The sequence below is a fragment of the Cupriavidus sp. H19C3 genome, assembly GCF_049393815.1.
Classification (GTDB): domain Bacteria; phylum Pseudomonadota; class Gammaproteobacteria; order Burkholderiales; family Burkholderiaceae; genus Cupriavidus.
This window is the reverse complement of the sequence record NZ_CP184986.1, coordinates 2,436,035-2,493,511: the sequence shown is the minus strand read 5'-3', so window position 1 is coordinate 2,493,511 and position 57,477 is coordinate 2,436,035. Positions and strand designations below refer to the sequence as shown.

The window sequence follows — 57,477 nt, the reverse complement described above, 5'->3', positions numbered from 1 at the left end:
GCACCGACGCCACCGACGCCGCCGCATGGACAGCCTTTGTTGAACGTCATGCGAGTCCGGCGCGCACGCCGGTGGTCACGGAAGAGATCGTGCCGGCCGAGGCCGCCGACGCACCCGCCGATATCGCCGCGTTCCGCACGCACTGGCGTGGCCTGACCGACACGCACGAATTCTTCGGCATGCTGCGCACCTTCAAGGTATCCCGCCTGGGCGCGCTGCGTGCCGCGGGCGACGAGCTGGCGCAAGCGGTCGACAATACCGCGGTGGAGACCATCCTCCAGCATTCGGCCGCGACCGGCCTGCCGATCATGTGCTTTGTCGCCAATCGCGGCATCGTGCAGATCCATACCGGCCCCGTGCACAAGCTCGTGCGCACCGGGCCCTGGTACAACGTGCTCGACCCGGCGTTCAACCTGCACCTGGACACCACGGCGGTGGCTTCGACCTGGGTGGTCAACAAACCCACGACCGATGGCTGGGTATCGTCGCTCGAGCTGTTCGACGCGCAGGGTACGCTGATCGTCCAGTTCTTTGGCGAGCGCAAACCCGGCAAGCCGGAACTGCCGGCCTGGCGCGCGCTGCTGCAATCGCTGTGCGCGCATGCGCTGGCGGCCTGACATGCGCGGGGCCACGATCATGACCCGGTGCCGTCATGCCTGCCTGGGCTTGCTGTGCGCAGCCGGCCTGGCGCAGGCCGCGCCGCCCGCGCGCGTGGTGGGACTCGGTGGCGCGATCACCGAGATTGTCTATGCGCTCGATGCCGGCGGCAGTCTGGTGGGAGCCGACGCGTCCAGCATCTATCCCCCCGAAGCGCTCAAGCTGCCCAAAGTCGGCTACTACCGCTCGTTTTCGGTGGAAGGCGTGGTCAGCCTCAAGCCGGAACTCGTGCTTGCCTCCGACCAGAGCGGCCCGCCGCAGGCGCTGGAGCAGCTCCGGCGGCTCGGCGGCAAGGTCGTGGTGCTGCCGTCCGCGCCCACCGTGAGCGCGCTCGACCAGCGCATCCTCGGCAGTGCCGAAGCGCTCGACCGAATCGCCGCGGGCAAGGCGCTGGTCGCGCGCATTCATCACGAACTGGGCGCGCTGCGCGAGCTGGCCCCCGCGGCCAGCGATGGTCGCCAGCCACGGCCCCGCGTGCTGCTGGTCAGCAGCCACACCGGCAAGATGCTGGCGGCGGGCGATGACACCGCGGGCGGCGAGATGCTCAAGCTCGTGGGTGCCACCAATGTGCTCGCCGGCCAGACCGGCTACAAGCCATTCTCGGCCGAGGCGGCGGCGGCGCTGCGGCCCGACGTCATCGTTACCACCTCGATGTCGGTACAGGCTGGCGGGGGCGCCCAGGCATTCCTTGCGCAGCCAGGGCTCAATGCCACGCCCGCTGCCAGGAACCGGCGTATCGTCGTCATGGATGACCTGCTGTTGCTTGGCTTTGGCCCCCGCCTGCCCGACGCGCTGCGTCAACTCCAGGCGGGCCTGCGCGGCGACGGCACGGCGGGCACCGGCAACACCGGCGGCGCACCTGGCGCCGGTGGCTCGCGATGACGATGCCGGCGGTGATGCCGTTGCAAGGTCTGCGCCGCCCGTCCCGGGTGCGGGTCTTTATCGTGCTGTGCGTGCTGCTCGGTGTGGTTGCGCTCGCTGCCGCGGCCAGCGGCGCACTCGCGATTCCGCGCCATCGCCTGCTGGCCTTGCTGTGGCGCCACGATCTCGACGCGGAAGCCACGGTCTGGCGCAACGTGCTGATCGAGGTGCGGCTGCCGCGCATCGCGCTGGCCGTTACCACCGGTGCGGCGCTGGCATTGGCCGGGGCCGTGATGCAGGCGCTGTTTCGCAATCCGCTCGCGGAGCCGGGCCTGATCGGCATCTCGCTGGGCGGCGCGGCCGGCGCCGTCGCGGCCATCGTGCTCGGTGCCGGTGGCATTGGCGAGATCGCGCCGGCGGCGTTCGTCGGCAGCCTTGCCGCCACCGCCCTCGCCTATCGGCTCGGCAGCCGGCGTCCCGGCATGGCCAACCTGCTGCTCGCCGGCGTCGCCATCAATGCCATCTGCGCCAGCATCGTCGGCTTCTTTACCTATCAGGCCAACGACGTGCAGCTGCGCAACCTGACGTTCTGGAACATGGGCAGCCTGGCGGGCGCCAACTGGACGCTGCTGGCATGGCTGGTGCCGCTCGTGAGCGTGCTCGGTGCGCTGCTGTTGCGCGACTGGCGCGCGCTGAACGCGCTCTTGCTGGGCGAGCGCGAGGCGCAGCATCTCGGTTTCGACCTGCAACGCCTGCGCCGGCGCCTGATCGTCCTGACGGCGCTACTGGTGGGACCGCTGGTCGCGGTGACGGGCACCATCACCTTCGTCGGCCTGGTGGTGCCACACCTGATCCGCCTGCCGCTGGGTGCCGATCATCGCTGGCTCTTGCCGAATACGCTCGTGGGCGGTGCCATCGCGCTGACGCTGGCGGATTGGCTGGCCCGCATCGTCGTGGTCCCGGCGGAGCTGCCGATCGGCATCATCACCAGCCTGGTGGGCGGCCCATTCCTGCTGTGGATGCTGACGCGTAAGGCTGCCTGACATGCTGTCCGCCCGTACCTTGAATTGTCATCGCGGCGCGCGTCGGATCCTCGACGACATCGACCTCGACCTCCACCCCGGCGAAGTGCTCGGCATCCTCGGCGCCAACGGCGCCGGCAAGACCACGCTGCTGGGCACGCTGGCCGGCGAACTGCCGGCCGATGGCACCCTTACGCTCGATGGCACGCCGCTCGCGCAGTGGTCGGCGCATGCGCTCGCGCGCCGGCGCGCGGTGTTGCCACAGGCGCCGAGTCTCGGCTTCGATCTGTCGGTACACGAGGTAGTGGCCATGGGCGCGTATCCGTTTCCCGAACTGGGGGTAGGCGCGCTCGATGCGCTCATGCGCCGCGCGCTCGACGAGGCCGACGCGCTCGTCCTCGGTGACAGGCGCTATCTGAGCCTCTCCGGGGGAGAACAGCAACGCGTGCAGTTTGCACGCGCGCTGGTGCAGGTGTTGGCCTGCCAGGCGGCCGGCGAATATCGTGTGCTGTTTCTCGACGAGCCGATCTCGAGTCTCGACCCCCGTCATCAGTTGCTGCTGTTGCGCGCGGTGCATCGCGTAAGCCGTGCCGACGGCCTGGCGGTACTGGTCGTGCTGCACGACGTCAACCTTGCCGCACAGTGGTGCGACCGCCTGCTGCTGCTGGCGCAAGGCCGTGCCATTGCGCACGGGGCACCGGACCGGGTGCTGACGGCGGCCAACCTGGAGACCGTGTACCAGGTGCCTGCCAGCGTAACGCCCCACCCCGCGGGAGGCGGGGGGCCGCTCGTGGTGTTCCGGCTGCCCTGAAGCGCCCCGACGACCACCGTCATGCTCAGGGTGCTCTCGGGGCGCTCTCGGTGTGCTCTCGGGGCGGTATCAGGGCGCTGCCAGCGGCTGCACAACCTGTTCGATGCTGGCGGCGTCGAAGCCGGCCGTGGTGAGATGCTGCGCCGTGATGCCAGCGTTCAACACGTTGTTCCGCTGCTCGGTATAACTCTCGTCGCCGAGCGGCGCGCGTGTGGCGCGCGCGAGGCCAAGCCACTCCGCCAGCCAGAAGGCAGGGGTCCGGCGTGTCATCCGGAAGCGGGCGGAATGGGTGCGGGTGACCAGTGCCAGATCGTCGTGACGGAACGTGGCGGCTGGCGTGGCGACGGTGCCAATGTCGCCGTTCGCGCCATTCCCCTCCTTCGCGCCATTGCCGCCGGGCGCGATCGCCGGATTGCCACCCCGGTTGCCGCCTGCGTCCGGGCTGCCGTATCCGCTATCGCCGCGCATCGACAGGATGTCCCCCGCATGGAGCCGGCCGCCGAGATTGCTGCCCTTGTAGAAGTTCAGGGAGAGCTGGGTGCCGGCCGAAATCAGTGGGCCGTGGGTCGGCGTGGGTCCGGCGTAGCGCTGTGTGCGCCGCCACGTTTCCTCGAAATCCTGGGTCGTGATCCGCAAGAACGGAATGCGCTGTTCCTGCGCGGGACCGACCTTGGTGGTGTGGCGCGGACTGCTCGCCTCCCATACCCGCGTATCGCCTCCCGGCACTTCGTTCCGCAAGGTGGCGGCGGCGATGGTCGCGCTGCCTTCGCTGACGATCGCGCCGTGATTGACCAGCGTTTGCGCGTCGAGCGCAATGGACTGACGCCCGGCGATCGTGCCCCGGTTGGTCACACTGCCGCGCGCCGCGATCGAAACGCTGCCGCTCGCGCGGACTTCACCATGGTTGTCGATATTGCCGGTCGGGGCCGATCCCGCCGTCAACGGGCCGGTCTCCAGGGCAGTGGCCTGAAGCGAGATGTTGCCCGCGCGGATGCCGCTCCGCTCCCGCCCAATGACGATATCCGGCGCGCGCAGTTCGGCCTGACGCATCGCGTTGACCTGGCCATCGCTGCGTACTTGCGTCTCGCTGGAGATCACCGCGTCGCGCAGCGCACTCACCTCGCCACCAAGGTCCACCGCGCCCGCGGATGTCAGGGTCAGGTCTTCACCAAGCGCCCATACGCGTCCGCGCATGCGCACCCCTACACCCTCTTCGGTCGCATCGAGGCGGATGCGATTGGCATACATGCCGCCCAGTGCAGTGCTGTCGATGGCATACCGTGGTGTCTCCGCGCTAGCGGGGGAAATCTTCATCACCTCACCGTTCGCGTAGGAGACGTGGTGAGCGCCCGCGGCAATCGTCAGTTCCTGCCGCGCAACCGCATTGCCGTCGAGCCTGACCGCGCGTGCCGCCAGTGCCAGTACCTGGCTCGCATGGCTCGCATCCACACCCTTGCCATCGATCAGGATGTCGCCACCGGTGACATCGAAGCCGTCCAGCGCGCCATCCTTGAGCTTTGGCGCGCCAGTGGTCAAGGTCACGCGGTCGGTATTGATAAAGCCACACCCGGCGCACGTGATGCCGGCCGGATTAGCGAGCACCACGTCCGCACGGCTCCCATGCACCTCGATCGGCCCGGCCAGCACGCTGCGACTGTTGCCGCTCACCTCGTTCAGAATCACGCTGGCCGCGCTGGCAAGACCGGTGTTCGGCGCGATGTCCCCCGCCAGTTGAGACGTTGGTGCCGACGGTGGCGACAGCGCCGCCACCGTCGCGTTGTTCAGCACGACACCGGGCGCGTCCGCGTTAAAGCTCTCGTACCGGTTATACGACAGCCCGCTCGCATTCGCCGCGACAATGTCGATCACGGTCGCGCCGTTGGACGCAAGCTGCGCGCGTGCGTCGCTGCCCGGCGCAACCACCACCGACTGCGCGAGTACCGCCGGCACGGACGACATGGCAACACCGGCCAACGCCAGACCGCGGCCAAAATGATGGAAAGCATTCATATTCAGGACTCCAGGAGAGAAGACTGCCGCCTGCGGCGTACCTGTTTCTGCGTGCCGCAGGCGGGTACGGAAGGGCTCATGGAAGAGCCAATCTGGTTCGCGCCTTATCCGCCGCGGCGGGCCGGCGCTGGACCGGACTGCTGTGAGGATGGCTGTGAGGACGGTCGCTCGGGCGCGTGCGCGGCGGCCTGTGCGGCCCCGTCGTCCGCTTGCCGCGCAGGTCCGCCATCACGGCTATCCACGGTCGCTACCGTAGTCATCCCCGGCGTCCCGCTCGCCCCGACGCTGACCACCAGGGTGGATGCACCGTCCTCGCCCACGCGAAGCGCCTGATCACGGTGACCGGGCCGGCGTCGCTCGGCCCGCGGCGCGCCCTGATCGGGCCCGTGGTAGGCCACGGCACGGCGCAGATGGAAACGTGCCGGTTCCGCGGTGCCCAACTGGCCGGCACCCATCATGTGCGCAACATGCTGCGGGTTGACGCGTACCCTCTCCCCGTGACGCATGGAGTCGGGACGCGGCTCCGCACGCGTCAGTTCGATGCGTGGCGGCCTGGTGTGCATCGCATCCGCGGCACGGCGCGGACCGCTCCGCACCGGCTCCATCGCACGCTGCGGCGCGACGCGGACCAGATCGGGCGCCTTGATGCCGTGCCGCGCCACAATGGTCCCCTTGTCGCTGAACCTGGGCGTCGCGATATCGAGCACGCCCCCGCTCACGATCTCGCCGCGGTTGACCAGATCGGTGGTACGCAGCGACAGCACCTTGCCGGCCGATAACCTGCCGATATTCAGCAGCCGCTGGCCATGCAGGGCCAGCCCGGTATCGGCGTGGATCCGCCCCTGGTTGTGCACATCGAACCGGGCCACGGCGCCGGCCTCCGCAGTGCCCGCGCCGATGGCAATATCGCCGCCTGCCTGCAACGTCGCCGCCGGCGCGACGCGCAGGTGCTGGGCCCGCGCGGCGGCCTGCCGCCGCGGCAGCTTGGGCGCGCCGGCGCGTGGGTGGAGCGGCGGCGCGGCGACCACCGCGATATTGCCGCGCGCCGACACCGCGCCCGCCAACTCGACATCGCCGCTGGCGGTCAAGGTAAAGTCGCTGGCCCGCGCGGCCGCGTCACCGAGCATGCGCACGCCAGTACCGGCTTCCGTGGCCTGGATGCGAATACGGTCCGCGTAGATCCCGCCGAGCGCCGTGCTATCGAGCGCTCGCCCCGATGGCGGGGTGCCGGGTGAGCTCTCGGCCGGCCCATCCAGGGCGCGGCCGGCATAGCCAAAACGACCGACGCCGGTGCCGAGGTACAGGTCCCTGGCTTCGAGTTTGCTGGTCAGACGCACCGAACGCGCCACGAGGTCGAGCAGCGCCGTGTTCGATGCATCGAGTTCGCGGACCTCGATATCGCCCTGCCTGACCGCAAACCCGTCGAGCGCACCGCTGGAGCCGAACTGGGGCACGCCGGTGGTCAGCAGCACGCGGCTGGTATTGTCGAAACCACAGCCCATGCAGGTGATGCCGTAGGGATTGGCCACCACGAGATCGGCACGGGTGCCATGCACGGCGGTCGTACCGGCCAGCAGGCTGCGGCCGTTGCCGATCACCTCGTTGAGGATAATGCCGGCCGGCTGGGCGAGATTCGGGTTCGCGGCCAGCGTGGCACCGAGCGTGGCAACCAACCGGGACGCCGCCGCATCGTCGCGGTTGATGGCGCGGTCGATGGCAGCGTTGGTGGCCTCGTGGCCCGCACCGTTACCCACGCTGTTGTTCAGCACGAGCCCTGCGGCATCGACATGGAAGCGCTCGTACCTGTTGTGCGACACACCGGCGGCGTTGGCTGCGGCGATATCGACCACGGTCGCGCCGTTCGCGGCGACATAGGCCCGGACCTCGCCGTTGCCTGCGGCGACGGCCACCGACTGCGCGCCGGCCACGGGTGACACGGTACATGCGGCGCCCGAAAGGACCGCAGCAGCGCAGGCCTTTCGACGGTTGACACGGTTCATGAGAAATCTCCGGTTGGTAGAACGAGCGCCGCACGTGCGACGCGAGACTACTGCAACCCACTGTGTCATCCGGTTGCCGCTTGCGCTGTGGCATAACATTGAAATCGCGCCGGGCACGGTGCAGCCGTCAGGGCAGCGGCCGCACGGCGTGGCTGGCGCGAGGCGTGAAGGCTGGCGAGAGGGGTGGCGAGAGGAGTGGCAAGGGAGGCGACGGCAGCGGCGGCTGATGGCGCGCACCGTCGACCGGCACGCCCTGCGCATGCGCTGAGAAATTTCTGGCTGCCCGGAGTCGTTGCGGATGCAGCAACCGGCCATCGGCACGCACCGCCATGTCGCGTCGCGCGATCTGTGGCCCCCTGAGATGAATGTTGCCGGTGCCGGCGATCGACAGGTCGCGTCCAGTCCACATGCGCCCGAGCCGCGCGTGTCCGGCCGACGACAGCACGATATCGCCGGCCGACGTGATGCCGCCGCCCGCGATGCGCACCCCCACGCCCGCTTCGGTGGAGACCAGATGGATGCGGTCGGCGTACATGCCACCTGCCGAGGCCGGCTGCCGGACGGCGACATCCACGGCGATCCTGGGTGGTGCGCGGGGTGCTGCGGCTAAAGGTGCGGGCGCCTCAGCGCCTGACGCGGCGGCCAGCGGTTCGACATCCCGTTCGGCGTGGCGGAAGCGATTGATGCCGGCGCCAATCAACAGGTCCGGTACATTCGATGTGCCGCGGATCCTGACGGTGCGTGCAACCAGGTCGAGCTGTTTCTGCGCCGTTGCCTTGAGGTCCCGGATATCGATATCGCCTTGCCGCACCGCAAACGCGAGCGCGGTCTCGCCCGCGATGGATTGCGCAATGCCGGTGGTGAGCGTAACCCGGTCCGTGTTGACGAAGTCGCATCCCATGCAGCCGATGCCATGCGGATTGGCGAGGATCAGGTCGGCCTTGCCACCATGCACCTCGATCGTCCCCTCGAGCCGGCTGCGCGCCGTGCCGACGACCTCGTTCAGGATCACGGTGGCGGGCGCGCCAGCCGTGGGGTTGGCCGCAATGGGGTTAGCCGAATCGGGGTTGGCCAAAATGGGATTGGCCGCAATGGCACCGGCCAGCCGGGACGGCGCCTGGGCGGACCCGGCATTGTTCAGCACGAGCCCGCGCGCGTCGACGTGGAAACTGTCGTAGCGATTATGCGAGAGTCCGGCCGCATTGGCGGGCGCAATGTCGACGACGGTGGCGCCATTGCACGCCACGTACGCGCGGGTCTCGCCATGTCCCGGCGCGACCACTGCGGTTGGCGTGGCCGGCTGTGCGAGCGCGGCGGGACTTGCCGCGAACATCCCGGCAGCCGCGGCGAGCGCGGGCACGCAGCGGGCCGCATGAACCCACCGGCCCCACCGCTCCCACCACACTTCCCACACCTCCCACACCTCCCACACCTGCCACACCCACCGCACCCACCGGTCCTTGACATCGCCATCGGCATCGTGCATCTAGCGCTCCGGTCAAATTCGGCTGTGTTCGCACGCGAGTTTGCTTTGCACGCGCTGTATTGGGTCGCACCGCCGGGTCGCACCGTCGGGTCGCACCGTCGGGTCGCACCGTCGGGTCGCACCGTTTGTGTCGCACCGTCGGCACCCACTTTGGCACCCACAGTGTTGACAGCGCCGTTGACCGCGCCGTTGACCGCGCCGTTGCCACCCGATTGCGTACCCATTTCTGCGTGCCCATGCCCCCCGCCGAATCGCCGCACTATGTCACAGCAATGTCATGTCCACTCTCATATCTTTCCGAAATGCGGCCCCCCTTGCGCTCGCCCGCCATCGCCCCAAGACAAGAGGCCGGCATGCCTCGCGGCGATGCCGGCCCCATGGCCACACGTCCTGCCAGTACGGCGTCGCCGCTACATCACGGTGCCTGCGATCGTCATCGACAAGGGCACCTGCTCAGCCCCCGCCGTACACGTCACCGTGACCGAGAACGGTCCGGCCGCATGCGGCTGGATCTGGGTGGCGTTGGGCGCGAACAGCACCGGCAGCAAGGTGATATTGCTGGTGCCCGCGGTCCAGTTCCAGCCCGCGCATTGCAGGATGCCTTCGTCGATGCCGCGATGGACCACCTGTACCGCCACCGTGGCCGGAATCGGGTTGACCAGGTTGAGCGGCTGCGGGCCGTCGTAGATCAGCGCCCAGGTCGGCTGCTCGGTCACCAGCAGGCTGGCACGCGGGCGTGGCGCCAGCGTCAGGCTGCCAGCCGTCACCGACAGCACGCTCTGGAACGCATCCGCGCCGTTGGGCAGGTTGGTGCCGAGCGTGGTCAGGCGGCTGGCGGCATCGGGCTGCACCATCAGCGTGGGTGACGACGTGGTGAAGGTCCACAGGCCGTCGAAAGCCGCGGTGGTGTCCACCTCGTCATTGCGGACCACGCGCGAAGCGAAGGTCTGCGGACGCCCGTTCAGCACCGAGATCGCATTGATCTGGGCGCCACCCTGCGACAGCACCAGGCGATAGCTCGCCACGCCGCTGCCTACCACCGACACCGGGAGCACGCCCGCCAGCGTGCTGCCGTTCGGCGCCACCACCGACACGCCGACCATCGCCTGCGCCACGGCGCTGGCGGCATTGACGGCCTGCAACGTGCCCACATTGGCGGCACCGGTCACCTGCACCGCGCCCGCGCTACTGGTCCAGGCCCAGCCCGTGCCTGCCGCCGAGCGGTCGGCGCCATGGCTGTCGATCAGCGAAGCGGTCACCGGCAACACCTGGCCATTGGTCATCGTCAGCGTGGGATAAGGCAAGGCCAGCCCATAGGTGGTCGAGCCAGCCGGCAGCACCGTGATGCTGGCCGACTGCAACGGTAACTGGGTCACCGCATTATTGGGGCCGGTCACGGAAGCCACCACGCTGATGGTGGCGATGCCGGTGCCGATACCCCGCACGTTGGCGCTGCCCGGCGCGCTGGCGTTGTTGACGGTGGCGATGCCGCCGTCCGACGACGACCATGTGAATTGCGTGGAGACGGTGACGTCGTTGCCGTTGTTGTCGACCACACTCGCGGTCAGCGGCAGCGTACCACCCACCGCGACCTGACCTGCGGTCACGCCGAGCTGCATGACGTACGACTGCGCCGCCGGTGTGCCACCGCTGCCGTTGCCACCATTGCCGTTACCGCCATTGCCTCCGCCGCTGTCGGCCGGCGTGGGGCTGCCCGTGCCGGCTCCGCCGCCACCGCCGCCGCCGCACGCCGCGAGCATTGTCGCGGTCACGAGTGCGAGCAGCCAGGACATCCACGTACGTGTTCTCATGATTCGCCCCCCGGTTATCTGGTCCCGTTTCTCCCGTGCTGACAGCCTAGGCGCGATGCACGGTTCGTCATACCGGTCAGAGGACTGAGCGCGGCCGCACATATCGGGTGGAGATGCGCGGTCCGCGGGCAGCGGTCATCCATTTGCCGGAGCGGGCAAGGTGCCGCGCCGCACAGACGCGGTCGAGGGCGGCCGAGGGGCGCTTGAGGGGCGCGGTTGACGGGCGCAGCGGTTTTCGTCTACGCTCCTGCCGTTGCCTCGTCGCTTTTTTTCCGCTTTTATCCCTTCCTCCGGAAGCCAGATGCATCCGCTGTCCAGCCCTCGCCGTCCCGCCATCGATGCCTCGCGCATCGTTGCGACGTCGCGCGCGCGGATCGTCTGCGCCCCCCTCGCTGCCTCGCTACGGCTAGACCTACTGACCGGTTGCCGCGCCTAGTGCCCTGTGGCAGTTCGGCAGCCTGTCGCCACGCTGTTTCCCGTTTCGAATCCGTCCGTCTTGCATCCGTCTTCCCGCGAGGAAGGAGAACCCATGCTGTCCAATCCCGCCGTCAAATACCGCCCCGCCACCGTTGTCGATCTGCCTGACCGCACCTGGCCGTCGCGCCAGATCACACGCGCTCCGCTCTGGATGAGCACCGACCTGCGCGATGGCAACCAGGCCCTGATCGAGCCGATGAGTGCCGCGCGCAAGCTGCGCTTCTTCGAACAACTGGTGAAGGTTGGCCTCAAGGAAATCGAGGTCGGCTTTCCGTCCGCGTCGCAAACCGACTTCGACTTCGTGCGCATGCTGATCGAGGAGAAGCGCATTCCGGACGATGTGACCATCATCGTCCTGACGCAGTCGCGCGAGGACCTGATCCGCCGTACCGTGGACTCGGTGCGCGGTGCGAGGCGCGCCACGGTTCACCTGTACAACCCGATCGCGCCGGCGTGGCGCAAGATCGTGTTCAACGCGTCGCGCGACGAAATCCGCGAGGTGGCGGTATCCGGCACACGCCTCATCCGCGCGCTCACCGACGACATGCCCGACACGCAATGGACCTACGAGTACTCGCCGGAAACCTTCAGCCAGGCCGAGCTCGACTTTGCGCTGGAGGTGTCCGACGCCGTTGCCGAGGCATGGGGCGCGGGCCCGCAGCGCCCGATGATCCTGAACCTGCCGACCACGGTGGAATGCAGCACGCCCAATGTGTTCGCGGACCAGATCGAATGGATGCATCGCCATCTGGCGCGGCGCGCGCATATCGTGCTGTCGGTCCATCCGCACAACGACCGCGGCACCGCCGTGGCCGCCGCCGAGCTGGCCATCATGGCCGGTGCCGACCGCGTTGAAGGCTGCCTGTTCGGCAACGGCGAGCGCACCGGCAACGTGGACCTCGTCACGCTCGCGCTCAATCTCTATACGCAGGGTGTGGCGCCCGGTCTGGACTTCTCCGACATCGACGAGGTCCGCCAGTGCGTCGAGCATTGCAACCAGTTGCCCGTGCATCCGCGCCATCCGTATGTCGGCGACCTCGTCTTCACCGCGTTCTCGGGCTCGCACCAGGACGCCATCCGCAAGGGCTTTGCGCGGCAGAAAGAGGACGCCATCTGGGAAGTCCCGTACCTGCCGATCGACCCGGCCGACCTCGGCCGCAGCTATGACGCCGTGATCCGCGTCAACAGCCAGTCCGGCAAGGGCGGCATGGCGTATCTGCTCGAACAGGCGCATGGCATCTACATGCCGCGCCGCCTGCAGATCGAGTTCAGCCGCGCGGTGCAGCGCATGACCGACGATACCGGCCTGGAGGCCAGCGCCGAGGACCTCTACGCGCTGTTCCGCCGCGAATACCTCGATCGCGAAGCGCCGCTGCAGTACGTGTCGCACCGCATGGCCTCGGCCAGCGACGGCAAGGTCGAGATCGACATGGAACTGCGGCGCGATGGTCAACCGGTGCGCGTACGCGGAACCGGCAACGGTCCGATCGACGCAGTGATCGAGGCGTTTGCGCGCGAGCTCGACCTGCCCGTGCGTGTGATGGACTATCACGAGCACGCGCTGTCGGCCGGCGCCGATGCGAGGGCGGCCTGCTATGTGGAGGTGCGCGTGGGCAATTCGGCCACGGGCTTCGGGGCTGGCATCGATGCCAGCATCATCACGGCCTCGCTGCGCGCCGTGGTCTCGGGTGTGAACCGCCATCTGGCCGGCAGCACCGTAGCGGCCGACGCGGAAGCGAGCACGAACGCGGACACAAACGCGGATATCGCCACCGCGTGAAAAATGGTGTGCCCCGCCCCCACGGGGCACACCGGGAAAGGCGTCCGACGGACGCCCACGACATGCGCGGCACAACACCACGTGGCCACAGCGTAAGGCGCGCGGCGCGCTGACGCCACGAAGGAATTCGCATGTCAATAGAAGCCGGCCGCTGCGCCACGCTGGCGGCGCAACGTCGCCGATTTGCCACGGCCAACCACGGCAAATCAGACCGTCACAAATTTGTTGCGCTGGGTCAAAGCCGCGGCATGCCGTTGGCGACACACTGGTCTCGCAGTTTTACTAAAAAACGAAGGCCAGACATGACCACTACTCTCTCCCGTTCACGATTTCCCCATGCCACCCGCCTGCATCGGCGTACCGCGCGGACGTTGCGCGCGCGGGTGGTTGCGTCGACGATCGCATTGGCCGCGGCACTTGCCGCCGCCATGCCGCTGGGCGCCGCGGCCGCCGATGGCGACACCGGCGAAGGCAACTGGATGGTCCGCCTGCGCGCGACCTATCTCGACATGCAGGATCGCTCGGATCCCATTGGCGGCGTAGGCGCCTCCAATCGCATCGGGGTCAACAACAAGTGGATTCCGGAACTGGACGTGACGTACTTCATCGTGCCGCATCTCGCGGCCGAGCTGATGCTCACGGTGCCGCAGAGCCAGGATGTCACGCTCGACGGCAAGCACATCGGCACCTTCCGGCATCTGCCGCCGGCCCTGCTGCTGCAGTATCACTTCCTGCCCGAAGGCACGTTCCGGCCGTACGCAGGCGCGGGGGTCAATTTCACGCGCATCTATGGCGCCAACCTCGCCGGCAATACGCTGCAGCTCGATCGCTGGAGCGTGGGGCCGGTGCTGCAGGTGGGCATGGACTACCGGCTGACCAAGCAGTGGTTCCTCAACGTCGATGTGAAGAAGAGCTGGATCTCGAGCAACGTCTACGCTGGCGGCGCCAAGGTATCGACGGTCAAGCTCGATCCGTGGCTGTTCAGCGCGGGCGTGGGCTACCGCTTCTGAGTGTCACCGGCGGCAACGCTGCCCGCGGGACGTGCGCCCCGCCGGCCGGAGGATCAGCGGAAGGCGGGTTCGTCGAAGCTGCGCAACTTGCGCGAGTGCAGTTGTTCCACACCGTTCTCGCGCAGGATGCGGATCGCTTCGAGGCCGATGGTCATATGCTGGCTCACGCGCTGGCGATAAAACGCGTTGGCCATGCCGCGCAGCTTCAGCTCGCCGTGCAGCGGCTTGTCGGAGACGCATAGCAGCGTGCCGTAGGGCACGCGCAGGCGGAAGCCATTGGCGGCCACCGCCGCGCTTTCCATATCGATGGCGATCGCGCGCGACTGGTTGAAGCGCGCGTACAGCGACTTCGACTTGAGCTCCCAGTTGCGGTCGTCGGTGGACACCACGGTACCGGTCCGCATGCGCGTCTTCATCTCGGTGCCGGACAGGCCCGTCACGCGTGCCACGGCCTCCTGCAGCGCGACCTGGATCTCGGCAATCGGCGGCACCGGCACCCACGGCGGCAGATCGTGATCGAGCACGTGGTCATCGCGCACGTAGGCGTGTGCCAGCACGTAGTCGCCCAGTTGCTGCGAGCGGCGCAGGCCGCCGCAGTGGCCCACCATCAGCCAGCAATGCGGACGCAGCACGGCCAGGTGGTCGGTCATGGTCTTGGCATTGGAGGGGCCCACGCCGATATTGACCAGCGTCACGCCAAGCTTGTCCTCGCGCACGAGGTGGTACGCGGGCATTTGCGGCAGCGCGCGGGGACGCATGGCTTCATCGGGATCGGGCGCGCCGAGCTCCTGGACCACATCGCCGGGCTCGACAAAGCGCACGTAGCCATCGCCACCGTCGGCGGCCATCAGCGACCGGCCGAGCGCGACGAATTCGTCGACATAGCGCTGGTAATTGGTGAACAGCACGAAGCGCTGGAAATGGTGGGGCGCGGTGCCGGTGTAGTGGTAGAGCCGCTGCAGCGCCAGGTCGACGCGCTCGGCGGTAAACAGCGAGAGCGGCCATGCCTCGCCGGGCACCGGTTCGTAGGTGCCGTTGGCAATCGCATCGTCGATGCGCGACAGTTCGGGCAGCACGAACGAGGCTTCCAGTTCGCGTGCCTGGGTGTAGCTGATATCGGTGGTCGAGGCCTCGATCACGAACGGCAGCGGAATCGGCCGGCGCGACAGACCCACCACCACGGGCACGCGGTGATAGCGCAGCAGCCGCTCGATCTGGTCGCGGTAGTAATCGGCGAGCAGGTCCGGACGTGTCACCGTGGTGCCGTAGACGCCCGGATAGGCGACCGTGCCCCATGACGGACGGCTGTCGGTCACCATCGTTTCCAGATTCACCGAGACCCCGAGATATGGGTAGCAGGCGTGCGCCGCGGACGGCAGGGACGTGCCCTGCGCAAAGGCATCGAAGCGCGCGCGCACGGCGGCAACGGAACCATCGTAGATCTCGCGGATGCGCGCCAGCGCGCTGTCGGCATCGGAGAATTCGGCCAGCTGATCGGCCGGATGTGCGGATGAGAAGATCGCGGCGTTCATGGCAGGCATCATACCGCGCGCGCCCTTGCCCGCGCCAGTTTGACGCGCTCGCGAGCGCTCGCTACACTCTGTCGCCATCGCGCCGGGGGGTACCTGCCGCGAGGCGTCGTGGCGCAAGCGACGCGTCGTCCCCTCTCCCTGTCGCGTCCCCCTGCGGCCGGGGCACCCCGCCTTGGTGGGATACGAAGCGGCTCGCGTCGAGGTCGATGTCAAAGGAATGCTGATGGAAATCCGGAATCCGTTGCCCGTGGAAGTCGAGGCTGCCAGACGCCTGCTAGCCGCCAACGGGTGGGACCACCGGGTCGGCAATGCCGGACGCTTCGCCCAGTTGATCGCCAACTCGCAACGGGTTGCGGTGGCCGTGGAGAACGGCGAAGTCATCGGCTTTGTGCGCGCACTCTGCGACGACATTTCCAACGGCTATATCTCGATGATCGCGGTTGCCCCGCAACACCGCCGCCGTGGCGTGGGCCGGGCCCTGATGCGGCACATCATGGGCAACGATCCCGATATCACGTGGGTGCTGCGCGCCGCGCGCTCGTCGGAAGCCGCGTTCTTCGGCCAGCTCGGCTTTGCGCCCTCGATGGTGGCGATGGAGCGGCGCCGGCCCTGACGGGCGCTGACGGTCGGTCCCGCCGAACGTTCGGCCTACTCGGCCATCCACGCACGGAACTGTTCGGCCGTGCCCATGCGGCGGAACAGCTTGCCGCCTGGCGCAAAGCGGTCGGCGCTGGCCAGGCCGCCCACCACCACCGGTTCGAAGCCGGCATCGCGCACCAGTTGCGCAGCCACGCCCAGCGCCTGCGCATCGTCGCCCGCAATCGGTACCGCCATGGGCGCGCCGCTGCGATGGCTTGCGCGCGCGAACTCGCCGGCGCCGGTGAAATTGAACGCGCGCACCACGCGGGCGCCGCGCAGGTAGCGCGCCGTGGTGGGCCCGATGCCATCGCGCGCCACCTCCTCCGCCACCGCGCCATCGCGCGCGGCAATCGCATTGGTGGCATCGAGCACGATCTTGCCCTGCCACGCGCCGGCATGCTGCCGGGCCAGCGCCGGCACCGCGCCATAAGGCACCGCAAGCAGCAGCACGTCGGCAAACGCAAGCGCCTGCGCCACGGTGCCGACTTGTGCCAGCGGCCCCAGCGGCGCCGCCAGCGACTTCAGTTCCTCGGGATGGCGCGACGAGAACAGGACCGGATGGCCGGCCCTGGCCAGCAAGGTGCCTACGGCACCGCCCAGGCGACCCGACCCGATCACGCCGATCTTCGCTTTGTCGCCGCCTGCCTGCGCGCGCGCCAGCGCGCTTGCCAGCGTGGTGGCCATGGCCGCCACCAGCAGGGCGCGGCGGCCGTGCCGGATGTCATCGTTCGAGCGTGTCATCGCTGTCTCCACATGGTCCGATCCACGCACTCTAGGCCAAAATTCGCGCACTTTCCCGTGACTGGCGGTATTGGACCGGTGCCAGACTGTCACGGAAACGTCATGGCGCCTGCCTAGACTGGCGCGGCTTTCGAGCCACGTGGACAGGCCTTGTCCGCGAGAAAGCCGCCAACCAACAACAATACGGCAGGACAACCATGACACGCCCCCCGAGCAGACCGTTTCCCCTCCGATCCCTCGCCATGCTGGCGCTGGCCGCCGCGGCGCTGACGGCGTGCGGCGGCGGCGACGATGCGCCAGGCGCCGCGCCGAGTGCCGGCGGCGGCCAGGACGGCCAGCAGACCGCGGTCAAGCCGCTCGCCGGCGGCACGCTCTATGTGGGCGCCGTGAGCTTTGGCGACACGATTTCCGTCACGCTCGACAATCCCGCCACGGGCCAGTTGACGGTGCGCTTTCTCGATTCGCGCTTCGGCCTGGCCGGGGCACTGGCCGGCCAGTATGCGTTCGATGCCACCACCGCGACCTACCGCGTGAGCGGCCTCGCCGCCAGCGGTACCGACGTGCCCGCGGCACTGGCCGCCGCGGCGGCGTCCATCACGTTCTCGTTCACGCTCGACGATGGCGTGCTGTCGGGCGCCCTGGGTCAGGTGCCCAACGTGCTCGCCGGTGACGGTACCCTGCTGCAGGGTTATATCAGCGCGGCCAACCGCGGCGCGCAACTGGCCGAGATCGCCGGTACCTACTCGTTCCTGCGCCAGGCCGGCGCTACCACCAGCGCCGGCCAGCTCAGCATCGCCGCCGATGGCAGCGTGCGCGTGTGCGCGGGCCAGGGGGCCTCTGCCGACTGCGCCGGCGGCCAGAACGGCAGCCTCGCCGCCGATGCCGACCAGAACCGCTATCCGGGCGCGTTTGCGCTCACGCTGGCCGGGGCCAGGGTGGGCCGCGTGTTTGTCGGTCGGCAGCAGGGTCAGGTCGCGCTGTTCGTCGACGAAGCCGGCAATGGTACCGATGCGCCGGCCGGTAACTGGATCGTGCGCAACGCGCAGGTGCTGCCGGCCAATGCGATCGATGGCGACTGGGTATGCGCGGAGCCCGAACTCGACGCCCAGGACGCCCTGACCGGCCGCACTCGCCGCAACATCGTCTCGGTCAGCGGCACCACGCTGGCGGCCGACAACGTGCCGGTGGACGTGGCCCTGACGTACAACGCCGTGGCCGGCGGCACCGCCAACGGCCTGATCACCGGCACCTGGCAAGCCACGGTCAACGGGCAAGGCCAGGGGGTCGGCCTGACCTGGCTGCCGGTCAGCGCCAACCTCGCGTACCAGGTCCGTCAGGAACCCGCCAGCCGGCACCTGTTGCCGGGCGTCTGCACGCCGCTGCCCGCGCCCACGCGCATCGATACGTACCTGAGTGCCAAGGCCGGCGACAACCAGCTCGTCACCCTCGGCGACCTGCGCCCGACGCAGCCCGATATCGGCCGTGACCAGATTTACTACAAGCTCGGGCGCTACGCCGTCGACCCCGGCAAGAACTTCGACGACGCGTGCGAGAACAACGGCCAGAACAAGGCCGACAAGAAGCTCGACGTCACCACCGCGCGCCTCGACGACCTGAATTCCTTCGGCTGCACCAAGACCGTGGGCACCAAGCCCGAGGACATGAAGACGCTGGTGGTGGGCCCGTTCGGCGAACCGTACCTCACCGACGGCCACCATAGCTTTACGACGATGTGGGAAGCCCCGACCGGCGGCCCACAGGTCAAGGCGTATATCCGCGTGCAGGACAACCTTTCGAACCTCAACCGCGCCGCCTTCTTCCGCACGCTGCGCGAGCGCAAGCTGATCTGGCTGAAGGACAGCGCCAACCGTCCGGTCTACCCGGCCGACCTGCCGCGCGCGCTGGGCCTGCGGAACGGCCTTGGCGACGATCCGTACCGCTCGCTGGTCTACTTCACGCGCGATATCGGATACGCCCAGCTCGACGACGCTACCGAGTTCACCGAGTTCTACTGGGGCGACTGGTTGCGTACGGTGCTGGACCTGAAGCAGGTCGACCTGAACGACACCGCGAGCTATCTCGCCGCCGTGCGCACCGCCGCCGCCGCGATGGTGGGCCTGGCCCCGGACGCACCGGTGAGCAATGGCAAGACGGCCGCGCAACTGGGCCGGCTCGATACGTTCAACGAGGACGAGTTCGCGGCGCTGTCGGCGCCCGTCACCTCTGGAGATCCGGGCAAGCTGCCGTATGCGGTGGATTACCGCCTGAAGCTGAAGCCGTAACCGAGCCGCCGCGGCCCGGCCCGGCCGGGTGCCGCGGGTCGCCAAAAAGCCGGAAGCGTACCCGTTTCTGCGTGCGGCGGCGACGCAGTCCGGCGCGGCTTCGTGCGGTCCGGTGATGCCGCGCGGGGATGCCCGTCCTTGCCGGGCACCGCCGCGCGGCCCGCTCGATATGCGCCGGCCTGCCTTATTCCGGCTGAATGTTGGCCGCCTTGATGATGCGGCCCCACTTGGTCGATTCCTGGCTCTGGAACTTTGCCAGTTCCGCCGGCGTGCTGGTGAATACGTCGGTACCGGTGGAGCGATAGAACGTCGCCGCGGTCTCGCTTCTGGCCGCCTTCACCAGCAGCGCGTTGAGCTTGTCCACCACCGCCTGCGGCGTATGCGCAGGGGCATAGGCGGCAAACCAGTAGCTCATTTCGTAGCCCTTGACGCCCGCTTCGTCGATGGTCGGCACATCCGGCGCCAGCGGCGAGCGGCTCTTGCCCGAGACTCCCAGCGCGCGCAGCTTGCCGGTCTTGACCTGCGGCAGGCCCGTAGCCGTGTCCGTGATCATCATCTGGATCTGGTTGCCGAGCAGGTCGGTGATGGCGAGCGGATTGCTCTTGTAGGGCACGTGCAGCAGTTCCACATGCGCCATCTGCTGGAACAGTTCGCCGGCGATACGCGACGACGAGCTGCCGCTGCCGAAGCTGAGCTTGCCGGGCTCCTTCCTGGCCAGCGCGATGAACTCGCCGACGGTCTTGGCCGGTACCGACGGATTCACCACCATGATCTGGCCGCCTCGGCCCAGCGCGGTGATGGGCGCGTAGTCCTTGACCGGGTCATACGGCAGCTTCTTGAACAGATGTTCGTTGGCGGCATGCGTGGTGTTGGTGGTGATCAGCACCGTATAGCCGTCCGGGCTGGCCTTGGCCACGTCGGTGGCGGCGATAAAGCCATTGGCGCCCGGCTTGTTGTCGACCACCACGGTAACCTTGGCGTCCTGCGTCACGGCCTGGCCGACCGCGCGCGCAAGCTGGTCGGTCGCGCTGCCCGCCGCGAACGGCACCACAAAGCGGATCGGCTTGTCGGGATAGTCGGCCCATGCGCTGCCGGCACCGGCAACAAGGGTGGCGGCGATGGCCATCGCCAGCGGCCTGCGAATTCCGTACATCTTGGTCTCCTCGGGTGGAATCGTTGGAATCGTTGGAATCACTGATCTTCGGGCTCGTTTGCGTCTTGCGGCACGTGCGGGATCGCTCCCCGGTCACCGCGCGGACGAACCGGTCCGCGCCATTCAGCCGGCAGGCGCCGCAAGCCGCGGCGGCACCGGAATCGGCATGCGCAACAGCAGGAACGCGAGCGCCTTGCCATGCGTATCGAGATTGAGGGCATCGTTGACGCCGCCGTCGAGCACGCCATCGATCACGAAGTTCATCGCCTGCAGCGACGGCACCACGTACCGTGTAACGGCCGTCGGATGGCGGCCGGCAAACAGCGCACGCACCGCGTCCTCGGTGACATGGGCGACCAGATGATCGAAATCGCGCGCATCGTAGGCAATCACGCTGATATTGGAGCGGTCGCCCTTGTCGCCGGTACGGCCGTGCGCGAACCGATAGAGCGGCTGAAGCGGAGTGGCGTCTGTCATCGCATCAGGAAATAAAGGTGTGGCTCGACGATACCGCCTCGCGCGGTACCAGGCACGACATCGCATTGAGGCGGCTGCGCAGCGCGGTACGCACGCCGCCACCGCCGGCCGGACCGCACGTGTACAGCGTATTGACCTCGCGCAGCAGCGCCTCGGCCACCGCCTTGTCGTCGTGCACCAGCGCGGCACGCAGTCGCACATCCTGCGCCGCGGCTTCACCGGGCTGCGCGGCGGCGAGCATGGTGCCGGCATCGTCGGCAAACACGCTCAGCACACCGATCAGGTCGAAGCGGATATGCGCGTCGTGGCCCAGCAGCGCCATGCGCTTGCGCACGATCTCGGCGGCCAGGCGCGCCCGCGCAGCCGCATTGGGCCCGGCGTAGGAGATTTCGCCCTCGGCGATCCAGCCGCCCTGGTAGAACAGGTTGGCCTTCAGGGTGGGCGTGCGCGGGTGGCCGCGCACCTGGCGAACCGCCACCCGGTCGGGGCCAACCTGTGCCACGGCGACCTCGCCGATATCGGCCACCACGTCGGGCGTCAGGTACGCGCGCGGGTCGTGCACTTCGTAGAGCAACTGCTCCTTGACCGTGCGCAGGTCCACGCAGCCGCCGGTGTCGGCCGCCTTGAAGATCTCGATGGCGCCATCGTCCGCCAGCCGCGCGATCGGAAAGCCGACCGCGTGTACATCGGGTACGTCCTTCATGCCGGGGTCGGCGAAGTAGCCGCCGCTGACCTGCGCGCCGCATTCGAGCAGATGGCCGGCCATGGTGGCCGCGGCAAGGCGGTCCCAGTCGTCCCACGCCCAGCCGAAGTGCGCCATGGCCGGGCCCACGGCAAGCGCGGGATCGGCCACGCGGCCGCACACCACCACCTGCGCGCCGGCCTGCAACGCATCGGCGATGCCGCGCGCGCCAAGATAGGCGTTGGCGCAGACGAAACGCGCCTCGGGAAACGCGTCGCCGATGCGCTCGCGCAGCAATGCGCGGCCGGCATTGTCGGAGAGGTCATCGCCCTCCACCACGGCCACGCGCGGCACTGGCAAACCCAGCTGGGCCGCGAGCACGCCGATGCGGCGCGCCGCCGCGCGCGGGTTGGCGGCACCGAAATTGCCGACGATCGGAATGCCGTGGGTCAGGCAGAGCCCGAGCACGGGCGTGAGCAACTGGTCGAGCAGCGGTTCGTAGCCGTGCGCAGGGTCCTGCCGGCGCGCCAGTTGGGCCAGCGCGAGGGTGCGTTCCGCCAGGGTCTCGAAGATCAGCGCGGCGGGGCCGCCGGCGGCAATCATGGTGCGCACCACGGGCAGGGCGGCATCGGTGCGGTCGCCGGAGAAGCCGGCACCGGATCCGATCAGCAGGGGAACGGTCATGGTCAGGGCGTGCGCGTGAGCGGGAACATGGCGGGGATGACTGCGAGCCATTCTAGGGGGAGGGGGGCTGCGCAAAAAGCGGATTATTTGGATTAATCTATCGATTCGTTGGATAAATCGAATCCGCTGAGGCGCCGCCTTCGTGCGATACCCTCGCGGCCCGTCGTCGCCCATGAACCTGTCCGTCAAGCACCTGCGCGCGTTCGTCGCGCTCGCCACCCATCGCAACTTCACGCGCGCGGCGCAGGCGTGCCACCTGTCGCAATCGGCGTTCAGCACGCTGGTGCAAACGCTCGAGGAAAACGCCGGTGTCCGCCTGTTCGAGCGCACCACACGGCATGTGGAACTCAGCGCGGACGGGCGCCGCTTCGAAGAGGTGGCGCGACGCCTGCTGGCGGACTTCGAGGACGCGTTTGCCGACCTGCGCGATCATGCCGAGCGCCGCAAGGGCAGGGTCGCGATCGCGGCCCTGCCGTCGCTTGCGGGCGGCGACCTGCCGCCGCTGCTGGCCGCATTCCGGCAACGCTACCCCGGGATCGCGCTCGAGCTGTACGACCAGCTCGCCGATGGCTGTATCGACCTGGTACGGCGCGGCCAGGCGGACTTTGCGCTGGCGCCGGCGCCAGCGCACGACGACGACCTGCGCATCGAGGCGCTGGTGCACGACAACTTTCACCTGGTATGCCCGGCCGACCATCCGCTCGCGCGCAGGCGGCGCGTGCCGCCACAGGCGCTGGCGGGGTTGCCGTTCATCCAGCTGTCGCGGACCAGCAGCGTGCGCCAGCACCTCGATGCCGCGCTGCATCCGTTGCGGCTCAATGGCGTGATGGAGGTCGAGCATCTGGCCACGGTGGCCGCGCTGGTGGAGGCGGGACTGGGCGTCTCGGTGGTGCCGGCGCTCGCGCTGTTCCAGTTTCGGCGCGAGGGGCTCGCGATCCGGCCGCTGCAGATGCCGAATCTCGTGCGCGATATCTGCCTGGTACGGCTACGGGAGCGCGGCGATTCGAGCGCCGCCGCCGCGCTGATCGAATGCCTGCGCGCGCATTACCGGCATCAGAAGTGACCGAGATAGCCGCCATCGACGGCCAGCACCTGGCCGGTCACATACGAGGCCGCGGGCGAGGCAAGAAATACCGCGGCCCCGGCCACTTCCTCGGGCTGGCCCCAGCGGCCCAGCGAGGTCCGTTGGCGTAGCCACTCCGCCACGCCCTGATCGGCGACCATCGACTGGTTGGGCTCGGTGGCAAAGTAGCCCGGCGCGATGGCATTGACGGTAATGCCCTGCCGGCCCAGATCGGCGGCCAGCGCGCGCGTCAGCGCATCGAGGCCGCCCTTGGTGGCGGGATAGAGTACGTCGTTGGCGCGCGCCACCTGGCCCGCGATGGAGCTCACGTTGACGATGCGGCCATAGTCGTGCCGGCGCATGCGCTGCACCGCGTGCCGGCACAAGGCATAGGGCGCGACGAGGTTGGTCTCGAGCATCGTCCGGAGGTCGTCCGCATCGAGCTGTGCCATCGAATTGCGATTGCGCGCGCCCGCGTTGTTGACGAGGATATCGAGCCGGCCATGGATGGCGTCGAGCAGCGCGAACGCGTCGGCCACGGCGGCCTCGTCGGTGATGTCGAGCACGAGGGCTTCGGCGGCATGGCCCTGCGCCTGCAGATGCGCCACGGCCTGCGCCACACGCTCGGCATTGCGCGCGCAGACCAGCACGTGTGCGCCGGCCGCGCCCAGTCCGGCGGCGATGGCCAGGCCGAGGCCTTGCGCGCCGCCGGTGACCAATGCCACGCGGCCGGCCAGCGAAAATGGCGAAGCCGCGGGAAGCGGCGCGCGCGGAGAGGAGGAAGGTGCTGCGGGAATCGTCGCCATCGGGCAACTATACCGCAGCGTCCGCTAGCGAATCAGCTTGCCGGTCGACGACACGATCGACATTTCCACGAACGACGACCCCGTGTGGCGGGTCGGGCTGTAGCTGATCAGGATGCCGCCGAGGTCGAAGTCGCGCAGCGCTTCCAGCGCGGCCACCAGCTTCTCGCGCGTGGGTTCCGGTCCGGCCCGGCGCAGTCCTTCCACCAGCACCTTGGCCGACATGAAGCCCTCCATGCCAGCATTGGTGGGCTCCACGTTCTGCCGGCGCGCCAGGCTGCGGTATTCGCTGGCAAGCGTCATCTGGCTCGAGTTGGTACCCGGCACCACCTGGGTGATGATGAGGCCGCGGCCATCCTCGGCCAGTTCCTTGATAAACGAGTCCGCGGCGTTGTTCGAGAGCGTGACGAACTGCGCCTCGCTGCCGGCACGCTTCATCTCGCGGATGATGCGAGCGGCCTCGGAGCCCGAGCCGATCACCAGCACCGCCTGCGGATTGGCTTTGTGCACGCTCGCGACACCGGCCCCGATATCGCCCATCGGCCGCGCATACGATGCGGTGCCGGCCGGTTGCACGCCGCGCGCCTGCAGCGCGGTGGTAAAGCCTTCGTAGACGTCCTGGCCAAAGCCGTCGTTGGCATAGAAGATCGCGATGCGGTTCATGCCGGACGTGGCCAGGTGGTTGATCGCGCGTGCCACTTCATCCTGGTACTTGGCGCGCACGTTGAAGACGTAGCGGTTGACGGGACGATGCAGCGTGATGGCGCCGGTCAGCGGCGCCACCAGCGGAATCTTCTCGGCGGCGATGATGGGCAGGATGCTTTCGTTCTGCGGGGTGCCGCGCACCATGAACAGCGCGAACACCTTTTCGTCCTGGATCAGCTTGCGCACATTGTCGGGCGTGCGCCGCGCATCGAAGCCGTCGTCGTAGGTGACCAGCTCGATCTTGCGGCCCCCCACGCCGCCGGCGGCATTGACGGTGTTCAGGTAGACCTGGGCCCCGGCAATCTGCTCCTTGACCGAGCCCGCCACCGGCCCGGTCACGCCGGCCGACTGCCCGATGCGAAAGGCGGTGCGGCTGACGCCCGGGTCCGCGCTTGCGCCCTGCATGGCCACGATCTGCACGGCCAGCACCTGCACGGCCACGCCCAGCGCCGCGGCAAGCATGCCGTGCGCCCTTCTTCCTGCGCTCATTGTCGACCCCTCCAGCTGTGTCGCGTGGCAGGCGCGGCAGGCGCGACAGTGACTGCTTGCCTTGCGATTTGCCTTGCTGCCAGCGCGCGACGATTGGTTTATTGTTTTGCTGTGCATCCGCGTTCCGCACCGGCAAAGGCGCGCGCGAACGCCTGCAACTTACCGCAAGCAGGGGGAATGTTCAAACGCGGGAGGGGCGGGACTGTTGCTGCGGCAGCACACCGGTGTCAGGAAGCTCCGGTGATGACACCGGTGGTGCCGCAGCGTGGCGCACGACGGCACGTGCGCCGAGGCGCGCCGCGTGGGCGCGTCAATCTGACCTGGACCCCGGCCGGTGGACCGGGCAAGGCCGCCGGCGCGGTCTCAGGGAAAGGCCGGCACCGCCGGGTCGAGACCGGCGAAGCTGGCTTCCGGATGCGCCGTGCGCAGCAGGGCCTCGACTTCCTCGACGCGGCCACGCGGCACGTCGACCATCAGCAGGAACTGCCCTGCCTCGATGTCCTTCTCGAACGTACGCAAGCGGCTGTTGGGCGCGGAACTGCCGATCATGCTCGCGGCCCATGCGCCAAACACCGCGCCGAGCACCGCCAGCACGCCGACCAGGCCCCATTGCGGGGTATCGCTGACGATCGGGAACATCGCTACCACTACGCCGGCGACGATGCCGACGCCACCGCCGACCATCAGGCCCATCTCGGCGGCATGAACGATATCGGAGGTCTGGAACAGATTCGCTTCGTGCAGTCCGGTCATATCGGAGCCGTCGCGTGCCACGAAGTGGATGTGGCGGTTCTCGATACGCGCCAGCAGCAGGTCGTCCATCGTGCGGCGGGCGCTCGCCAGGTCGGGCAATAACCAGAAGATGCGTTTGCGCATGGCTGTTCTCCTCTGTCAGGCCGCCCCCTGCAGGCCGCCCCGTGCATGAGGGCGCTCCGTCGTGCGGGACGGTAGTTCTTTTTTACGCCGTTGGCCACGCAAGTGCAAGCCGTCAGATGCACGAGGGGCGATGGACGCCGTACCCGATGTTGCCAAGCGCGGCGAGCATCACCCCAAAGTCCCTGAGCGGTCAGAATGTGATCGGTAGACGCACCGTCACGGTCAGGTCGGGCGTGTCGCGCGTGAGACCGGCGCCGACCGAAAGGTTGAGCGTGTAGCGATCGTTGAAGCGATACGAATAGCCCACCAGCAACGTGCCCTGCGTGATGCGCACCGAGCCAGGAATGGTCTGCCCGTTCTGCTTGGTCGGCCAGATGATGCTCTGGTCGTAGCCGATACTGAACGACGCATGTTCGTTCAGCGACAGGCCCATGCCGAAGTTGAACTGGAAGATGTCGCCGGGCGCGATCTTGCCGAGCGATTCGGTCTCACCGTTCAGCACCGTGCGGCTCACGTTGTCGCGCGCAAAGTTATGCAGGTAGCTGAAGGTGCCGAAGAACACGGCCGGATCGGTCGGCAGCAGCCACGTGACGCCGGGCTGGATGGCCTGGAAGCCGGTGCCGGTCGGCATGCCGAGCGGCAGGCCGGTACCGGTGGTATTGCTCACGCAGCGCGTCACGCAATCGGTGACCACCTCGAACGGATCCTTGCCGGTGTTCGACTTGTAGCGCAGCCAGCCGATGAAGTACGGCATCTTCTCGTTGCCGTAGTTGAGCTGGTAACGCACGGTCGCCTCGACGTCGCCCAGGCCGCTGCCGCTCGAATTGAACACGTTGTCCACGGCGGTGCCGGTGAACACTTCGCGGCTGACGGTCTGGCTGCTCGTATGCACGTACGGGATCTTCGCTTCGAGCTCGAGCCGTTTGGTCAGGCCGTAGCGGAACGCCACCGCGGTGAGATAGCTCGAGGTCTTGACCTCGCGTACGTCGATCAGGCCGATCAGCACGGCGGGAATCACCGAGTAGCCGACCAGCGCGACGCGGTTGTTGGACGCATACCCGTACTGGAAGCTCGGCTCGACCACGATCTTGCCGGCCGGCGTGAGCACGCCGGGCTGGTCGAAGATCGGCGCGATCTCGGGGGGGCGGCCGTCGGATTCGGGCGGACGGCCGACCGGCTCCTCGACGGCCGGGCCCGCCAGCGACTCGCCGGCCTGCGCGCCCTGCGCGCTGCCCTGGTTGCCGGGCGGTACCGCTTGCGGCGGTGCGTCCTGCGCCTGCAGCCCCTGCTGCACGGTGTTGTTGATCTGCGTCGCGCTGCCCGACGGTGCCGCGTTGTTCTGGCCACCGCGCTTGCGCGCGAGGGAGTCGTTGGTCATCACGCCGCGCAGCTCGCGGATGGTGGCTTCCTGATCCGCGAGCGCGCGCTTCATCTGCTCGAGCTGCCTGGCTTGTTCCGCCAGTTCCTTCTGCAGTGTCTCGAGCCGCGCGGCGGCGGGTGGGCCCGAATCGGGCGCCGTCTGGGCATGACCCAGTCCGCCAAGCAACAGCATCGTCGAGCATCCGGCGTAGTGAACGTATCGGATGCCCTGTAGCGAACGCTTCTTCATGACGTCTTCCTCCCCCGGGACGGCGGGCTGGTTTGATACAGGAGCCCGCAACCTGCTGCTTCAGTGTTTCGTCGTACTACCTCATCCTCTGGATCACGCTGTTCAGGGCCGTGTTGGCCATTTGCGAACGGAACGCCTGCAAGGTGTTCACGGTCGCGCTGATCGTCATCAGGCTCTGGATGGTCTGGTTATTGAGCGTATTCTGGATGACGGTTCCCGGCATGTTCGGCATCGCACCAAGATTGGCGGTATTGCCCGGCCCGTTCTGCACGACACTGAGCAGGCCGTTGGTGCTGACCACGCCGGTGGCGGTGGCAACCGCGTTGGTCGGCAGCCCGGCCGCGCCCGTCGCCGACGATGAGGCACCGGTGGCGCTGCCGCTGCTGGCGGAACTGCTGCCGCCCGCGGCGCCGGTGGCCTGGGCCACGGCAGCGGCCGCATTGGCCTGGGCCGCCGCGCCTGCGGCACCGGCCTGCCCGCGCGCGTTGGCGGCTGCGGCATTGGCCTGCGCCACCGCGCTGTCGGCGGCGGCATTGGCCTGGGCCACGGCCGCGGCCACGCCGCCGAGCGCCTGCTGCAGCTGCGCGGCCTGCGCCGCGGTGATGCGGCTCACATCGGGTATCGAGATGCTCGTGGCCACCGCGAGCGCGCCGTTGACGTAGACCGCGCGGTCGATGCCGAAGCCGACCTGCAGGCCACCCACATCGAAGCCGCCGCGCGACTTGTCGAGCCTGGCCTGCGCCACGGGTTTCCATCCCGCCATGCCGCCGCGCGCGTGCGCCACCTGCGCGGGCGCGGGCTCGACCAGATCCATGGCGCGGCCGAGTTCGTCCTGCATGCCGTCGCGCGCACGGCGCGCGACGGGCGGCTCGGCGGCCGCGACGGCCGCGACGAGACCGATGGCTTCATGGCGCGCCGCGGGGGCGGCCGAGGGTGCCACCTTGGCGGCAACGGTCGGTGCGGGCGGTGGAGATGCCAGCGCCACGGGCGCGTCGAGCGCCACGGCCACCGGCATGGCGGCAAGGTCGACCGGCGAGGCCACCGCGGCGGGCGGTTCCACCATCGCCACCATTGCCTCGGTGGATACCACGGAAGTCGTGGCAACGGCAGATACGTCGGCTACCTCGGGCGGCCCTGCCGCCTCGATACTGGCGTGCGCGGTGCCGGCACAGGCGAGCCCCGCGCCCAGCAGCACTGCTGCCGTGGCCGGCGCCCCCGTGCGGCGGGGCACGTTTGAAGCGTTTGTCTGGACCATGATGACGTTCCTCAGAAATCGCTCGCGCCATGCTTGGGCATGACGGTGAAGAACAGACTGTCGCGGTTGACTCCCATCCAGTATGGTCCGGACGGCGCGACACGCCAGTCGGACGCAAGATTGAAGCGCGCGTTTTCCGTGCGGTTATGAATCACGAACAGCAGCTGGCTGTCCCAGATCCGCTCGAAATGCTCGCGTTCGAGCGCGCGCGTGCCACGTGCCGGATCCCCGATCAGCACACGATTACCCTTGACTCCCTTCACCACCACGAAATGGTGATAGCCGTTCTCGACGATCAGTACGATCGCCGGGATCTGTGTTTCCTCGAGCTTCGACAACGGCAGCTCGTATCCATCTGCCAGGAAGCCCCGCGACTCGAGAAAGCGTTTCATGTCGAGCAGCGAGAATCCCTCGGTGCGTATCTTGTTCTGGTCGCCGTTGACGTACATGTTGGCGAACACCACCTGCTCGCTGACCGGATAGCCGTACTGGTAAGTCAGCAGCGTGGCGACCGCGGCCGAGCCGCAGCTGAAGTCGAACTGCTGGCGAATGGTCGTGCGATAGCGTGCTTCGCGCAGGCTGGTGACGGGTACCTTGTAGTAGTAGTCCGCGCCGGGACCGGGCACCCGTGCCGTATCGGCGCGCGCGGCGGGCGCGGCCGCAAGGGAACCGACGATGGCCGCGACCGCGGCCGCGAACAACAGCGTGCCGCGTGCGTTCATTGTTTGAACTGGACGTTGAGAATCGTTGCGTTCTGGATCAGGACATTGGAGCCCGTGTTCTGTATCACGGTCGGCAAGCCCGCTGAGTTGGCGAACGAACCGTCGGCAATCGCATTGCTGCCGGAGCGCACATTGATCGCGGCGTTGTCTGCCACGGTGCCGTGCAGGGTCATGTCGTTGACCACCGTTTCAGCACCGCCACGCACACCGTCGAGCTTGTCGCTGGACACTGCTCGCGCCGTGGCGCCGAAAATGCCCGGCTTGGCGCTGACGCTGGCGCTGGCGCCGGCACTCGCATTGGCGCCGTCCGCGGCGCCGGCCGTGGCGAGCGCTACCGCGGTTGCCGCCACACCGCCGGCTGCGCTGTCTGCGTAACTGGCAACCGAACTGGCAACCGAACCCGCGGCGACAGGACCTGCCATGGCGCTGAAGCCTGGCCAACCCAGGATGGCCGTCGTCAATGCGACGACGACAGGGCGAACGGATCGCATGAGGCGTCTCCTTGTGCCCGCGCGCGCCATCCCCATCCGGACGGACGTGCACGAACGAACAGGCATTCCAGGGGCGAACCCGGATCTCCACGCGTGTGTGGAGATCCGGACCAGCGGACGCAAACCGCAACGGTGCCCGCAGGCACCGTCACGCATCAGCGGCCGACTGCCAGGTTCGCCTGGACGTTGACGCTCTGCTGCACCAGCGATGCCATGCCGCTGTTCTGGTTGGCGATCATGATGCCCGCCGCCGACTGGCCGACACTGGACATGGCGTTGGACATGTTGAAGCTGCCGGCATCGACGTAGTTGGTACCGCCGTTGCCGCCAGCGCCGCCGACCGCACCATTGCCCGCACCGCCCGTGCCACCGTTGCCCACGCCACCGGCACCGCCGGCGCCGCCAGCACCCGAGGTCGCACCGGCCGCGCCCACCGCACCGTTGCCGGCCGTGGCGCTGCCATTGGTGGCCAGCGAGGTGGCGCTGCCATTGGTTGCCGTGCCGCCGGCGCCGCCAGCACCTGCCGTGCTGGTCTGGGCGCCGCCCGCACCACCGGTGCCGGTCCCGGCGCCGCCCGTGGCTGCACCGGCCGTCGACGTGCCCGCGCCGCCGGCGCCGCCGGTGCTCGTGCTCGTGCCGGCAGTTGCCGTGGCCGTACCCGTACCGCCGGCGCCGCCAGCACCGCCAGTGCCGGTGGTGGTGCCGCCCGCTGCGGTCGTCGCACCGGTCGTGGCCGTGCCGCCCGCACCCGCGGTGGACGAGGCGGTGCCGCCAGCGCCATCGCCGCGTTCGTTGGCACGGCTGCCACCTGCGGCGCTCAGACCGCCGAGTGCCGCGCTGCCTGCGCCCGCGCTGCCGCCACGGCCCGCCGCCATGCCACCGCGGCCGCCATCGCCGCCGGCCGCGCCGCTGTAGGCCCCACCGGCGCTGCTCTTGGACCAGCCGCCATTGCCACCGGCGCCGAGGCTCGCGCTCAAGGCGCCGCCGCCGGTGCCGCGACCGTTGCCGCCATCACCGCCGTAACCGCTGGCGCGGCCGCCGTCGCCGCCGTTGCCGGCACGGGCGCTGCCATTGGTCACGTCGCCAGCGCTGGCGCTGCCGTTCGTGGCCGAGCCGCCGCTGCCGCCATTGCCGCCGTTGCCACCGTTGCCGCTGTTGCCACCGTTGCCGCCATCGCCACCGGTGCCGCCCATGCCGGTACCGCCCATGCCACGGCCGCCGCGGCCGCCCATGGCGCCATTGGCATTGCCGGAGTTGCTGGCATAGTTGCCGATGTGATTGACGTAGTTGCCGGTCACGGCGCCTTCCAGCTTCGAGAGGGCGATCGCCTTGCTCGTGTTGAAGGCGTTGCTGAAGTTGGCCGTGGCGGTGCCGCCGTTGGCGGCTGCGGCATTGCCGTAGCCGTCCACGTCCTGACGGGCACGGAGCGTGGTCTTCGTGCTGGTCTTGTTGACGGTCAGCGTGGTGTTCCTGCTGCTGGTGCTGGTACGCGTGCTGGTGTTGGTGCTGTTGTCCTGGTAGGCCTTGGAGTTTTCGTTTGCGTTCGCCCCATCGCCCTGTGTGGAAGTCGCCGTGGCGGTCTGCGTGTTATCGCCATCGCCCGAATCGTTGGTTGTTGTCGGGTTCGCGAATGCCTGGCCCCCGAAGAAGGCCAATGCGATCGCCGACGCCAGTAATGTCTTTTTCATACGAAGCTCCCAGGAAGTTTGTGCAGCGGCTCTACCTCCGGCGGACGCTCTCGAGAACGGCAGCTGGAGGTTCAGGTCCGGCGAGGTCGCCAAACCAGCCTCCCCTTGCGCATAATCAGTGCCAGCGCTCGCTCACGCGCTTGTAATGCCTTGAAATACAAGGGCAACCGAGCCGTCATACAGGAACTTTCCGCAGGCTTTCTCATCATCCGGGATGGCCGGTCCTGTGCACCGGACTAGACATGTCACACCGCTGTGACAGCGCTTTTCCCGGGTGACGGGAGCCGTTTCCAACGCCTGACTGAAACGCCAGACGTTTCAACGACTTAGCGCGGCGGCGCGGGTCCGCGGGTGGCCCGCGCAGCGGTTTCGGCAGTGAAACAGCGGCCTGCTCCGGGTTCTCCCCAGTGGCTTCGGCACAGCCCGGGCGCGACGCCTGCGAGGCAGGGGCACGCGCAGGCCTGCGGCAAGTGGCGCCGGCCCCGCGTCGATGCGACCGTGCAACAGAAACGGGGCGTCATGTATGCACTCGCCGACACGCCCTGGATTCATGCTAGGCTCTATGTCTGATTTAAAGTACATTAGTGGCGTTCGGACATGTCAGTGCTGATCGTCAAGGCAAACCATGAGTGAAGCCGTCGTTCCCCTGTATCACCAGATTTACGTGGTGCTCCGCCAGCAAATCGTCGAAGGCCGTTTTGGCCAGGGACCGCTGCCGGGCGAAATCGACCTGGCCAAGCAGTTCCATGCCTCGCGCGTGACGATGCGCCGCGTGTTCGATCGCCTGGTGCAGGAAGGTCTGGTGCGCCGGCACCGCGGCCTTGGCACCTTCGTCAATCCGCATCCGGTCAAGCCCGCCTTGTCGGAAGATCGCTCGAGCAGCCTGCTCGGCAATATCATCGACATGGGCGAGAAGACCGCCGTCAAGGTCGTCTCGATCGACGAGGTTCACGCCACGCCGGACGTGGCCGAGTCCCTGCAGCTGCAGGTGGGCGACCCGGTGGTGAAGGTCGTGCGCGTGCGGCACTACCGCAACCGTCCGCTCTCGCATATCACCGTCTACCTGCCGGCCGATCTGGGCCGTTCCCTCACGCGCAAGGATCTGGAGACCACGCCGATGTTGCGGCTGCTGGAAACCGCCGGCGTCGAACTCGGCCGCGCCACGCAGACGCTGACGGCGCGCCTGGCCGATGTGGTGGTGGCACCGTTGCTCGACGTCCCGGTGGGCGGCGCGCTGCTCGCGGTCCGCCGCGTAGTGCTCGACAAGCGCGAGCGCCCGGTGCAGTTGTTGCTCGGACAGTATCGTCCGGACCGCTACGAGTACCGCATGGAACTGTCGCCGATGGGCGGCGACAGCGCCAACGTCTGGGTCGAGAACGAAGCGCGTACCGGCCTGCGCGACTGACCGGGCGGACCCGCCGCCCGCGGCCGCGCTCTCCGGCAACGCCGATCCGGGCGATACTGCGCACTCGTCATCACCCTGTCGAGGAGACATCGTCATGCCAGTCGTTCGTCCGGGCCGCCTGTCCCGATCGTTGCGCCGCTTCCTGAGCCTCTCCCTGCTAACCCCGGTACTGTCCCTGTTGCCGCTCGCGCCGCTGGTCGCGCCGGCACATGCGGCCATTGCCGGCGGCAAGCCGATCCGCATCCTGGTAGGGGCGCCAGCCGGCGGCACCACCGATACGCTGGCGCGCACCATGGCGCAGGAAATGTCGCGCGAGCTCGACCAGCCCGTGGTGGTGGACAACCGTCCCGGCGCGGGCGGCAATATCGCCGCCGACATGGTCGCCAAGAGCCCGGCCGACGGCACCACGCTGCTGATGAGTTTTACCAGCCATACCATCAACGCCACGCTCTACAAGAAGCTGCCGTTCGATCCGGTCCAGGATTTCACGCCGATCACGCTGGTGGCCACCGTCCCCAGCGTCCTGGTGGCGCGCCCCGACCTGCCCGCCAACAATATTCCCGAGCTGATCCGGCTCGCGCGCGCGCAGCCGGGCAAGCTCAACTTCGGCATCGGCGCGATCGGCTCGTCGCTCCACATGGCCGGCGACATGTTCAAGATGATGACGGGCACCTATATCGTCAACATCCCCTACAAGGGCACCACGCCCGCGCTGACCGACCTGCTCGCGGGCCAGGTGGACCTGATGTTCGCGAGCACCATCAACGTGGCCGGGCACGTCAAGGCCGGCAAGCTCAAGGTGCTGGGGGTGACCAGTCCCGCACCGCTGCCGCAGTTCCCGGGCGCGCAGCCGATCGGCGCCACCGTCAAGGGTTTCGAGTCGAGTGCGTGGTTCGGCCTGTTCGGCCCGGCCAACCTGCCGCCGGAGGTGACCCAGGCCCTGTACGGGGCGGCGCGCCATGGACTCGAGTCGGCCGAGGTGCGCAAGCGCCTGGAGCATGACGGCGCGCAACCCCAGGCGCTGCCGCCTGACCAGTTCGCCGCGTTCGTGCGCAAGGACGTCAAGCGCTGGGCCGCGGTCGTCAAATATTCAGGAGCCCAATCGGAATGACCTCCGCCAGCGGCGGCCCCGCCGCCGCGTCTTCACGCCCCCCCGCCACGCTCGCCCAGAAACTGGTGGCGCGCGCGGCCGGGCTCGACCATGCGGTGCCGGGAACCGTGGTGATGTGCAAGGTCGACCTTGCGATGTCGCACGATTCGAGCGGGCCGCGCCGCGTGGCGCCGATGCTGCGCGAACTCGGCGCGCGCATCTGGGATCCGTCGAAGTACGTGGTGGTCACCGACCACTATGTGCCCGCGGCCGATCCCGAAGCGGAGCAGATCGTGCGTTTTACGCGCGACTGGGTGCGCGAGGCGGGCATTACCAACTTCATCGACGGCGAGGGCATCTGCCATGTGGTACTGCCCGAGCGCGGCCATGTGCTGCCTGGCCGCTTTATCGTCGGCGGCGACAGCCACAGCCCCACCGGTGGCGCGTTTGGCGCGTACATGTTCGGCATCGGCGCGACCGAGATGGCGGGCGTGCTGGCCACCGGCGAGATCTGGCTGCGCGTGCCGCAGACCATCCGGCTCGACTGGCACGGCGCGCTCGCCGCGGGCGTCTGCGCCAAGGACATGATGCTGTTCCTGTGCGCGACGCTGGGGCTGGCCGGCGGCCGCTACGAAGCGCTCGAGTACACGGGCGCGGCCGTCGCCGCGCTGCCGATGCAGGAGCGCATGACACTCGCCAACATGAGCACCGAGATCGGCGCGCAGACCGGCGTGATCGCGCCCGATGACACCACCCTCGCGTGGCTGGCCGCGAACGGCGTCGATGCCGCCACGCTGGCCGCGCTCGAACTCTCCCGCTGGCGCGGCGACGACGACGCGCCCGTGCTTGCGCATCATCGCTTCGACGCCGGCGCACTGGCACCGCAGGTCGCGGCACCGCACTCGCCGGCCAACAGCGCGCCGGTCACCGACAGCGCGGGCGAGTCGATCGACATTGCGTACCTGGGCGCATGCACCGGCGCCAAGCTCGAAGACCTGCGCATGGCCGCGCGCGTGCTGCGCGGGCGCAAGATCGCGCCCGGCATGTCGCTGCGCGTGGCGCCGGCGTCGGCGCGCGACCAGCAGCAGGCCGCGCGCGAAGGCACGCTGGCGACGCTGCTCGATGCCGGCGCCGAACTGCTGCCCAACGCGTGCAACGCGTGCGCCGGCTATGGCGCCACGCGCTTTCCGGCCGGCAGCCGCGCGATTGCTTCCACCGCCCGCAATTTCGCCGGCCGCATGGGCGACGCCGGCAGCGCGGTCTGGCTGGCGTCGCCGATGACGGTCGCCGCCACCGCCGTGACCGGCCGCATTACCGATCCTCGTGACCTGCTTGCCTGACCTGTTTTCCGCATGACCGCATCCCTTCCCTCCGGCCGCATCTGGCGCTTTGGCGACAACGTCGATACCGACGCGATGGCGCCCGGCACGCACATGAAAGGGGGCATCGACGAACTTTCGCGTCATTGCCTGGAAAACCTGCGTCCCGAGTTTCCGGGCTCGGTCCGGCGTGGCGATATCGTCGTGGGCGGTTCGAACTTCGGCATGGGATCGTCGCGCGAACAGGCGCCGCAGGCGCTGCGCCACCTCGGCGTGGCCGCCGTGATCGCCCCATCGTTCGCGGGGCTGTTCTATCGCAACGCCATCAACCTCGGGCTGCCCGTGCTGGTGTGCCCCGATACGGCGGCGCTGACCGATGGCGCCCTGGCCACGTTCGACCTCGACCGCGCCATCGTGCTGCTGGCCGACGGCACTATCGTGGCCTGCGAGCCCGTACCCGGCTTCCTGCGCGACATGCTCGTGGCGGGCGGCCTGGTGCCGCACCTCAAGGCACGCCAGGCCCCGCGCTGAGACGGCCGGACGCGCCATCGGCCGGCATGCCCGGCGGCGGATGGATGCGCGCGGCTTCACGCAGCAGTGCCAGCGCCTCGTCGTCGCTGGTCTGTGAGAAGTCGAGATAGTAGGCACCCACCGCACCGAAGTCCGGCGGCGTATTGAGGCAGACCACCTGGTCCGCCACCGCGCGCAGCGAGGCCAGCCCCTCGGTGCCGCCGACCGGCACCGCGGCCACGACCTCCGCCGCACCCGCCGCTCGCACGCTCTCCAGTGCCGCCCGCAAGGTGGCGCCGGTGGCGACGCCGTCGTCGACCACGAGCACGCGCCGGCCCGCCATCGCCGCGACCGGGCGACCCTGGCGATAACGCTGCTGGCGCCGGCAGATCTCGTCGAGCTGGCGGCCGCGCTCGGCATCGAAAGCGCCGCTCTCCTGGGCGCGGCGCGTCCATGCGGCGTCATTGACGACGGTATGCGGTCCGCGCCCATCGGCACTACCTTCCACCACCGCGCCGAGCGCGAGTTCGGGATAGCCGGGCGCGCCGATCTTGCGCACGAGCAGCACATCGAGCGTGGCATCGAGCGCACGGGCGACCTCGAACGCCACTGGCACGCCTCCGCGCGGCAGCGCCAGCACGAGCGGGGTATCGCCATCGTGACGGGCAAAACCAAGCTCGGCGAGCTTGCGGCCCAGGTAGACGCCCGCCTCGCGACGGTCGGCAAAGCAAGGTGGCAAGGTCATCTCGCACCCCCGGAAGATGAATCGGCCCCGCGCGAGGAAATGCCCGCGCGAGGCGGAGCCGGCACGCCGCATGTGGACAGAGTCCGACGCGGCAGTGCCACTGAGCCACTATAGACTCGCCGTGCGCTGGCGGTGGAACGGGCACGCGTTGTTGCGGCAATTGCCTATCACGCCGATAGACGGCGACGATTGATGGGCGATCTGAAACAGTGTTTTCAAGGCTTGGCCGATGATCCCCGCGGCTGCCTTCAGTAGGATGCAGTCATGGCGATACCCGCCAGAGTGTTGAAACCCGTAACCCACGGACCCAACAGGTCCCGCTACCGCAGAGAGTCATACCGTGAACGCGCAGCATGTTGTCCGCCCCCAGGAAGAGTCCGTCCAACACGACCTCGAACTCGATATCCCGTTCGGCTCGCTCGACGCGGCCGCCATGGCCGAATTGCCCTACACGTTCAACCAGTCGGGCACCTGCACGCGCTACTACAACGAATTCTTCGGTTGAGCGGCCTGGCGCCCGACGCGCCAGGCTCGCGCGCGCGCGGCCGCCGGGGCGCCATCCGCGTCCGGTGAAATTTCCAGGGCGGCCACCCATCGCAGGGATGGCCGCCCCGGTGCCCCTCAGTCCCTCTTGCAGGGCAAAAAAGTGGTCGGGCATCGCGTCGCGCGCTGGCCCGCGCCAGGCGCGGACCCGTCCGGAGCCTATGGCCCCTGGATGCGCTCGATGGGTGCCACATAATCGGCGCGGCCGGTATCGGCGCCAATGTGAGCGCGTGCAAACTGCGGCACGCTAAGCGGGCTCAATCCTTCGAGTGCCTGCAGGACCAGCACGATGAGCATGACCGGCATGACGTCCTCCCTCGGGAATACGGCGGTCACGATGGCGCAAGCTTCATGCCATCGCCGGAAATCACGCCCCCGCGGCGATGGTGCCGAGCCATGACGCACGATGGGGCGTGTCGGGAATGATGCCACCAATCGCGCGCACCGACGCGGGGACGCGCGTCTCTGCGTACCCGTTTCTGCGTGCCTGCGGTCCTGCCGGGCGTGTCCTGTCCCCGTTCGGATGCCTCGCCCGGCGTCCCGGTCGGGTCTTCACGCCAGCCTTGCGCCGCGCGAATCTCTCGCATGGATCTTTGCGCGAGTCATTTCCGATGTAACGCCAGATTATCGTGCCGCGGCCTGCCCGCACCGCTGCGGGCGGTCGCATCACATACCCGCCCTGCCTTGCCACACAAGGGCTGGCGGCTTCCGCGCCCGGCTCGGCGGGGTGCCTTGGGCGCGTGCGGGCCCTGAGATGCGGCCTTACAAGTGCAACCACGCGCGGCGGGGTGTGCTCGCTACATTGGAGCCGTGTTCAACGCGAACGGACCTGGAGTCAACATGAAACGCGCCCTTGCCCTGATCGTCCTGCTGACGACAACCTCGACCCTGCTCTCGGCCTGCATCGTGGTGCCGGCCGGTGGCGGGCACTACCACGGTCGCTACCACGACCGCTATCGCTATTGAGCCGGCACCGCCGCCGACAAACCGTCCGATCAAAGGAGATCCCGATCATGAAACGCCAGTTGATGCTTGCCGCCGCCGTTCTCGCCGCAGGTGGCGCCCTTGGCATGATGGCCCCGGCCGAAGCCTATGCCTACGGCCCGCCGGCCTACACCCATGCCCCGCCCGCCGCGCGCTACGAGCCGCGCCCCGTGGCGCGCCCGGGACAGGTCTGGGTGCCGGGCCACTATGTTGCCGCACGCGGTGGTTATGCATGGCGCGGCGGCTACTGGCAGGCTGCGCGCCCGGGTTATCGCTATGTGCCGGATCGCTGGGTGCATGGCCCGCATGGCTGGGTCATGCGGCGCGGACACTGGACGCGCTGACGGACGCGCCGAAGCGGAGGCGAACGTCTGCACCTCCCTCCGACGAGGGGTGGTTGCAGCCCCTGACCGATGCGTGCGGCGCTTGCCCGACCAAGGCGCGCCGCACTCATCCAGAGGCACGACGGAACGCATCGTCCTTTTGGATTAGGCCATGATATACCCCACTTTCCGATGGTATCCATCATGGCACCGCACGCATTTTTTTGATGGTTTCATGCGTGCGTCATGAATGTCGGTATTTTCTATTCACCCCCCCCCAACGGGTGAATTTTCGTTGATTATGGGGCCTTCAAAATCGGGAATGGTTGCACGACTGAAACTTATTACAAAGCCGCTGTTTCAAACATGAAACGCAGGGGCCCGCCTCGGCCGGATGCTGTGGGACAGACACTGGTATCCAAACGCACGAGAGTGGCGATGGATTATGAGTTTTAGTTCATTCAGACTCGGTTCATCCAAAAAACCGGCCGCTTGCATTCAGTCCCACCAGCCCATAAGATGAAATTCATCCGATTAAGGAGTGAGATTTTTTCGGGTTCGGGTTCGGGTCAAACTTCCGATCCCGGCGGACAAGTCCATCTACACAACGGGACATCGCCGGATATGGAAGCATGGGGTTAGCAGCTGTCTCAGCGGGTGCCCGACGGTATCCCGCCATGCCGCCACGATTTTCTCCCCATACGCAAAGCGCCCCGCTCTCCTGCCCGCCAACGGGGAGTCAATAAGAATGAATGCTTTGCTGATCGAGGAGCATCCGCTCCTCCGGCTCGGGCTGCTCCAGATGCTCGAGAACATCCAGGCATGGGGCCATGTACTGGCTCTGGCACCGGCCGACACGGACCGGCTGGAAGCCCAGCATCACAACGCCGAACTGATGGTGTTCGGCATGCCGGCAGACACGGCGGCGGGCTGGCAACAGCTCGAGCAGGCGCGCGAGCACCTGACACCGCAACGCATTCTCGTCCTGACCGATACCCTGCCGCTGCACCTGCCCAATGCCGAAGCTGCGCGCGGCATTTGCGGCTGCCTGCCGAAGTCGGCCTCGCTGGCCGTCATCGAGGCGGCCATCCGGCTGGCGATCTCGAGCGTGCAAGGGCTGGTGTTCTCCACCGAATCGGCCTCCACCACGGCACTCACCACGGCTCCCGCGGCATCGCGTTCCGCCTTGCCGGCCACGCCCTCGCTCGCTTCGGCCGCACCGCTGCCGCTCCCGGCCACGATGCAGCCCGACCCGCATGCGCTTGCCGCATGCGCCGGCACGCCCCGCCCCGCCCTGCGCGGTGCGGTCAGCCAGGCGATGCTGCCGTTGTCGGGCGCGGACGACGAGCCCAGCTACGACGAGGCCGAGATGCTCAAGATCACGCCGCGCCAGTACGAAGTGCTTGTGCTGCTGGCGCGCGGCTACCCGATCAAGACCGTCAGCCGCATGCTCAATATCTCGGTGGCGACCGTGAAGAGCCATGCCTGCACGCTGTACCAGCGCCTCAAGGTGCGTAACAAGGGCGAGGCGGTGTACGCTGCGCTGCAACGCGGCGCGACGCTCGACTGGGTGAACGGCGACGAACGCGCGGCGCGGACCACGCCCATGCGTGGCGAGCAGGTGCGGGGAGACACGCTGCGCGGCGACACACTGCGTGGCGACACACTCCGCGGCGACGCGTCGGCCACCTACGCGAGTTCGCAGGCTGGCTTGTGATTTGCCGCCGGGAGCACTGGCCAACGCCGGCCAGCGCTCCCGCGCTGGCCCTCGCGCGCGGAAACCGCATGGCGCGCCACGGTGTGACCCACCGAACAGAATCGCACCGCCGACCTCGCCCATAATGCGCCGACAACACCGGGGAGAACATCATGTCAGCGCTATTCCTGCCGACGTTTTCGCTCTGCATCTGCACGCGCAACCGTCCTGAAGACCTGCGCCGCGCGCTGGCGTCGGTGCGGGCCTCCACCATGCCCGTGCACCAGTTGATCGTCTCCGACGACAGCACCGATTACGCGACGCGCGACATGATGCGGGACGAATTTCCCGACGTGACATACCTGGAGGGCCCGCGCCGCGGACTCTGTGCCAACCGCAACCGCGCGCTGTCGGCCGCGACCGGCACCCATGTGCTGTTCATCGACGACGATGCCACGCTTGGCGAGACGTTCCTGCAGCAGATGGCCGAACGCATCGCCGACGACCACGTGCGCCATGCAAGCGCCGGCGTGGAACCCGGCCGCCTGATCCTGACCGGCGTGGAGGTCTGCAATGGCGAACGCGTGCGGCCGCACAAGGGCGCGTTCCTCGGCTTCCAGCAGCACAACTATGCGTGCGGCGAGCGCATGTACTCGATCGTGATCAACAGCACGGTCTTTCCGCGCGACCTGTTCGCACGGATCGCGTTCGACGAGCAGCTGGTCTACGGCTACGACGAGATCGACCTCGCCAGCCGCGCCGTATTCGGCCACGGCTTCCGCATCGAATGGCTGCCGAGCGCCGCCAACCAGCACTTCCCGTCGCCGGCCAATCGCGACTACTACCGGCCTTTCAAGGAAGCGTCGCGCCTGTACACCACCTTCAAGCGCTACTGGTGGAGCCAGCGCCAGCCCGCCAAGGCCGCGCTGTTCATGGCCGTGGCGGTACCGCACAACCTGCTGCACAACCTGCGCGCGCAGGGCTGGCGTGGCGCGGCGGCATCCTGGCGGACGACCCGACTCGCCTGCGGGTACATCCGCCAGCACGCGCGCGGTCAGGGCACGACCGGCACGGTCGGCATCCCCCCATCCGCGCTCGCCGCCGCGCGCGATGCGGTACCGGCGCCGGCGTCCGCACCGGTCACCGTAGCCGCGGTCGGCCCGGCGGCCGCGGCAGTGACCGCCGTGGCAGGGCTGGCGGAGGCGTCGGCCGACTGCGTGGCCGCGCCCGCCACCGGCATCGCGCCCGACGCCGCCGGCTTGCACGCGATGAAGTGAAACCACTTGATCTCGCGCGTATCGTCGTCCCGCCTGACCACCTGCCCGTGCGTATTGCCGAACACGACCTCGGGGGTGAGGCCCACGGCCGCGAGTTCGTCGAGCTGGTGCTCGAGCGTGGTAAAGGTGATCACGAGTCCGAAGTTATGCGCACCGCAGACGCGGATCGCATAGCCGTCGAACGCCTGATTGTGCCTGCCGTTGACGATGAAGTTCCAGCTCGCTGACGGCAGCGCCGCCGCCATCCTGAGCACGCGCCAGCCAAATCTCGCGGGGTTCCAGCTCCAGCGTGGCAGGTGCTTCCAGACGTTCTCGCGATAACCGGGACCGCGCATGTTATGCGTGGAAAACAGCAGCCGGCCGCCGGGGCGCAGCACGCGCGCGCATTCTGCGAGGATCACGCGCCGGCCCGGCGGATCCACCGCGTCGATGCCATTGAAGCTGAACACGACCAGGCCGAAGCTGTCGTTCCCGAATGCCGACATGTCGCGCGCGTCCATCTGCCGCACGCATACGCCGGGATGGCGCGCGCGACAGACGTCGAGCAGCTCGGGGGTGTAGTCCACGCCGGTGTAGTCGGTCGAGATCTCGGTCAGCATCGACACGGTGCGGCCGCCGCCGACACCGATATCGAGAATCGGCGTGCCGCGCGCCACCTCCCTCACCCACGCGAGCGCGGTAGCCTCACCAACGTCGGTCCAGCCGTCGAGTTCGCCGAACCACGTGGCCCATTTGCGCGCGGACCAGATCGAACGGTTGATCCGGTCCATCGTCATTGCCATAGCCATATTCATGACTCCTGAGTGCATGCGAAAGCGGGCGCCGTCCGACAGGTTCGGACGGCGCCACCCTGGGAAGCGATGACACTCAGAGGGCAGGAGAATCCCGGATCAGGCCGTTGCCGTGGGCGACTTCGGCAATAATGCGGTCCACCGCGGCCAGCGTGGCCTGCGGCGCAAAGCGCGCCAGCGCGGCGGCCCGGGCACGCGCGCCCAGCGCGCTGCGTTCGTCGTCGCTCAGGCTCGCGATGGCCTGGGCCATCGCGTCGGCGTTGTCCGGCGGCACCAGCACGCCGGTCAGGCCGTGGTCGAGGATCTCGGTCACGCCACCCGCGCCGGTGGCCACCACGGGGCGGCCCGCCAGCATGCCCTCGACCACCACGCGGCCGAATGGCTCCGGCTTGACCGAGGCATGCACCACCACGTCGACGCAATGCATGAGCTCGGCAATGTCCGAGCGGAAGCCGAGGAAGTGCACGCGGTCCTGCAGGTCGGGCGCCGCCACGCGCTCGCGCAGCGTGTCCTCGTAGGCCTGCTCGCCGAACAGCGCGGCGCCCACCAGCACGACGGTTACGCCGGCCATCCGCGACACGGCTTCCAGCAGCACATGCTGGCCCTTCCACGGCGCCAGGCGGCCGAACAGGCCGACCACGAGGCCGTCCTGCGGCAGACCGTTGGCCTCGCGCAAGCGCTGACGGTCGAGCATGCGCGCCGCATCGAACGGCGCCGGATCGATGCCGTTGTGCACCACATCCACCGGCACGCGGGAACGCGGACCCACGAGCGCCCGGAAGGCATCGGCACTGGCCTGGGAGTTGGCGATCACGCGATCGAGTCCGCGCGACAGCCAGCGCACGGCGAGCAGCTGGCTGCGCCCGAACTGGCGCGCGTCGACGATATCGCGCAGATGCCAGATCACGGGCCGCCGATGCAGGAAGCGGCCCAGCACGCTGACGGCCATCGCCTTCTGCGTATTGGCATAGACGATATTGGCGCGTGCCGCACGCCGCGCCACCCGCCACACCAGCGATGGCAACGCGGCCAGACCGCGCCACGTGCCGGCCCCGAGACCGCGCTGGCGCAGCGTGCCGACCGCGCCGCCCTCCTCGACGCTGACCTCGACACCCTGTGCGGCCAGCCGCGCGCGGAACGGCCCGTCGGACAGCAGCAACACCTCGCTGTCCGCACGCCGATGGCGCGCGATATCGAGCAGGCTCAACTGGGCACCGCCCAGATCGCCGCTCTGGTCGACGAACAGCACATGCGGCGCGCCCGTACGCGCGGATGGCCGCATGGCGGCGCCGTCGATGCTTTCACGGCCGATGTCCTGGCGTCCCTGGTGGCCCTGTGCCAGGGTGCCGAGCGGATCCTGTTCAGCCATGGCGCACCAGTCCCTTGTCCGTGCCAACCTCGCCCGCCGCGCTCGCCTCGCCCTCCGCATCCATCGCGCCCAGGCCGGCCAGCACTTCGTCGTAGACGGCGTCGTAGTCGCGCTGCATGCGCTCCACACGCAGCCACTCGGTGCCCGCGCGCGCGCGCGTGCGCCATACCGCCAGCGTGACGGGATCGCGCAGCAGCGTGCCGAGCGCTTCCGCCAGCAGCGCGGGCCGACGAGCCGGCACCAGCATGCCGGCTGCACCGTACTCCAGCGCCTCCGGCACGCCGCCGACCGAGGTCGCCACGATCGCGCAGCCCACCTCGCGCGCTTCCGCCATGACCAGCGGAAACGATTCGCTATGGGAGGCCAGCACGAAGACGTCCGCTGCGCGCATCCAGGGGCGCGGATCGGAAACAAAGCCGACCAGGCGCACCGCCTCGGCCACGCCACGCTCGCGCGCCAGGCGCTCGCAGGCGCCGCGGTCCGGACCGTCGCCGACGAGGTAGAGACGCGCGGCCGGATAGCGGGCATGCACCATGGCAAAGGCTTCGATCAGGTCGAGCACGCCCTTGCGCGCATACAGCCCGGACACCGTGACGATGGCGGGGCCGTCCAGCCGCAGCGGGCTCTCGGCCTGCCGCAGCAGGCGCGCGGCGCCGATGGTGGCATTGCGCACCACGCGAATGCGCGCCGCCGGAATGCCGCGCTCGGCCATGCGCGCACCCACCGCGCCGCTTACCGCGACCACGCGGTCGCCGAGCCGCATCAGGTTGGAGCTGCGCTGGAATTCGTTATGCACCGTCGTCACCAGGCCATACCCGCGCGCGCCCAGGCACCTCGCGCTCCAGGCCACCAGCGCCCCCGACACCATGTGCGCATGCACGATCTGGGGTGCCACCGCGTCGACCACGCGACGCAGGCCGCGCACCCCTGCCGGCAGGGCCAGCGCGCGCCGCTGCGGCAGTACCATGTGGCGCACGCCGTGCGCCTGCAGCAGGGGCGCAAAGCCGCAGGTCTCGGTGGCCAGCGTTACCTCATGGCCGGCCTGCGCCTGCGCCACCGCGAGATCGACCATGACGTTGACGATGCCGTTGCCGACGTCGCGCGCATGATTGGCCAGATGCAGAATCCTCATGTTTCGCCCTCGCGGTTGGCCGGCGCGGGATGTCGCGCCAGCCGCTGCCAGATGGACCCGGCGACGTCGCGGAACGTCGCCGAGCTGTAGTACGACCAGGCCATGTTGACGAGCGCGAGCACCGTTCCCGCGGCGAGCGCCGGCAGCCATGCCTCGATGCTGGCCGCCACCGCCACGCCGACGATCACAAAGCCCAGGTGCGGCGCCATCTCGCGCAGCGTCGGCCATACGCGCAGGCCGCACAGCCACAGCAGGGCCGCATACTCCACCACCCCGCGCAGCAGCACGGCGAACGCCGCTCCGACGATGCCGAACGCGTGCACCGCGCCCCACAGCGTCAGCGCGAATGCCGGCAACAGCACCATCGACACGTGCGCCACGCCCGCTTCCTTGCCCTGGGCCAGCATGAGGTTGCGGCATACCGCCGTCTGTCCGGCAAGCCACACACCGACAATCATGATGCGGCCGATCTCGCCCGAGGTCTGCGACAGCTCCTGGCCCACCCACAGATGCAGAAACGGCTCCAGGGCGAACAATGCGCCCACCGTTACCGGCGTGAGGAGGGTCTGCAGGAACGCGAGCGCATGCCGCGCGGTTCTGATTGCCTGCGCGCGCGATGCCGCCGCCAGGCGCGGAAACAGCGTGCGCGAGAGCGCGCCCGAGAGCAGGTTGAGGCGCGACACCAGGTTCTGCGGCACCGCGTAGTACGTGACGAAGCGCGGCGGCTGCAGCGCGCCCACGATCACCCGATCGAGCGATTCGCCGATCATGCTGGCCGCCACCGTGAGCTGCAGCCAGCGGCCATAGCCGAACAGCGCGCGCACGCAGCCCGGTTCGGCGCCGGCCAGCGCGCGCAGGTCGAGCACGCGCAGCGCAGCCACACCCAGCAGCAGCGCGGCCACCGCGCGCGCCGCCACGGCGGCGATCAGCGCCACCCGCAGCGTGGGCGCCAGCACCATCGCGGCGACGATCGGCAACACCTGGAACAGCACCGTACCCAGCGTCTGGTTGACGTTGAATACCGAGAAGCGTTCGGCCGCGCTGATCGCGCCGGCAAACACCAGCGCCACGTTGCCGATGGGAATCGATACCGCGATCCAGGGCAATGCCTGCCGCACCTCGGCGAGCAGTTGCGGCGGCGCATGCATGGACCAGCCGAAATAGGCATCGGCCACGCCATACAGGATGGCGCCGCCGATGCAGCCCGTGGCAAGGCTGGTCCAGCATGCGCTCCAGAACGTGCGCGCGATGTCCGCACGGTCGCCGGTGGCAAGCGCGCGCGCGATACGCTTTTCGCTGGCCAGCGCGATGCCGAAGTCCGCCAGCGCAAAGTAGCCGACCAGTACCCACACCAGCGTCATCACGCCAAAGCGGTCCACGCCCAGGACCTTGATGTAGAGCGGCACGGTCACCAGCGAGACCAGCGTCGGCAACGCCAGTCCGGTGAGGTTGATCAGCAGGTTGCGCCGCAGCGTCACGTCCATCATCGGCGCGCTCCGGAGGCGATGGCGGCGGTCGGGGCGGTGGTCGGGGCGGTGGTGGAGGCCGCGGTGGCGTCTCGCGCCGCCGCCGCCGCGGTGCCCGTTGGCCGCCAGCGGTACATCATGTTCTTGCCGCGCGCGTCCTCTTCCACCAACACGATGTATTCGCCATCGGGGCGCCGGAACGCCGTGATCCCCATCGGCACGTCGACCCAGCCACTGTCGCGCCCGACTTCCGGCCCTGGCGTCATGACACCGATCTGCGCGCCGCTGCGATTGTCCAGCACGCGCACATGCCCCTTCTCCGCTTCCACCAGGAACAGGTAGTCGCCCGCCACGGCAATGCCTTCGATGCCCTGCTTCGGGCGCGCACCCGGCAGCGTCTCGAGTTCCAGCACATAGCGCGGCTTGCGCGCGCCGGTACTCCAGCCATCGAAGCGTGCCACCACGCGGCCAATCGAGTCCCATTGGGTCTCGTCGTAGGGACGCCGGGCGGTGGCGCCGGTCAGGTACATGGTGTCGGTCTCCGGGTAATACTGCAGTCGCTGCAGGCGCGTGAAGGGGGCGGGCATGCGGTCGAAATCGACCGCGCGAAAGCTGTAGTCGGGATTGCCGCGCGGATTGAGCCCGCGCAGGCGAAAGCGGCGGATGCCGTCGTCGTAGGCGGCGGCCCACACGTCGCCCGCGCTATCCACCCACCATGCCTGCATGGCCGGCGCGTTGCGCCCGCCATTGCGCTCGAATTCGTTGGCCTGGAAGCGCGCGTCGCCGTTGTCGTCATGCCAGATCCACTCACCGGCCGGCGGCTGGAACGGTGGCCAGCGTCCCTCGATGTGCCGCGTCGAGATAAAGCCCGCCGGCACCGCCAGTTCCGATCGTTCCGGATCGAAGCGATAGATCTTGAGGAATTTGGCGTGCCGGTCGGTGAAGAACCCGAACAGCTTGCCGCGGATGCGGCGCATCAGCGGAAAGCCGCGCCCCTCCGCGCCTTCGGCAAATGCCGCATCCTCGGGATAGCGGAACGGGTCCATGGTGATGCCGGCATAGGTCCATTCGCTGCCCGGCACGGTGCGGCTGTAGTCGATGCGAAAGCGGCGGCCGCCGGTATAGGCCCATTGCGGATCGGCCGGATCGACGTGCGCGGTGTCGAGAAACAGCAGCCCCTCCTGCTTCCAGCGGCGCTCGCCGCCAGGCCCGTAGCTCTCCAGCACCGCGCCGAAATGGAAGGGCCGCTCGCCCACCGGACGCGGGCCCATGCCGCTGGTGGCGACGTAGATGCCGCCAGTGGCGTCGATGGCGACCGAGGTCAGGCCGTGGAAGCGCTGCGGACCGGTGCTGCCGGGGCGCGCGCGGCCATCGGGGCCGGTACCGAATGCTCCGCCACGCTGGCCCAGCTCGCCGGCCGCGCGCACACCACGTGCATCGACGGTGAACCACAGCAACTGCTGGCGCGGGCCGTTGTCGGCCACCAGCAGGCGACCGTCGGGCGCGAGGGCCAGATCCACCGGCACCACGCCGGCCGGCAGCGGCACCTGCGCATTGCGCTGGCCGTCGCCGCCCAGCCGCACGATCTTGCGGCCCTGCGTGCCTTGCGTATGCAGGATGACCCAGACATTGCCGGCGCCATCGGCCACCATCTTGCCGGGCTGTTCCTCGGGCCACGCCGCCAACGGCTGCATGGTGCGCGTGTCGAAGCGCTCGATGATGTTGCGCAGGGGCGTGGCCACATAGAGCACGCGCGCGCCCACCGCCAGCCCGCGCACGGCGGCATCCTGGCCGCGGCCGACCGTGCTCACGCGCAGAAAGCTGTTGTGAATCGCACCCGGATTGACCTCGTCGGCATTGCCCACGCCGCCCTCGAACGGCGCGCCGCGCTGCGGCCGCGCCAGATCGCGGCGTGTCACGCCGAACCAGACCTCGCCCTTGGCCGGATAGCCGGGACGATTGGCAAAGCGGTCGCGTTCGTTCTCGATGCGGGCGGCGGCAAACAGGTAGCCGTCGCCCACGGCGATGGCATCGCCACCGAAGTTGCCCCAGCCATGTGTGCTCTCGCCCACGCCATCGACCTTGCCACCACGCACGATGGTGATCTCGCCGCCGGCTTCGTCCCATTCCGTATTGGTGAACACGGTGCCATCCGGGGCCACCGCAATGGCCTCGATGGCATTGGGTACCCAGCGCCCGTTGCCGAAGCCGAGCGTATTGCCGATCCACGAAGTGGTGTAGCGGAGCTCCGCATGGGCGGACCCCGCCAGCATGGCCAGCGCCACCGCCCACCCTCGCAAGGGTCCCATGCGCCCGGCGCGGCCGTCAGCCATCGTGCCACCCCGCCAGGCCGTCGAGCGGCGTCGTGCCGCCAGGCACGCTATCGTCGCCGCCCTCGGCCGGGCGCAGACCGGTAGCGGCCCGCGCCCGCGCCACGAAGCCGATCAGGGCCTCACGGAAATTTTCGATCGAGAACTGCTCCGCATTGAGGCGGCAGTACTCGGGGCGGAACGCGCTGGCATTGGCCTCGAAGCGGCCGATCGCGGCAACGATCGACGCCACGTCCTGCGTGTCGAAGAAGAGACCCGTCGGCATCGCACTGCGCTCGTCGCGCACCGTTTCCAGCGCACCGCCGCGCCCATAGGCGATCACCGGGGTGCCGCAGGCCTGGGCTTCCACCACCGAGATGCCGAAGTCCTCTTCCGCGGCAAACACGAACGCACGAGCGCGCTGCATGTATTCGCGCATTTCGGCAAACGGCCGATGGCCGAGCACCTGGACGTTGGGGCCGGCCACCTCGCGCACGCGCGCCATCTCGGGGCCATCTCCGACGATCACGAGCCGACGATCGGGCATGGCCGCAAACGCCTGCGCGATCAGCGGCACGCGCTTGTACGGCACCATGCGCGAGACCGTCAGGTAAAAGTCCTCGCGCGCATCGGCCCCGACCGCCGGCGTGAACGCGTCGACGTCGACCGGGGGATGAATCACGCTGGCATGGCGGCCATAGGTCTTGCGGATGCGTCGCGCCACGAACGCCGAGTTGGCGATGTAATGGTCGACGCCATCGCGCGTCCGCGCATCCCAGTTGCGGATGTAGTGCAGCAGCATGCGCGCCAGTACCGAGCGTACGCCGTACTGCAGATTGCTTTCGCGCAGGTACTGGTGCTGCAGGTCCCACGCGTAGCGGATCGGGGTGTGCACATAGCTGATATGCAACTGGTCCGCGCCGGTCAGCACACCCTTGGCCACCGCATGCGAGCTCGAGATGACCAGGTCGTAGCCGGACACATCGAGCTGCTCGATCGCGAGCGGCATCAGCGGCAGGTAGCTGCGATAGCGCGTGCGTGCCATCGGCAGGCGCTGGATGAACGAAGTGGTAACCGGGCGCCCGCGCAGAAACGCGCGCTCCTCGGCAAAATCGACCAGACTGAAGACATCGGCGTCCGGGAAGCAATGCAGGATCTGCTCCAGCACGCGCTCGGCCCCGGCGTAGGTCACCAGCCAGTCATGTACCACGGCGACTTTCATGGCGCGCTCCTAATCCACGCGGTTGACGGCTTCGCGGTAGACCTCGGCGACCTTGCGCGCGATCACCGGGATATCGAAATGCGCGCGCGCATAGGCGCGGCAGGCCTGCGCATCGGGCAGGCGCTGCGTGCCGCGCAGCGCGTCGGCCATGCCCTGCGCCAGCATGTCCGCACCGGTGGCGGGCAGCACCAGGTCCGGCGACAGGCCGCGCACGGCTTCGGGCAAACCGCCCACGGGCGTGACGAGCACCGGCGTGCCGGCCGCCAGTGACTCGACCGTGGTCAGGCCAAAGCCTTCCAGCTGCACGGTCGGCACCACGCTGAGATCGGCCGCGCGATACGCGAGCGGCAGTTGCACATCCGGCAGTGCGCCCAGCAGCCGTACATAGCCCTGCAGGCCGAGTTCGTCGATGCGCTCGCGCAGCTCGTGCTCCAGCGTGCCGCGCCCGACCACGAGCACCAGCACATCGGGTACGCGCTCGCGCAGTTTGACGACGGCGTCGATCAGGTCCTCCAGGCCCATGCGGCGCACCAGTCTGCGGATGGTCAGCACGATTGGACGGTCGGTGGGCAATCCGAGCGCCTGGCGCGCGGTGCGGCGTTCCATCTCGGCCCCGAAGCGCGCCGCGTCGACGCAGCCCGGCACGATGCGGATTCGTTCGGGGTCGACGCGATAGCGCGTCTGCAGGATGTGCGCAAACGCCTGCGACAGCACGATATGGAGCTGGCAGCGGCGATAGACGATCTCCTCGATGCGCTGTTGCATGCGGCTGGCCACGTCCGACACGCCCTCGGCGGTGTTCTCGGCGGCCCAAGGCCCGTGGAAATGCATCACGGTGGGATAGTCGCGGATCAGATCGAGGCCCGGCAGCGTGTACAGCGCGAAATGGCTGGCGACGACGTCGGGCTGTTCGCGCGACAGCATGCGGCGCAGCGTGCGGCGCGCGCGCATCAGCCGCAGCGGCATGCTGGTGGCCGGCGGCGCAAACGCGGCAATGGCGCCGCGCGTATCGCTGGCGGCCGCGGTAGAGCCCGCCACCATGCCGCGCACGCTGACGCCGGCCGCGGGCAGCGCGCCGGCCAGCGTGTGATAGACCCGATCGAGGCCGCCCGCGCGCTCCGGAAACCAGTGCATGCCGATCTCGAATGCGGTTAGCGCCGGACGCAAGGACGCCGCGGGCCCGGTGCCGGCGCGCTCGCCACCGGCACCCGCCGGGTCCTCGCTCGCGCCGGGCTGGGCGGGATGCACGGCGCGCGCGGCGTGGCCGCCATCGACGCGACTGTCGATACCATTCTCGATATCGCTCTCGATGCCGGCGTCGACACGGGCATCGCACAAGGCGCTGGTCAGGTTCATCGGAAAGCTCCGCGGTGCGTTTCAGGCAGGATGGTTGGTGGGCGCCGCGGCACGTGGCGCACTCGCCGTACCGGAGGCTCCGGGGGTGCCCCTGGTACGGTGCTGGCTGCGTTCGCCGACCATGAGCTCGGGTCCGCTGTCGTCGGGATGGCCGCGGGCTTGCGCGCCGAGGCGGCGGTAGAGCGCCACGTAGCGCGCGCCCATCGCGGCCCAGCCCTGCGTCAGCATCGCCGCGCGGCCAAGCGCGCCCATCCGCCGCAGCGCATCGGGATCGGCGGTATGGGCACGGATCGCGCCGGCCAGTGCCGCTGCGTCGTCCGGGTCGTCGATCACCACGCCGGCCCCGGGCGGCACCAGGCCACCCGCACCGGTGGTGGACGCGGTAAAGACCGCCATGCCGCTTGCCATGGCTTCCAGCACCACCAGGCCCATTGGCTCGTAGCGCGACGGAAAAACCAGCGCATCGCAGCTACGCATCAACGTTGCCATGTCGGCCACGTGACCAAGAAAATGGACGCGCTGTGCCACCCCCAGCTGGCGTGCCAGTTCGGGGTAGGGACTGTCGCCGACATGGCCGGCCACCGCGAGCGCCACCGGCTCGGGCACCTGGGCCAGCGCGGCCAGTACCGTGTCGAGGTTCTTGCGCGGCGTACGCAGGTCGCCGGCAAACAGCAGCAGCGGCACGCCCTGCGGCAGCCGGAAGCGTGCGCGGCAGTTCCTTCCCGGGGCGAATTCGTCGGTGTCCACGCCGTTGGCGATGACCTCGATCGCTGCCGGCGCCACGCCGGTGGCGCGCAGTTCGTCGGCGATGCGCGGCGACACCGCCACGACCGTGCGTGCGCGCCGGAACGCGCGGCGTTCGAGCCTTGCGTTGAGCCGCGTGTAGAGCCACTGGTAGGCCGCGTACCAGCCATCGCGCGCACGGTACGGGTAGTAGCCCGAATGAAACCAGCCGTGATGGACGAAATGCGCGGTGTTGATATCGCCCCGCGCCCACGTGATAAAGCCGTTGACGTGTACCACGTCGAAGCGCGCGCGGCGGCGCGCCAGCCACCAGCCGCTGGCGAGCGCAAACACCTGGTAGCGCAGCAGCGCGCCGGGCAGGCGCGCCTCGGGAATCCGCTGCCATGTCACGCGCGGATGGGCACGCCACTGCTCGGCCACGCGACTCGCCACGAGCGTCACTTCGCAACCGGCCGCCAGCGCCGCTGCCACGATCTCGTGGTTGACGCGGCCCTGGCCGTCGTTGCGGTCGACCACATGGGTCACGATGGCCACGCGCAGCGGGGCGATGGTCGCGCCGATGTCGGCGGCAACGTGCGTCATGATGGCCGCTCCGCGACCGCGAGCATCGAGGCGTAGCGGTGGCCGATCACCGGCAGCGTGACACCGATCTGGAACAGGATGCCGTCGAACGCGCCCAGCGTATTGCTGAACACCAGCATCGACAGCAGCCCGACCGAGGTACCCACCGCCGCCGCCGCCAGCCGGTTCGACTTCATCATCAGGCCGCGCCGCATGGCGCGGGCCACCATCCAGAGCAGGCCGGTCACGTAGAGCACCGTACCGGGCCAGCCCATGACGAACGGTATCTCCATCAGCCCGCTGTCGAATACGCCGTACTTGCCGAGCTGGCTGGTGGCCGAGTCCAGCTTGGTGCCGACTCCGGTGGATCCCATGCCCTGGCCGGCGATGTCGCTCGTCGCCACCGCCACGAACGACTCGTAGAACTGCATGCGGACCTGGAAGCTGCGATCGTTCTGGATCGACGACATGCTCTGCATGCGATCGACCACCGGTTTGGCGAAATCGTCGAACGCAAACATCGGGATCGACAGCGCCGCCACCACGACGATGCCGAAGATCACGCGAATGCGCGTGCGGCTGTCGATGCAGGCAAGCGCGTACAGCGCGCCGATCACCGCGCCGCCCCACGCGGAGCGTACCGCCGTCAGCAGCAGCACCACCAGCCCGGATGCCGCGCCGATCCATACCACCTTGCCGCGCCCGGCCAGCAGGAACAGCAGGCCAGCCATCAGCACGTTGGCAAGCGGCCCCGGCGAGTTAAGCGTACTGAAGACGCGAAAGCTCATCGGAAACGGTTCGCCGACCGAGCCGATGCCGGAGCGAATCATCCACATCGCATCCCAGGGCGGCATCACGACGTACTGGATCACGCCGTACACGCCGATCACCAGCATGCCCCAGCTGAATGTCGACACCAGCGCGCGCGCATAGGCGGGGTAGTGTTTCCACGTGGCCAGGATATGGAAGCCGATAAAGATCGGCAGCATGGCGTAGGCAAACGAGAACACCGCCGAGGCGGGCGAATTGCGGATGATGCCGATCACGAGTGCGTACAAGAGCGCCAGCGTCAGCAGCAGCGACGGAAACGCGCGGCGCGTCGCCACCACGCGATAGTGCGTGAGCACGGTCAGCGCCGACAGCGTGGCCACCAGCATCGGTGCCATCTGGATCGGGCTGATCGGGTTGTAGGCGCTGTTGAAGAAATCGGCGATACGCCGCACTTCCGGCGAGAGGAAGTACAGCCAGCACATGAACGACACATAGTGCGCGGGATTGCGGCGGTACGCGACCAGCCCCACGATCAGCGCGCCGACGGGGTAGAACAGCTCGACCACCCGGCCGAGCCGCAGCAGGATCAGAACCAGCACAAAGCCGAAGAACAGCGCGGGCAGCAGGATGGGGTGGAGCTGCCGGCCGCCGCGCGCGCCTTCCGCTGTCATCGAGAGCGTGGTGGCTTTCATCGTCCGGCCCCGGCAGGCACGCCGTCCCGCACGATCACGCCGCGCCCCCGGCCGCACGCGCGAGGATATCGCTCATGTGGCCGCCGGCTTCGCGCGCGTCGTTGCGCTGGACATTGTTGAGAATGCCACCGGCCACGTTGCCGCCCGCGCGCTTGAGCTTCTTGACCGCCTCCACGATCTGCTGCTCGGTATGTACCCCGGTGCGCAGCACCATCACCGCGGCTCCGGCGAGCGCCGCTACCGGCAGCGCATCGTTGCAGGTCAGCACCGGCGGAGTATCGACGATGACGAGGTCATAGGCGCGGGCGTAGGTCTCCAGGGCCTGCCGCAGCCGCGTGTTCATCAGCAGCTCGGCCGGGGTGGCGCCGAAATTGCCGGCCGGCACCAGCCACAGGTTGGCCACGCCGGTCGGCACCACCGCCTCCTGCACGTCGATGCGGCCCGCCAGCATTTCCGACAGGCCCATGCCGGCGGCACGGTTGAAGTAGCCGGACAGGCGCTGCCGGCGCAGATCGCCATCGATCAGCAGCACACGGCGGTTGGACTTGGCCAGCAGCGTGGCCAGGTTGGAGGCGACAAAGCTCTTGCCCACGCCGGCCGTGGCGCCGACCATCGCCACCACGCGATTGGGCAACTGGTCGATGGCGAACTGGAACTGCGTGCAGATGCCGCACAGCGCCTCGATCGCTTCGTCGTGCGGCCGCGATTCCGCCAGCACGGGACGCGTGGCGGCCGGCAGCCACTCCTCGGCGCGCTCGGGCTCCAGCGGCACATGCTCGGCGTCGGCCAGCTCTACCGGCATCGGCAACTGGTCCGGCTCGCGCGCTTCCAGCCGCGAGTAGTCCTCGAGCCAGCTCTGCGCCGGGCTGAACGGAATCTGCCCGAACATCGGCAGTGCCAGGCGCCGCTCGATCTCCTCGAGCTCACGCATGCGGCCGAACACCGCGCGGCGCAGGAAGACGGTCAGCACCGCGAGCACCAGGCCAAGGATCACGCCGGCGGCGATGATGAGCATGCGCTTGGGCTTGACCGGCGACGACGGCAGCAGCGCCTCGTCCAGGACATGCACGTTGCCGACCATGCCGGCGCGGTTGATCATCAGCTCCTGGGCCTTGTTCTGCAGCGAGATATAGATCTCCTGCGCGATCTTCACGTCGCGCTCCATGCGGACGCCGGCCTTCTCGGACGCCGGCATGTCGCGGAAGCGTTGCTCGAACTTGCGCTGCAGTGCCGTCAGTTGCGCCAGTTGCGCGTCGATGGTCTGCACGTCGGGATGGCCCGGCATGAAGCGTTGCAGCAGTTGCGTGCGCTGCATGGTGAGCTGCGCGATCTGCCGATCGATATCGAGCCCGCCCTGCAGGTACGATTGCGCCTCCGAGGTCGGCCGCACGGCGCCCTGCCGCTGCTGCAGCGCGGCCAGCGCATCCTCGGCCTTTTCCAGGTCGGCGCGCACGCGTGGCACCTCGGCGTTGAGGAAGTCGAGCGTACGCGCGGTTTCCTCCTGATGACGCTCGAGATTCTGCCGTACATACGACTGCACCACCGCGTTGGCGATCTGCATCGCCGCCACGCGGTCGCTGCTTTCCATCGAGATCTGGATGATGCCGGTCTGCTTGCCCTGCTCCAGCACCAGCAGCGACTTGCCGAGCCCGCCGATCGCGGCCAGCTGGTTGCTGCGCGAGACGATGAACTCGGTACCCGGGCGCGCATTGAGCTTGCCAACGCGGATCGACACCTGGCCTTCCTCGACGATATCGCCCACCCGTCCGCTCAGCAGCTGCACACCGCTGGGATCGAACAGCGCGAAGTGCCCGTTATCGAGCGCACGCAGCGTGAGCGGCGTTCCCTCCAGCGCGCCCGGCACGTTGAGCACTTCGAGGTCGATCTGCTCGCCGCCCCACGCATAGCGCGACATGCCGAACCACGGCGCGGCCGGTACGCCCGGCGTGGCAAAGCGGCGCACCAGGTTGCCAAGGAACGGCATGGTGACCGGCGTGGCCGAGATATTGAGGCGGAACGCGTTGACCACGGGCTCCAGCACCGAGCGGCTGCGGATGATCTCGATTTCTGCCTCGGTCGGCACCATGCCGTTGGTGGCGCCCATCATCTGCATGCTGCGCGCGATCGGCGTGGTCTCCGGATTGCGCTGCTGCACCTGCACCAGCGCATCGGCCGAGTACACCGCCGGCAGCGAGTATGCGTACAGCGTGGCCGCCGCCGCCACCACGGCGGTAATGCCGATCACCCATTTGAGCTGCTGGCGCACCATGCGCACCAGGTCCCGCAGGATGAATTCGTCGTCCTCCAGGGGCAGCGGTGTGCCATAGGGACGCTGGTATGCGGTATTCATAGTGACTCCAAGTACAACCTTACCGAGCCAGTTCCCGCGTGAAGAACAGGGTCTGGATGGTCGGCGTGATCTGGTCGAGCACGCGGTTGAAACGCACTGCATCCGAGGTGCCGACGTAGACCACATCGAGCGGTTCCAGCCGGAACTGCGTCGACAGCAGCATCGCGTCGATCTGGGTCATGTCGAGCCGGAACACCTCGGGCGACTGCGGCTTGTCGCGCATGCCGCGTACCACGAAGATCTGGCGGGGATCGGCGCCGCGCACGTCGATGCTGTTGACGCCGGCGAGCGCATCGGCCAGCGAGAGGCGGCCCTTGTTCATCAGCAGCGATTGCGGCCGCTGCACCTCGCCGAGCACGAACACGCGGCTCGACAGGCGGTCCGGCACATACACTACGTCGCCGCCCGCGAGCAGGAAGTCGTGCGCGCCGTTGCGCCGCTCGATCAGCGCCTCCAGGTCGAACTCGTACAGCTTGCCCTTGCGGGTGAGCCGCACCTTCTGCACGTCCGCCTCGGGCGCAAAGCCGCCGGTGCGCGTAATGGCGTTGACCAGCGTGATGGGCACGTCGGTGACCGGCAGCATGCCGGGATTGCGCACCTGGCCCGTCACGTCGACGCGTTGGCTGCGATAGGCGATCACGCGCACATCGACGCGTGGGTCGCGCACCGTGTTGCGAATGGCGTTGGTGATGGTCTGGCGCACCTGGTCCACGGTGCGGCCGCCCGCACGGATCTTGCCCACCGGCGGGTAATACATCTCGCCATTGCGGTCGACGCGGTAACCGCTCTGATCCACCGGCGTATTGGTCGGCGTCAGCTGCGGCACACCGGCCACCGGCGCGGTCTGGGGCGTGACCGGCGCGGTCAGCATGCCGGAGCTCATTTCCGGGTGGTCGAGCACCGTCACGCCGATCAGGTCCTGCGGCCCGATCAGATACTCGTAGCGTGCAAAGTCGTCGTCGAACGAGCCGGAGCGCGCGGGTGAATCGGGAATCGCCGCGGCAAT

At 68.6% G+C, this 57,477-nt stretch carries 46 protein-coding genes and 2 pseudogenes (2 of these 48 only partly in view); 18 read left to right on the top strand and 30 right to left on the bottom strand.

The features are described 5' to 3' along the window. The 4 genes in view from DFLDMN_RS30615 to DFLDMN_RS30600 are tightly spaced (at most 19 nt apart) and all read left to right on the top strand, a layout consistent with a single transcriptional unit that may run on beyond the window. Positions 1-617, top strand: the 3' portion of a protein-coding gene (locus DFLDMN_RS30615; protein ID WP_423199492.1) for a hemin-degrading factor. It extends 418 nt beyond the left edge of the window; 617 of the gene's 1,035 nt are visible here — the last part of the coding sequence; the start codon falls outside the window, past its left edge; it ends in the stop codon at positions 615-617. A 19-nt stretch (positions 618-636) separates the two neighbouring features. Next, a complete protein-coding gene (locus tag DFLDMN_RS30610) occupies positions 637-1,539 on the top strand; it encodes a heme/hemin ABC transporter substrate-binding protein (protein WP_423199491.1) in 903 nt (300 codons plus the stop codon). Between the two features lie 2 nt (positions 1,540-1,541). Then, a complete protein-coding gene (locus DFLDMN_RS30605; protein WP_423200624.1) occupies positions 1,542-2,561 on the top strand; it encodes a FecCD family ABC transporter permease in 1,020 nt (339 codons plus the stop codon). 1 nt (position 2,562) lies between these two features. Beyond that, complete coding sequence (locus DFLDMN_RS30600; protein WP_423199490.1) at positions 2,563-3,351, top strand: heme ABC transporter ATP-binding protein; 789 nt, start codon at positions 2,563-2,565, stop codon at positions 3,349-3,351. Positions 3,352-3,420: 69 nt separating this feature from the next. Here the strand turns inward: DFLDMN_RS30600 and DFLDMN_RS30595 are convergent, their stop codons facing one another. The 4 genes from DFLDMN_RS30595 to DFLDMN_RS30580 form a co-directional block, all read right to left on the bottom strand. After that, positions 3,421-5,361 carry a filamentous hemagglutinin N-terminal domain-containing protein gene (locus tag DFLDMN_RS30595; protein ID WP_423199489.1) on the bottom strand — a complete coding sequence of 647 codons (1,941 nt, stop codon included), beginning with the start codon at positions 5,359-5,361 and terminating at the stop codon, positions 3,421-3,423. Between the two features lie 104 nt (positions 5,362-5,465). Further along, positions 5,466-7,361, bottom strand: coding sequence for a filamentous hemagglutinin N-terminal domain-containing protein (locus DFLDMN_RS30590; protein WP_423199488.1), 1,896 nt, complete (start codon positions 7,359-7,361; stop codon positions 5,466-5,468). A 127-nt stretch (positions 7,362-7,488) separates the two neighbouring features. After that, positions 7,489-8,847, bottom strand: coding sequence for a filamentous hemagglutinin N-terminal domain-containing protein (locus DFLDMN_RS30585; RefSeq protein WP_423199487.1), 1,359 nt, complete (start codon positions 8,845-8,847; stop codon positions 7,489-7,491). A 410-nt stretch (positions 8,848-9,257) separates the two neighbouring features. After that, entirely contained in the window at positions 9,258-10,658 is a 1,401-nt protein-coding gene (locus tag DFLDMN_RS30580; RefSeq protein ID WP_423199486.1) for a hypothetical protein, read from the bottom strand. A gap of 529 nt (positions 10,659-11,187) precedes the next feature. Here DFLDMN_RS30580 and leuA point away from each other — a divergent pair. Further along, complete coding sequence (gene leuA, locus DFLDMN_RS30575; RefSeq protein ID WP_423199485.1) at positions 11,188-12,915, top strand: 2-isopropylmalate synthase; 1,728 nt, start codon at positions 11,188-11,190, stop codon at positions 12,913-12,915. A 302-nt stretch (positions 12,916-13,217) separates the two neighbouring features. After that, on the top strand, positions 13,218-13,925 hold the full coding sequence (locus DFLDMN_RS30570) for an OmpW/AlkL family protein (RefSeq protein WP_423199484.1): 708 nt from the start codon (positions 13,218-13,220) through the stop codon (positions 13,923-13,925). A gap of 53 nt (positions 13,926-13,978) precedes the next feature. Here DFLDMN_RS30570 and DFLDMN_RS30565 read toward each other — a convergent pair whose 3' ends face one another. Further along, positions 13,979-15,469, bottom strand: a complete 1,491-nt coding sequence (locus tag DFLDMN_RS30565; RefSeq protein WP_423199483.1) for an AMP nucleosidase — start codon at positions 15,467-15,469, stop codon at positions 13,979-13,981. Between the two features lie 211 nt (positions 15,470-15,680). Between DFLDMN_RS30565 and DFLDMN_RS30560 the strand changes: the two genes are divergently transcribed. Next, on the top strand, positions 15,681-16,070 hold the full coding sequence (locus tag DFLDMN_RS30560; RefSeq protein WP_423199482.1) for a GNAT family N-acetyltransferase: 390 nt from the start codon (positions 15,681-15,683) through the stop codon (positions 16,068-16,070). A 35-nt stretch (positions 16,071-16,105) separates the two neighbouring features. Here the strand turns inward: DFLDMN_RS30560 and DFLDMN_RS30555 are convergent, their stop codons facing one another. Further along, positions 16,106-16,837 carry an NADPH-dependent F420 reductase gene (locus DFLDMN_RS30555; RefSeq protein ID WP_423199481.1) on the bottom strand — a complete coding sequence of 244 codons (732 nt, stop codon included), beginning with the start codon at positions 16,835-16,837 and terminating at the stop codon, positions 16,106-16,108. A gap of 197 nt (positions 16,838-17,034) precedes the next feature. On the opposite strand from DFLDMN_RS30555, the gene DFLDMN_RS30550 reads away from it, so the two are divergent. Then, complete coding sequence (locus tag DFLDMN_RS30550; protein ID WP_423199480.1) at positions 17,035-19,119, top strand: ParB/Srx family N-terminal domain-containing protein; 2,085 nt, start codon at positions 17,035-17,037, stop codon at positions 19,117-19,119. Positions 19,120-19,303: 184 nt separating this feature from the next. Here the strand turns inward: DFLDMN_RS30550 and DFLDMN_RS30545 are convergent, their stop codons facing one another. The 3 genes from DFLDMN_RS30545 to DFLDMN_RS30535 all read right to left on the bottom strand — a co-directional run bounded on the left by DFLDMN_RS30545 (position 19,304) and on the right by DFLDMN_RS30535 (position 22,115). Then, on the bottom strand, positions 19,304-20,272 hold the full coding sequence (locus DFLDMN_RS30545) for a Bug family tripartite tricarboxylate transporter substrate binding protein (protein ID WP_423199479.1): 969 nt from the start codon (positions 20,270-20,272) through the stop codon (positions 19,304-19,306). A 123-nt stretch (positions 20,273-20,395) separates the two neighbouring features. Then, positions 20,396-20,749 carry an AtuA-related protein gene (locus DFLDMN_RS30540; RefSeq protein ID WP_423199478.1) on the bottom strand — a complete coding sequence of 118 codons (354 nt, stop codon included), beginning with the start codon at positions 20,747-20,749 and terminating at the stop codon, positions 20,396-20,398. Between the two features lie 4 nt (positions 20,750-20,753). Beyond that, positions 20,754-22,115 (bottom strand): acyclic terpene utilization AtuA family protein, encoded by a 1,362-nt coding sequence (locus tag DFLDMN_RS30535; protein WP_423199477.1) that lies wholly within the window; start codon positions 22,113-22,115, stop codon positions 20,754-20,756. Positions 22,116-22,287: 172 nt separating this feature from the next. Here DFLDMN_RS30535 and DFLDMN_RS30530 point away from each other — a divergent pair, with 172 nt between their 5' ends. Then, positions 22,288-23,178, top strand: a complete 891-nt coding sequence (locus tag DFLDMN_RS30530; RefSeq protein ID WP_423199476.1) for a LysR family transcriptional regulator — start codon at positions 22,288-22,290, stop codon at positions 23,176-23,178. Here DFLDMN_RS30530 and DFLDMN_RS30525 read toward each other — a convergent pair. The 8 genes from DFLDMN_RS30525 to DFLDMN_RS30490 all read right to left on the bottom strand — a co-directional run bounded on the left by DFLDMN_RS30525 (position 23,169) and on the right by DFLDMN_RS30490 (position 31,816). Continuing rightward, positions 23,169-23,984 (bottom strand): SDR family oxidoreductase, encoded by an 816-nt coding sequence (locus DFLDMN_RS30525; protein ID WP_423199475.1) that lies wholly within the window; start codon positions 23,982-23,984, stop codon positions 23,169-23,171. The genes DFLDMN_RS30530 and DFLDMN_RS30525 overlap by 10 nt on opposite strands. Positions 23,985-24,008: 24 nt before the next feature. Next, positions 24,009-25,175, bottom strand: coding sequence for an ABC transporter substrate-binding protein (locus DFLDMN_RS30520; protein WP_423199474.1), 1,167 nt, complete (start codon positions 25,173-25,175; stop codon positions 24,009-24,011). Between the two features lie 363 nt (positions 25,176-25,538). Continuing rightward, the gene (locus DFLDMN_RS30515) at positions 25,539-26,051 is read right to left on the bottom strand and encodes a DUF1269 domain-containing protein (protein WP_423199473.1); all 513 of its coding nucleotides are present in this window, start codon (positions 26,049-26,051) and stop codon (positions 25,539-25,541) included. Between the two features lie 190 nt (positions 26,052-26,241). Beyond that, positions 26,242-27,660 carry an acetate kinase gene (locus DFLDMN_RS30510; RefSeq protein ID WP_423199472.1) on the bottom strand — a complete coding sequence of 473 codons (1,419 nt, stop codon included), beginning with the start codon at positions 27,658-27,660 and terminating at the stop codon, positions 26,242-26,244. Positions 27,661-27,736: 76 nt separating this feature from the next. Further along, on the bottom strand, positions 27,737-28,915 hold the full coding sequence (locus DFLDMN_RS30505; RefSeq protein WP_423199471.1) for a hypothetical protein: 1,179 nt from the start codon (positions 28,913-28,915) through the stop codon (positions 27,737-27,739). An 11-nt stretch (positions 28,916-28,926) separates the two neighbouring features. Next, entirely contained in the window at positions 28,927-29,637 is a 711-nt protein-coding gene (locus DFLDMN_RS30500; protein WP_423199470.1) for a C39 family peptidase, read from the bottom strand. Then, positions 29,634-30,128 (bottom strand): hypothetical protein, encoded by a 495-nt coding sequence (locus tag DFLDMN_RS30495; protein WP_423199469.1) that lies wholly within the window; start codon positions 30,126-30,128, stop codon positions 29,634-29,636. The genes DFLDMN_RS30500 and DFLDMN_RS30495 overlap by 4 nt, the downstream gene beginning before the upstream one ends. Before the next feature lie 155 nt (positions 30,129-30,283). Beyond that, on the bottom strand, positions 30,284-31,816 hold the full coding sequence (locus tag DFLDMN_RS30490; protein WP_423199468.1) for a hypothetical protein: 1,533 nt from the start codon (positions 31,814-31,816) through the stop codon (positions 30,284-30,286). A gap of 625 nt (positions 31,817-32,441) precedes the next feature. Here DFLDMN_RS30490 and DFLDMN_RS30485 point away from each other — a divergent pair. The 4 genes from DFLDMN_RS30485 (at position 32,442) to DFLDMN_RS30470 (ending at position 36,161) form a co-directional block, all read left to right on the top strand. Next, positions 32,442-33,221 (top strand): GntR family transcriptional regulator, encoded by a 780-nt coding sequence (locus DFLDMN_RS30485; protein WP_423199467.1) that lies wholly within the window; start codon positions 32,442-32,444, stop codon positions 33,219-33,221. A 94-nt stretch (positions 33,222-33,315) separates the two neighbouring features. After that, positions 33,316-34,332, top strand: coding sequence for a tripartite tricarboxylate transporter substrate binding protein (locus tag DFLDMN_RS30480; RefSeq protein WP_423199466.1), 1,017 nt, complete (start codon positions 33,316-33,318; stop codon positions 34,330-34,332). Next, positions 34,329-35,651 carry a 3-isopropylmalate dehydratase large subunit gene (locus DFLDMN_RS30475; RefSeq protein WP_423199465.1) on the top strand — a complete coding sequence of 441 codons (1,323 nt, stop codon included), beginning with the start codon at positions 34,329-34,331 and terminating at the stop codon, positions 35,649-35,651. The genes DFLDMN_RS30480 and DFLDMN_RS30475 overlap by 4 nt, the downstream gene beginning before the upstream one ends. A 12-nt stretch (positions 35,652-35,663) precedes the next feature. Further along, on the top strand, positions 35,664-36,161 hold the full coding sequence (locus tag DFLDMN_RS30470; protein WP_423199464.1) for a 3-isopropylmalate dehydratase: 498 nt from the start codon (positions 35,664-35,666) through the stop codon (positions 36,159-36,161). Here DFLDMN_RS30470 and DFLDMN_RS30465 read toward each other — a convergent pair. Further along, positions 36,136-36,885 carry a phosphoribosyltransferase gene (locus DFLDMN_RS30465; RefSeq protein ID WP_423199463.1) on the bottom strand — a complete coding sequence of 250 codons (750 nt, stop codon included), beginning with the start codon at positions 36,883-36,885 and terminating at the stop codon, positions 36,136-36,138. The genes DFLDMN_RS30470 and DFLDMN_RS30465 overlap by 26 nt on opposite strands. Before the next feature lie 340 nt (positions 36,886-37,225). On the opposite strand from DFLDMN_RS30465, the gene DFLDMN_RS30460 reads away from it, so the two are divergent. After that, a complete protein-coding gene (locus tag DFLDMN_RS30460; RefSeq protein WP_423199462.1) occupies positions 37,226-37,390 on the top strand; it encodes a hypothetical protein in 165 nt (54 codons plus the stop codon). A gap of 197 nt (positions 37,391-37,587) precedes the next feature. Here the strand turns inward: DFLDMN_RS30460 and DFLDMN_RS30455 are convergent, their stop codons facing one another. Continuing rightward, the gene (locus DFLDMN_RS30455; protein ID WP_423199461.1) at positions 37,588-37,734 is read right to left on the bottom strand and encodes a hypothetical protein; all 147 of its coding nucleotides are present in this window, start codon (positions 37,732-37,734) and stop codon (positions 37,588-37,590) included. A 534-nt stretch (positions 37,735-38,268) separates the two neighbouring features. Between DFLDMN_RS30455 and DFLDMN_RS30450 the strand changes: the two genes are divergently transcribed. From DFLDMN_RS30450 to DFLDMN_RS30435, 4 genes are all read left to right on the top strand, one after another. Then, complete coding sequence (locus DFLDMN_RS30450) at positions 38,269-38,394, top strand: hypothetical protein (protein WP_423199460.1); 126 nt, start codon at positions 38,269-38,271, stop codon at positions 38,392-38,394. Positions 38,395-38,441: 47 nt separating this feature from the next. Next, positions 38,442-38,756 carry a hypothetical protein gene (locus DFLDMN_RS30445; RefSeq protein ID WP_423199459.1) on the top strand — a complete coding sequence of 105 codons (315 nt, stop codon included), beginning with the start codon at positions 38,442-38,444 and terminating at the stop codon, positions 38,754-38,756. Positions 38,757-39,483: 727 nt separating this feature from the next. Continuing rightward, on the top strand, positions 39,484-40,452 hold the full coding sequence (locus tag DFLDMN_RS30440; protein ID WP_423199458.1) for a response regulator transcription factor: 969 nt from the start codon (positions 39,484-39,486) through the stop codon (positions 40,450-40,452). 152 nt (positions 40,453-40,604) lie between these two features. Continuing rightward, on the top strand, positions 40,605-41,708 hold the full coding sequence (locus DFLDMN_RS30435; RefSeq protein WP_423199457.1) for a glycosyltransferase family 2 protein: 1,104 nt from the start codon (positions 40,605-40,607) through the stop codon (positions 41,706-41,708). Here DFLDMN_RS30435 and DFLDMN_RS30430 read toward each other — a convergent pair. The 11 genes and pseudogenes from DFLDMN_RS30430 to DFLDMN_RS30380 form a co-directional block, all read right to left on the bottom strand. Next, positions 41,687-42,496: pseudogene (locus DFLDMN_RS30430) on the bottom strand (class I SAM-dependent methyltransferase); the annotation flags it as partial. The gene DFLDMN_RS30435 and the pseudogene DFLDMN_RS30430 overlap by 22 nt on opposite strands. Positions 42,497-42,575: 79 nt before the next feature. Further along, complete coding sequence (locus DFLDMN_RS30425) at positions 42,576-43,868, bottom strand: glycosyltransferase family 4 protein (protein WP_423199456.1); 1,293 nt, start codon at positions 43,866-43,868, stop codon at positions 42,576-42,578. Next, entirely contained in the window at positions 43,861-45,000 is a 1,140-nt protein-coding gene (locus DFLDMN_RS30420; RefSeq protein WP_423199455.1) for a glycosyltransferase, read from the bottom strand. The genes DFLDMN_RS30425 and DFLDMN_RS30420 overlap by 8 nt, the downstream gene beginning before the upstream one ends. Further along, the gene (locus tag DFLDMN_RS30415; RefSeq protein WP_423199454.1) at positions 44,997-46,487 is read right to left on the bottom strand and encodes an oligosaccharide flippase family protein; all 1,491 of its coding nucleotides are present in this window, start codon (positions 46,485-46,487) and stop codon (positions 44,997-44,999) included. Before DFLDMN_RS30415 ends, DFLDMN_RS30420 begins: the two co-directional genes overlap by 4 nt. Next, a complete protein-coding gene (locus DFLDMN_RS30410) occupies positions 46,484-48,799 on the bottom strand; it encodes a hypothetical protein (RefSeq protein ID WP_423199453.1) in 2,316 nt (771 codons plus the stop codon). The genes DFLDMN_RS30415 and DFLDMN_RS30410 overlap by 4 nt, the downstream gene beginning before the upstream one ends. Positions 48,800-48,863: 64 nt before the next feature. Beyond that, positions 48,864-49,997, bottom strand: a pseudogene (locus tag DFLDMN_RS30405) (glycosyltransferase family 4 protein); the annotation flags it as partial. A gap of 9 nt (positions 49,998-50,006) precedes the next feature. Beyond that, positions 50,007-51,131: a glycosyltransferase family 4 protein gene (locus DFLDMN_RS30400; RefSeq protein ID WP_423200623.1), complete on the bottom strand. Its 1,125-nt coding sequence runs from the start codon at positions 51,129-51,131 to the stop codon at positions 50,007-50,009. Positions 51,132-51,374: 243 nt separating this feature from the next. After that, entirely contained in the window at positions 51,375-52,637 is a 1,263-nt protein-coding gene (locus DFLDMN_RS30395) for a glycosyltransferase family 4 protein (protein ID WP_423200622.1), read from the bottom strand. A gap of 38 nt (positions 52,638-52,675) precedes the next feature. Further along, on the bottom strand, positions 52,676-54,121 hold the full coding sequence (locus DFLDMN_RS30390; protein ID WP_423199452.1) for an O-antigen ligase family protein: 1,446 nt from the start codon (positions 54,119-54,121) through the stop codon (positions 52,676-52,678). A 34-nt stretch (positions 54,122-54,155) separates the two neighbouring features. Beyond that, the gene (locus DFLDMN_RS30385) at positions 54,156-56,471 is read right to left on the bottom strand and encodes a polysaccharide biosynthesis tyrosine autokinase (protein WP_423199451.1); all 2,316 of its coding nucleotides are present in this window, start codon (positions 56,469-56,471) and stop codon (positions 54,156-54,158) included. Positions 56,472-56,490: 19 nt separating this feature from the next. Next, positions 56,491-57,477, bottom strand: partial view of a polysaccharide biosynthesis/export family protein gene (locus DFLDMN_RS30380; RefSeq protein ID WP_423199450.1) — the 3' portion only. Its footprint extends 195 nt past the window's final position; only the last 987 of its 1,182 coding nucleotides appear in the window; its start codon lies off the right edge, out of view; it ends in the stop codon at positions 56,491-56,493.

Coding starts and splice junctions, on each gene's coding strand:
- DFLDMN_RS30500 (WP_423199470.1), bottom strand. CDS start 29,637: ATGAACGCACGCGGCACGCTGTTGTTCGCGGCCGCGGTCGCGGCCATC.
- DFLDMN_RS30415 (WP_423199454.1), bottom strand. CDS start 46,487: ATGATGGACGTGACGCTGCGGCGCAACCTGCTGATCAACCTCACCGGA.
- DFLDMN_RS30595 (WP_423199489.1), bottom strand. CDS start 5,361: ATGAATGCTTTCCATCATTTTGGCCGCGGTCTGGCGTTGGCCGGTGTT.
- DFLDMN_RS30385 (WP_423199451.1), bottom strand. CDS start 56,471: ATGAATACCGCATACCAGCGTCCCTATGGCACACCGCTGCCCCTGGAG.
- DFLDMN_RS30470 (WP_423199464.1), top strand. CDS start 35,664: ATGACCGCATCCCTTCCCTCCGGCCGCATCTGGCGCTTTGGCGACAAC.
- DFLDMN_RS30600 (WP_423199490.1), top strand. CDS start 2,563: ATGCTGTCCGCCCGTACCTTGAATTGTCATCGCGGCGCGCGTCGGATC.
- DFLDMN_RS30475 (WP_423199465.1), top strand. CDS start 34,329: ATGACCTCCGCCAGCGGCGGCCCCGCCGCCGCGTCTTCACGCCCCCCC.
- DFLDMN_RS30420 (WP_423199455.1), bottom strand. CDS start 45,000: ATGAGGATTCTGCATCTGGCCAATCATGCGCGCGACGTCGGCAACGGC.
- DFLDMN_RS30570 (WP_423199484.1), top strand. CDS start 13,218: ATGACCACTACTCTCTCCCGTTCACGATTTCCCCATGCCACCCGCCTG.
- DFLDMN_RS30435 (WP_423199457.1), top strand. CDS start 40,605: ATGTCAGCGCTATTCCTGCCGACGTTTTCGCTCTGCATCTGCACGCGC.
- DFLDMN_RS30590 (WP_423199488.1), bottom strand. CDS start 7,361: ATGAACCGTGTCAACCGTCGAAAGGCCTGCGCTGCTGCGGTCCTTTCG.
- DFLDMN_RS30550 (WP_423199480.1), top strand. CDS start 17,035: ATGACACGCCCCCCGAGCAGACCGTTTCCCCTCCGATCCCTCGCCATG.
- DFLDMN_RS30610 (WP_423199491.1), top strand. CDS start 637: ATGACCCGGTGCCGTCATGCCTGCCTGGGCTTGCTGTGCGCAGCCGGC.
- DFLDMN_RS30530 (WP_423199476.1), top strand. CDS start 22,288: ATGAACCTGTCCGTCAAGCACCTGCGCGCGTTCGTCGCGCTCGCCACC.
- leuA (WP_423199485.1), top strand. CDS start 11,188: ATGCTGTCCAATCCCGCCGTCAAATACCGCCCCGCCACCGTTGTCGAT.
- DFLDMN_RS30565 (WP_423199483.1), bottom strand. CDS start 15,469: ATGATGCCTGCCATGAACGCCGCGATCTTCTCATCCGCACATCCGGCC.
- DFLDMN_RS30410 (WP_423199453.1), bottom strand. CDS start 48,799: ATGGCTGACGGCCGCGCCGGGCGCATGGGACCCTTGCGAGGGTGGGCG.
- DFLDMN_RS30505 (WP_423199471.1), bottom strand. CDS start 28,915: ATGGTCCAGACAAACGCTTCAAACGTGCCCCGCCGCACGGGGGCGCCG.
- DFLDMN_RS30445 (WP_423199459.1), top strand. CDS start 38,442: ATGAAACGCCAGTTGATGCTTGCCGCCGCCGTTCTCGCCGCAGGTGGC.
- DFLDMN_RS30515 (WP_423199473.1), bottom strand. CDS start 26,051: ATGCGCAAACGCATCTTCTGGTTATTGCCCGACCTGGCGAGCGCCCGC.
- DFLDMN_RS30585 (WP_423199487.1), bottom strand. CDS start 8,847: ATGCACGATGCCGATGGCGATGTCAAGGACCGGTGGGTGCGGTGGGTG.
- DFLDMN_RS30390 (WP_423199452.1), bottom strand. CDS start 54,121: ATGAAAGCCACCACGCTCTCGATGACAGCGGAAGGCGCGCGCGGCGGC.
- DFLDMN_RS30455 (WP_423199461.1), bottom strand. CDS start 37,734: ATGCCGGTCATGCTCATCGTGCTGGTCCTGCAGGCACTCGAAGGATTG.
- DFLDMN_RS30480 (WP_423199466.1), top strand. CDS start 33,316: ATGCCAGTCGTTCGTCCGGGCCGCCTGTCCCGATCGTTGCGCCGCTTC.
- DFLDMN_RS30580 (WP_423199486.1), bottom strand. CDS start 10,658: ATGAGAACACGTACGTGGATGTCCTGGCTGCTCGCACTCGTGACCGCG.
- DFLDMN_RS30605 (WP_423200624.1), top strand. CDS start 1,542: ATGCCGGCGGTGATGCCGTTGCAAGGTCTGCGCCGCCCGTCCCGGGTG.
- DFLDMN_RS30540 (WP_423199478.1), bottom strand. CDS start 20,749: ATGACAGACGCCACTCCGCTTCAGCCGCTCTATCGGTTCGCGCACGGC.
- DFLDMN_RS30520 (WP_423199474.1), bottom strand. CDS start 25,175: ATGAGCGCAGGAAGAAGGGCGCACGGCATGCTTGCCGCGGCGCTGGGC.
- DFLDMN_RS30560 (WP_423199482.1), top strand. CDS start 15,681: ATGGAAATCCGGAATCCGTTGCCCGTGGAAGTCGAGGCTGCCAGACGC.
- DFLDMN_RS30535 (WP_423199477.1), bottom strand. CDS start 22,115: ATGACCGTTCCCCTGCTGATCGGATCCGGTGCCGGCTTCTCCGGCGAC.
- DFLDMN_RS30495 (WP_423199469.1), bottom strand. CDS start 30,128: ATGCGATCCGTTCGCCCTGTCGTCGTCGCATTGACGACGGCCATCCTG.
- DFLDMN_RS30440 (WP_423199458.1), top strand. CDS start 39,484: ATGAATGCTTTGCTGATCGAGGAGCATCCGCTCCTCCGGCTCGGGCTG.
- DFLDMN_RS30425 (WP_423199456.1), bottom strand. CDS start 43,868: ATGGCTGAACAGGATCCGCTCGGCACCCTGGCACAGGGCCACCAGGGA.
- DFLDMN_RS30485 (WP_423199467.1), top strand. CDS start 32,442: ATGAGTGAAGCCGTCGTTCCCCTGTATCACCAGATTTACGTGGTGCTC.
- DFLDMN_RS30400 (WP_423200623.1), bottom strand. CDS start 51,131: ATGCACTGGTTTCCGGAGCGCGCGGGCGGCCTCGATCGGGTCTATCAC.
- DFLDMN_RS30490 (WP_423199468.1), bottom strand. CDS start 31,816: ATGAAAAAGACATTACTGGCGTCGGCGATCGCATTGGCCTTCTTCGGG.
- DFLDMN_RS30555 (WP_423199481.1), bottom strand. CDS start 16,837: ATGACACGCTCGAACGATGACATCCGGCACGGCCGCCGCGCCCTGCTG.
- DFLDMN_RS30545 (WP_423199479.1), bottom strand. CDS start 20,272: ATGTACGGAATTCGCAGGCCGCTGGCGATGGCCATCGCCGCCACCCTT.
- DFLDMN_RS30465 (WP_423199463.1), bottom strand. CDS start 36,885: ATGACCTTGCCACCTTGCTTTGCCGACCGTCGCGAGGCGGGCGTCTAC.
- DFLDMN_RS30525 (WP_423199475.1), bottom strand. CDS start 23,984: ATGGCGACGATTCCCGCAGCACCTTCCTCCTCTCCGCGCGCGCCGCTT.
- DFLDMN_RS30510 (WP_423199472.1), bottom strand. CDS start 27,660: ATGAAGAAGCGTTCGCTACAGGGCATCCGATACGTTCACTACGCCGGA.
- DFLDMN_RS30450 (WP_423199460.1), top strand. CDS start 38,269: ATGAAACGCGCCCTTGCCCTGATCGTCCTGCTGACGACAACCTCGACC.